This window comes from Agarivorans sp. D1326 (assembly GCF_056958115.1).
This window is the reverse complement of sequence record NZ_JBTWEN010000001.1, coordinates 57,672-115,342: the sequence shown is the minus strand read 5'-3', so window position 1 is coordinate 115,342 and position 57,671 is coordinate 57,672. Positions and strand designations below refer to the sequence as shown.

Sequence of the window (57,671 nt, the reverse complement as noted above, 5' to 3'; positions counted from 1 at the left end):
TGTACGCAACAACCAGTGACTCTACATCTTTCTTTATTTCCATTATCGCTTTAGCGCGCGGTGCCCAAAGCGCAATAGGAAACTGAAAATCATCTCTCACTTCGTTCAAGTTAAGCTTTTGTAGTTGTAACAAATCGCCCAGGTCTTCAATTGTGACCCTTGGCAATAATGACCATCCCACACCTTGCTGAACTAAGCTAAGTAATAGCGAGAAGTCTTCAATAACTTCATAATTAGATGACAATAGAATTTTTTGAGAGATCTCATCATCTAAATAAGCTTTTAGTATCAGCTGTTTGCTGGTCTTTAAAACACCAAATATTTGATCGTCTGGTAACTCTGCCAAAGGACTATTTTTAGCTGTGTATAGACCAAAAGTAAGGTAACAAAGGAAGGTAATATCGAAACTCGTAATGGGGGTGCGTTGATCTACATTTACAAAGCCCAGTTGTATTGAATCATCTTCGATCCCTGCTTTAACCTCTTCTTTGGTTTTAATTAGAAAGTTAACTTTCATTGCCGGGTATTTTTCTAATAAAAGCTGACGAATACTCACTAATACATCACTGGGAATTAGACTTGTATAGGCAATATTTAGGCACTCTAATTGCCCGTAAGATAGGCTAAGTGCCATTTTGTTAAAGGATTTAGCTTGCTCTATTGTTACCTTGGCGTAGCTATATAAAAGTTGCCCTTCATTGGTGGGTTTAGCGCTTCTGCCAATTCGCTCAAACAGCTCAACGGCCAGTTGGTCTTCTAGATTGGTTATCACTTGGCCAATGGTGGTTCTGTGTTTGTTTAGTTTAACCGCTGCCTCACTAAATGAGCCCTTTTCATAAACCGCTACAAATGCTGCAAGTTGTTCCAGACTAAAATGCATGTGGATTTGGTCCTTCAAGTCCGATTATCACTGAGCAAAGCATAGCACTATTCTAGGTAGCAATATAAACACCTACCGTTTTAAAAGAGCTATCCCATGAAAACTAAACAGAGCCTTGCCCGTGGCACCTTAATGGCAAACGTTGGCGCAGTGGCAACGGCGATCCGTATCGCTGAACAACCGGATGCTCGGTACATTGAACAGAAGTATGCGCAAATACTTAATCAAAGTGCAGAACCTTTGTTACCAGTATCAGCGAGCTTGCAGGGATTTTCACTTGAGCAAATTCGTCATGCGCACAAAAACTTTAGCCCTAAGCAATTTGTTATGGGGGGCAACGATGCACTTATTTATAACTCGTATTTAAATCGTTTTTTGCCGTCCTCGTTAGTGAATCCAGCGGAACCTAACCATCGACTTGCTCGGTCGATTAACCCATTAATTGGCGAGGTAATAGGTAAAAACCAAACTTGTAGTTTAAACGACTATGTTTCTTTACCGGAAAGCCGAGTGCAAGGCTTAATTATTGTACAGGCAGGTAAGGTGGTATTCGAGCTCTATCCAGGAATGAAAGCCGAGCAAAACCATGTATGGATGGGGCTGTCGAGTTTAGCAATTAGTATGGTGTTTGCTCAGTTTATTGATGAAGGGAAGATTGATATAGATAGATCTATAAGCGTATACCTTCCGGAGTTTCGCAATACCGAGTGGGACAGGGTGAGCATTCGTCAAGCGATCAATGGTACTAGTGGTTTAAACATTACTCCTACTCAACAGACAATGTTTGACCCCAATTCCTATATGTCTCGTTTCTTAGCGGCTCAATTTGGCCGGCCAAATGCATACACCGGTTACCAAGAAAACTGGCTCGACATTGTAAAACAAATTAAAAGAGAAAGAGGGGAGGCAGCTGCCACTGAACAAGGGGTTGGCCCAATAACACGAGCCGTTTTAGCTTATATTGCGGAAGAAATTGAACAGTTGCCTTGGACACAAATTTTTGAAAACAGAATTTGGGGAAATATTAAAGCAGAGGCGCCGATGGTGGTGACCTTAGCGCCAGATGGCACCGCTCTAAGCCACGACTTTATATTGTCTTCGATAGAAGATGCAGCTCGCGTAGGATTGTTACTTTGTCCTAGTTGGCCAACTATTACCGATACCCCGGTATTGCCTGCCAAGCTTATGCTGGACATGGGTAAACGAACTGGCTTAGCGCGAAACAGCACGTCGCATGCATTTAATTTTGACAAGGTTTATGACGATGGGGCGCGTTGTCTACAAGGCTATTTTGGGCAAGGCATGTATATCGATACTAAGCGCGATTATGTTGCGGTGTATTTTTCGTCACAAGCTTTTGAACCTTTGAGCTGCCCTTCTAAGATGATGGAGTATTTACGAGCGGCTGCAAATCAGTTTTATTAGTTTTGAGGATGTGATCCTACATTCGCGATTAACTCTTTCCTTTTTTACGTTTTAATCTCAGCGTATATCGACTAACACCAAGGCAAAACCATGTTCCAAGAATACTTACCTAAAGAAATTGCAGTTGGGGAGATTTATTTCCCGCCGCTACTTATTGCGTTTGGTACTGCTTATGTAGCGGCAAATTTGACCATGGTGCTAATTGGCCGTTTAGGCGCGATGAAATATTTATATGCGCCTGTGTTAGTTGAATTATCACTGTTGGTGATATACGCGGTTGCGCTAAGCCTTTACGTTTTTCCTGCATAAAACACTAGGAAATTTAAATGAAAACCAAAATATTAACTGTATTGCTAGTGGTTGTTGCCGCTACGTTGGCAGGATTAAAGTACCAGCATTATCTTGCCAATCCTTGGACTCGTGATGCGTTGGTAAGAGCCAATATCGTAGAGATTACTCCCCGTGTTACTGGGCCGGTTGTTGCGATTTATGTAGCAGATAATCAGCGAGTAAAAAGCGGTGAGTTGTTGTTTGAAATTGATGATAGCGTTTATCAAACCGCAAGCCAGCAAGCAAATGCAAATTTAGCCCAAGCAAAAGCAGTTTTAGCCAGGGCTAACAACGAACAGCAAAGAATGAGCGCTCTAGAAAAACGTACTCCAGGTTCGGTACCAGTAATCACATTAAACAATTTGCAAAATGATGTTCTATCCGCGCAGGCAAATGTTAAAGCTGCGTCTGCTGCGCTAAAAGGGGCTGAGCTTAATTTAAGTTTTACAAAAGTGTATGCCAGCAAGGATGGTTACATTACCAACTTCAATTTAGCTGAGGGTGCACATGTAGTCGCTAATCAACCGGTTGTTGCTTTAATCGATGAGTCTAGTTTTTGGATTGAAGGCTTTTTTAAAGAAACGGATATAGAAGCGATGCAGCAAGGTAACATGGCTAAAATCACTTTGATGAGTTACCCCGATACGCCACTAAAAGGCCAAGTAAGCAGTATTGGTTATGGCATAGCGCAAGCAGACGGCAGCACGAGTACTCATATGCTGCCAAGTGTTAACCCTAACTTTGAATGGATACGCTTGGCCCAGCGGCTCCCGGTTAAAATTACCGTGACCGAGCTCCCAGCTAATGTTCAGTTAAGAGTAGGGACTACAGCTTCAGTTATGATTAACAAGCAGGTATCCGCTAATGAGCGTAGCTAGCATAAAAGCGATTAAAGTTGCCATTAGCCTAAGTTTAACCATTGTTCTAGCGCTAAGCTTTGGCTGGGAGAAACCCTATTGGGCAGCTATTGCGGTGGTAGTAATGGCAACCACCGAAAGCTTTAGCCACGCATTACATAAAGCAAGGCAGCGAGTGATTGGTACTGCCAGTGGTGTAGTGCTGGGGTTTGCATTATTGGCTTTATTCGGCCAGCAGCGGGAACTGTTTTTGCTAAGCGAACTTTTATTGGGGGGCACTGCCGCTTACATGTCTGCCCGCTCGAAATATGCTTATGTTTATAAGATGGCGTTTATAGTGGCAGTGATCGTCTCGTTAGCGAGTGGTTTAAGCCAATCGCTAAGTTTCAGCCTTGCGGTGCTTAGGGTGCAAGAAACGATATTAGGGGTAGTTGTTTATTCGCTAGTTTTTAGCTTGTTGTGGCCAGAGGTAAAAGATCCTAAAACACTGCCGAAGCAAGTTCTTCTTAGCCAAGCAGAGGGGCGTTTACGTGCACTTAAGTTTGTTGTCGTTACCCTAGTCAGTTGGATGTTATGGATATATCTGCCTATGCCTGGTGGATTTATGTTTCCACTCATTGCTGCAACTATGGGCCTTAGCATTATCGAATTTCCTTACCACTACCTCAACAAGATATTAGGATTAGTCTATGTTTGGGCTTTTGTTGTGCTTACTCAGTATGTGTTTGTGTTACCACTTTTAGACAATGCATGGCAGCTTGGGGCATTTTACTTTGTGAATACATTTGCAGTTTGGCGTTTGTTTCCAAAGGATAATCAAGTACCCATGAGGATCCTTGGCGGCCAGTTTTTGGTATTGCTAACGATGAACGCTCAGCACTTAAGGCCGGTATTTGATATAAATGCCTCATTGCAGATGCTGTTATTCCTGAGCCTAATTTTAATTATCGTTCGTTTTGTTATTCACTTTGTAGATACATTTTTTAGCACAAACATGTTGGCTGAAGCCAAGTGAGCCGACAACAATTGTTAATTGGCATGCACTTTTCTGCACTTGGTAAACGGACTGTATTGCAATAACCTTCTATTCATTACCACAATTTCGCAAAGGGCCCTTAGCTAGCATTAATCTTATTAGGTTGCGTTTTGGTGGTGCTGTCTTTGCAGCCTTCATCGAAGCTCTTTTGATTATCTAATCCGAACAAGGATGTTGGGTGATCTGGTCTTTATCTAGTTGCCTATCCGGCGTTATCTCCATTGTTTAAAGCCTACAAGTTTTTCAGTTAGCCAGGTATTGGATAAGGCTAATAATTAAACTGAGGATTCGATCCATCATCACTGATTAACGCCTTAATCTTGCCTCTTTTATTCTACGTCCATCAGCAGAGCGGGGAGTCGTTGCCAGCTCTATTTATTCGTTGACCTAACGTAATAGTTAGATAGGGACGTTTGCTTATACGTTTCGTTGATAAACCTTTTGAGTTTTTCAATTTGGAACTGTAATGACAACACTTTACAACACAACACCACGCTCTTGGATTAAAGCAGCATTACTATCTAGTTTCATGTTTTCTGCAACCGCATTTGCGGAACACGAAGACACCTCTAACTTAGAGAATGCAAATGAATTTAGCGAGTTGCGAGATTTAAATATTCCTGAACATCTTCCAGGCTTGGCCTTAAGTGATCTAGGACAAACTGAGCACTTTGTTGAGCACGTAACTAAAAGCTTTACAGGAAAACATGGTACCGAAACAACAGAGTACTTTTTGGTCCATAGTACCGACCTTAAAGGCCGCATGAATCTGAACATTCGTTACAAAGAAGAAAGCCTAAAACACAGAAAGGGCTTATTAAAAGAAATCGAGAAGCTGGCGATGACAGAATACAAGTTGCGCCAATACGCGAGTACCTACGACAAAAATTCGTTGCAGGTTGACCAGAATAACGATGGTAGTGCGACGGTTAGTTTTAACTACTCAAAGTTTGCGCTGCCACAAGACTTAGCATTTTTCCGATTTATGCAAGTGAAAATGACGGTAAGAAACGGTTTAGTGAAAGAAATGGTTATTACCAATAATCAACCGTTCAAACACGATCTAGGAAGAGTAAATAAGTATCGCCAGGTACTTAAACTTGAAGTGCTAGATACTGGTGAGTACGTTATTAAACACAAAGAGGTAAACGCAACAGGTACATGTAAAGGCCATGCCTGCGAATTAGACATGGAAATCAAACCTGTCGCGTTTTACGACAATGCTGCGGGAGCCATTATTAAGGATCAGCAGTTGCTTTCAGAGATGTCTGATCCCCGTGTTCGCGAAGAAAACGTAAAATTAGAAAATGTTCTTCCATTTTTTGGCGATACGTTACGTAGAAAGGGCATTGACTTGCCAAAACCCTATGGGTTTTCTATGGCTTACCGTGGCCAAGAGACTAACTTCGATTTTACCAGCTTTAGTGTTTTTGGTTTAAGCCCAGCACTTTTAGAAACTTTCTTCGACCCAGAAAAAACTCATGCGGTAGTAAATACCGAGAGCTTTACCCTTCGTGGAGACGCCTACATCTTGCCATTTTGGAATGTATTTGGCTTGGTAGGAAAGCTAAACGTAGATGCCGATGTACAAGCCCATTTTAAAGGGATCGACCAGTGTATTGGTCTGGTGGTTGGAGACAAGTGTTTAGGTGAACACATTTACGTTCCATCGGGTGATTTTAACGTTCCAATTCACCTTCAATATGACTTACTTGGTGCAGGCACCACCTTGTCTATCGGATATAAAAACTTGTTTGCCTCGCTAACTGGCACTGTAACCAAAACCAAAATGAATGGTGCAGATGATTGGGGGGGCAGTATTTTTACCGCACAACCAATGCTTGGTTACCAGTTTCAGCAACAACGAGCTCAAGTATTTATTGGTGCTGAATATCAAGGATACGATGACTACATGACAGGTACAGTACGTTTCCAAGGTATTGAAATGGACTATAACGTAGGTATTCGCAGTCAACGTTGGGCTGGCCTCATTGGCTTTAATAAAGAGCTAGACAAAAACTTCAATATCACTGGCATTATTAATGTGGGTAAAGACCGCACAGCTGCCACCTTAAATGTTGGTTACCGTTTCTAAGTATTGTTGAGCAAGGATGCTCGTCTAAGTTCTCTATCTTCACGTTTAAATTTAGGTTCCTTATGCACTCTATTAATCAATGTGTAGCCATTCTAGTTTCCAACTTTTGGCGAAGTAGGCCGCTGGTGGTACTAGGATTGTTTTGTATGTTAGCGGGGTGCTCAAGTGCGCCACCGCCAATAGCTAAAGACTTAACTAGCAACTGGCAGCCCGAGACTGTGCCTGCTCAAGTTTATTTAATACCAAATGGGAAGGAGGCGTTAGCTCATCGCATAGCGGCAGTTCGAAACGCTAAGTCTTACGTATTGCTGGAGTATTTTACTTGGGACCATGACCTAAGTGGTGCCTACTTATACAGAGAACTTAGAATGGCCGCCGACAGAGGTGTAAAAGTAAAGTTAGTTCTTGATGACCTACTTGAATTTAATGATATGTGGTTAAGAACATTGGCCGCTCACCAAAACATTGAAATACGCATTTTTAATCCTTTTGAAGCGCGTCAGCTAGGCTGGTTTAGCCGCATGTTTGATTTTCAGATCCATAAAAACAAACGTAATCATCGCTTACATGAAAAGCTACTGCTAGTGGATGGTGATTTAATGATTACTGGTGGGCGCAATATCGGTGATAGTTATTTTGAATACAGTAAAAAAGCAAACTTTTTCGATTTGGATTTGTTGGTAAAAGGAGCTGTGTTAGCGGCCTTTGAGAAAAACTTTAATCAGTTGTTTCAGAGTGAGAGTGCGGTTGATGTTCAGACCTTAGTGGGGATACCAAGGGCAGAAGAGCGCGACTATTTTTTAGCGGGTTTTGCCAAGCTTGCCAACAAATACCCATTGCAGCTAGCTGCGATTGCGGGCAGTGTATTAGCTATCGCTGAACCAGAATACACTTCTGTTGAAGCGACCGCTTTGTTTGATTCACTTAATAAACTTGAAGACAAACAACCTTATCATCGAGAGCGGTTGTCTAAAACTATTCAGCAGAAGCATAAGCAGATTGACCAGCTTGTTATATCTACACCGTATTTATTGCCTAAAGCCGTTGGAGAAAGTGATATACAAAGGTTCAAGCAAGCTGGTGCAAAGGTAACAGCAATTACTGCTGGTAAAACGGGCAGTGATTCAGCGTTTGTTGGAGCGTATTATTCCCCCTATCGAAAACAGTTATTACAACAAGACGTTAAACTCTATGAGTTTGCTCCAGACAAAGAGAAAGGACACGTTAAGCATTATTACCACGTAAAAGCGTTGGTTGTGAATAAGCAGTGTAGTTATGTTGGGTCCTCTAATTTTGATCCGCGCTCCGATCATCTTAATCTCGAGTTTGGTTTGTACCTATGCGGAGAAGGCTTTGCTGAACAGTTAGAAGAGTATCTGTTCCAAGATCGCGATACCCATTTGTGGCAACTTGGATTGACCGAGAAAGGAGAGACTATTTGGCAGCAAGGAAAACAACAGCGCATTAAGGTGTCAGGGAGCAAAATAAGCGATGCGATATATCGCTCGCTGGGTTTAGTTTACGACCTCTAAGTTAACGGGCTTGTTGTTGCAGTTCTTCAAGCCAATGTTGATGATAGCTATTAATTTGCTTGGGAAGAAAATACTTAGTGAGCCAGCTTATTCCATTACGTTGGGTTGTCTCAGTAATAATTGAACAGCCGTCTGCTTGGCAGTCTAACTTCCAAGCGTGATACATATCTATACTGCCAGACTTGCCTTTCCAAGCGATTTTTTTGTTAGGCACAAATTCGACCACTGTGCATTCGAATTGAAGCTTTTTAGTTTTCCAAAGAAAGACCGTGCCTTTTTCTAACTCTAAGCCGTTACCGTTTAACAGCTGCACAGAGGTCGCTTTATTCTTCCAGGTTGGCCAACACGGCGCCTTAATCAAACATGCCCAAACTCGCTCTGCAGGGACTTTGCTGGGCACAGCATTTTTAACATGAATTTGCGCGTTTCGAGGATGATAATAATCTGGCCAGTTAATCTTTGTTTCCTTGAACATTCGCTTCACCATAATGAGTAAACAAGCAATATCGACATAAAAGAGCTTACATTTATATATTGTAGCGCAGGGTGTAACTCGCTTTTGTTTGGTTCGGATATATTGCGTTTTACCTATGTTAACGAGTGAAGCAACTTTCTCCAACTAAGCATAAAAAATACGTCTATCCAATAAGTTATAACGATACTACTTTGACGGATTTAGTCCTACAAACAAGATTTAGCACTACGCCAAAGTAAGCTTAAAGTAGCGTAATTCCTTCAAAAGCTGAATTTGCCAGTTTTAGAGTTAAACAAACAACTAAGTAATTAAACAAAGGTTATTAATGAAAACTACATGGGCGGCGATGGCGTTGTCGGTTTTGTCTATTAGCGTTTATTCAACCGATAGCACTGCCTCATATTTTGACGAAGTTGATGGACAGTTTGATTTGGGGCATCACCTTGCAGAGAATGCCTATGGCTTTTTGCCTATTCCTATTCTAATAACTGAACCTGCTGTTGGCGCTGGTGGCGGTGCTATGGGGCTATTTCTTCATGAAACTGAAGAAGAGAAAATAGCCCGTAAGAAGCTAGCGATGTCATCACTAGATGGTGGTGCACAGTTGATACCCTCGGCAATTACTTTAGTGGGAGCAGCAGGCACCGAGAATGGTACTTGGTTTGCTTTTGCCGGACATCGACATTCATGGATGAAGGATTCAATCCGCTATACCGGTGGAATGGGCTTGGGGAAAGCTAATCTGAATATTTATAAAGATCTGTCTTTAGGTGATTTTACTAAAAGCATGCAGATTGGTACTAAAACCGAGGGCGCTCTAGCCCAGCAAAAGCTTCAGTTTCGTATCGCTGATACTCCTCTGATGTTGGGTGCTAAGCAAATTGTAGGTGTAAGCAAAGTAACGTTTGATACTGGTAACTCTAATGCGGATAAGCTGCTAAATGGCTTGTTAGGCAAGGTGTGGGGGGATGAGTCGATCACTTCTGGTCTAGGTTTTATTGCCGAATACGACACCAGAGACAATATTTTTTACCCAACTAGGGGGTATAAACTAAACGCAGATTACATGATTTACGATAAAAAATTGGGCAGCGATTGGGACTACCAAAATTTGAATGTGGACGGAGAGGTGTATATTCCATTAGGTAGAAAATGGAACCTAGCTTTTGCTGGCAATTATCAGCTCTTTAGCTCTGATGAATTGTTTTTATCACCCACAGCGCGACCCTATGTAGGCTTGCGAGGGGTATCCGCCTATCGGTATCAAGGTGACGAGATTCATACTCTACAATCACAACTTACTTACTCGATTGATCACCGTTGGACTATCTCGGCTTTCTATGGTGCTGGACAAGCACTACAGGAAAGTGAGTTAGCTACAGATGAAAGCGTACAGTCTGTGGGCGCAGGCTTTCGTTATCAAATCGCCCGAAGATATGGTCTTCGCCTAGGGATGGATTTTGCCTATAGCGGCGAGGAAAGCGCAGTGTATTTCCAAGTAGGGAGTGGTTTTTAAACCCTAGGTGGATACTAACCAAATTCCCACTCCAATCATGAGCGTTCCGGAGATGCGGTTTAACAAGCGTACATTGCCGCTTTTGTTTAGGAATAACCGTAAGGTTTTTCCACCGGTTGCATAAAGAGTCATACAAACAAACTCAGAAATTAGAATTATGCCCACCAATACACTCAGTTGCAGGGGAAGGGCTTTGTCCGCTTGGATGAAAGGCGGTAACAGTGAAATCATAAAGGCCCAACCTTTAGGGTTTGCTATTGCTGTTACCAGCCCCTGAGTGGCTAATTGCCAAGGGCTAACTTGCGCTTGCTGTTCAATTTTTTCGGGTATGGCCATCTTTCCGCGAGAGCGCCACATTTGGATCCCTAAGTAACCAAGATAGCTGCCGCCAAGCCATTTTAACAAGGTAAACACGTCTGGGTAACGCAGCATAATTGCAGCAACACCAAGTACTGCAAGCACCGCAACTATGCCTACTCCTACCATTTCACCTAGCATCATCCAAAAGGTGCGGCGCAGCCCAATGGTCATGCCTAAGGTCATCGCTAGTGTCATACACATGCCAGGTGTAATAGAAACGAAGAAGAAGGTAGGGATAAAGATGAGTAGGGTAGACAGATCCATGGAGTAACCAACAGCATTTTTCAAAGGCTACAGTGTACTCTTTTTATTTTTAGATAAAAGTTGCCAGAACTATTCGTTGTCTTTGGTTAGTTGTATGGCTACAAAATTTGGCGACGCTGATAAATGCCTGTTAAACACGGATTGCTTTGGTCTAGAGACAATAAAAAAATAGTTCTAACTCTGCTTTTTCTCCCCAGTGGAAGACTAGATAGAATTAACAAAAGAACAAATAGTTAGCCAAGATTAAGGAGAGAAAACTACGCCATTTGCGCGCATGATTACTCACTAAGTGCGGCGCGTGTTTATTTCGTGGTTTTGGTAGAATAAAGGTTTTTATTCTCATTGTGAGGTTCGGTTGATCTTATTGGTGATATTATCATTTGCAGTAGGCTGTTTTTTGAACTGTGTCACTAAGCTGACTTGAATAAGCTCTTGACTGTAAATTGAACTGATTTAGGTCAAAAATTCTTCAGATCTAGCGTTCTACAGTATAAGGACAATAAATGGATTTAATGTTCTTACAAGGAGTAGGTAATGAAAAACCGTTGGCTTATCGCAGCATCTGCCGTTGGGCTACATGCCTCTATCGGTTCGGTATACGCATTCAGCGTATTTAAGAAACCCCTAGGTCAGCTGTTGGAGTCAGCGACCAACAATGAAATTGCTTGGACCTTCAGTTTTGCGATTTTCTTCCTAGGCTTATCTGCAGCGATTATGGGGCACTTCGTTGAGAAGAATGGTCCGCGCAAAGCGGGTATGCTCGCAGCTACGTTTTTCGGTGGTGGCCTGTTAATTGCGGGTTTTGGCGCCTATATTCAAAACCTTTATCTGATCTGGCTCGGCTATGGTGTGTTAGGCGGCATAGGTTTAGGCATTGGGTATATTACTCCCGTATCTACCCTCGTTAAGTGGTTCCCAGATCGTCGTGGTCTTGCCACTGGCTTAGCGATTATGGGCTTTGGCTTTGGCGCTATGGTAGCAGGCCCGGTGTTTAACTTTATTATTGAAACCTTTACTGTTGAGGGCAATGGTATTGCTTACACTTGGTGGATCACCGGAGTTGTATATCTAGTTATCATGTTTGCTTCTGCGTCTTATTTAGAGCGGCCACCACAGGGTTGGATGCCAGATGCAATGAAGGCTGCGGTTGAGTCAGGTGAAAAGAAAGTTGTAGAGGATTTAACCCAACTAACAGCTAACGAATCGGTTAAAACTGGTCCCTTTTATGGCTTGTGGGTGATGATGTTTATTAACATCTCCTGTGGCATTGCGGTTATTTACGCGGCCTCACCCTTGGCTCAAGAGAGCATTGGATTAAGCCCGGCGGAAGCTGCTGGTGTGGTTGGCTTAATGTCGCTATTTAACGGACTGGGCCGAATTGCTTGGGCTTCTCTATCTGATGTGCTTGGTCGCCCAAATACCTACATGATTTTCTTCTTAATTCAAATTGTTGCCTTCTGTTTGCTGCCAAACATTACCAGCATCATTTTGTTCCAAGTTGTTCTATATACCATTCTAACTTGTTACGGTGGCGGCTTTGCAACCCTGCCAGCGTTTATTGGAGATCTCTTCGGTACTAAGGAGCTGAGTGCGATTCACGGCTACGTGCTTACCGCCTGGGCACTGGCTGGTTTGGCTGGCCCACAGATCGCAGCTTACGTTAAAACAACAACTGGCAGTTACGAGATGACACTCTACATTTTTGCTGGTGTATTTGTTATCGCCTTAATCGCGTCTTTGTTGATGAAGTCTTACATGACACGCGCGCGTGCTGAAATGGATGTGGCAGCGCAAACGGCTCACGCATAAGCAAATGTTGCGGTAACTATAAAAAAGGGGCTGTGAGCCCCTTTTTTAGTCACTAAAGAGTGTGGTCGCCATTAGACAAAAGAGCTTATTCTGATTGGGTGCTCTTGAGTCTATAACTTCATGGCTGTGTTTGGTTTGCGGCATGGATTTATATCTTTAGTGGGAATTTCCTATAGCTTGCTTCTTATCAAACTGAACACATTTACAAGGTTTCAAAGAGCCGAAAATTGCCAGTTAGCACTATTTTGTTAAATGAATCCTAGATAGTAATTTTGTTTCTGAAGCTTTAGAATTGGCCTGTTAGCAGAGTTCTGCATTATTTTTAACCAAGGAATCTTGAATGATCATTGCAAAAGACGACGTTGCCGTTTTTGAATACACTGTAACCGCTAATGGCGAACAACTTGATACTTCCGAAGGCAAAGAGCCTTTGGCAATTATTGTTGGCCATGGTCAGTTAGTACCTGGCTTAGAGCAAGCGCTAGTTGGCAAGCAGGTTGGCGACAAGTTTGATGCAGATATTGCTGCCGAAGATGCTTATGGCGAGCGTAACGATAACCTTGTTCAAGCTGTGCCAAAAAGTATGTTTGGTGATGTTGAAGTGGAAGTAGGCATGCAGTTTCGTGCTACTACTGACGAAGGTGAGCAATCAGTAATTATTATCGGCATGGAAGAAGACGAAGTAATTGTTGATGGCAACCACCCATTAGCCGGAATCGATTTGGCTTTCTCAGTTGAAGTGACCGAAGTTCGTAAAGCAACTGAAGAAGAGTTAGCTCACGGCCATGTTCACGCTGCTGGTGGCTGTGGTCACCACCACTAAGCCTGCTAGAGTTGGTCTTCTATTGGTAGAAGACCAACTATCCAAGCTTGAAACTTTCGCCATGCGCTGGCTTTAGGCTCGCTATCGTAGCGTACTTCAGCTTGCTCCCTAAATGTTTCTACCCACTCTAGTTGCTGCTTGTCATCTAGCTCTAGCAAATAGCTTTTAAATGGTAATTCGTCATGCACTGCGTTAAACACCAGGTATGCCAAATCGGGGCAGGTGAGTAACAAGCCCATTTCGGTATTTAGATTGATAGAGCGTGGATCCCAATTAAAAGAGCCAATAAAGAGCTTTTCTTCATCAATTACAAAAACTTTGCTATGCAAACTTGCCCTAGATGCACCTTTACCAAAAAAGGCTAAGCGTTGTTTTTGCTTTGCATCCGGTTTTACTTCATAAAGAAATACATTCCCTTCTACCAAGCGTTTGCGATACTTTTTGTAACCAGAGTGAACGGCTGCGACATCGGTTGCTGCAAGCGAATTGGTAATCACACTTACGTCTATGCCTTTGTGGGCAAGTTCTACTAACCCTGAGGTACCTTCTTCTCCGGGCACAAAATAAGGAGAGCTAAGTAAAATACTTTGCTCTGACTGCTCAAGTACACTGGCTAAATTTGTAGATACGTCACTAGCAAAGTCGCCATCTTTATTGGGGTGATCAACTAGTAGCCTGCCGTCACACCAATATAGATAATCCCGAAAGGTTTTATCTTCGATTAATTTTGCGTAACGCAAATGAGCAACTACAAAAGACTTAACACTATTTTTAAAAACCTGTTGTTCTAAACGGCGATATTGAGCTTGTATGTCTATTTGCTTGGTATTTAAGGATTCAATAGGGTAGCTTCGAATGTTATTCCAGTAGAGATCAAAGGCTTGATTTACTTCATCGACTATCGGCCCTAAGGCAATTGCATCGATGTCAGAGAACTCCAGATCATCTTTAGCGCTAAAGTATTCATCGCCGATATTGCGTCCGCCAACTACGGTAATTAGGCCATCGATAGTTAGCGATTTATTGTGCATGCGGCTATTTAAACGCTCAAAGTCACCCACCATGTTTGTTGCTCTAAAGGTGCGGTCGTAAAATGGGTTGAAGACCCTTACTTCGATATTGTCATGCAAGGCCATGGCTTTGAGAACATCGTCGTAATTAGAGGTATTAATGTCGTCAATTAGCAGGCGAACCCGTACACCTCGGTCTGCTGCCCCAATTAAGTTGCCGAGGAAAATGGCTCCCGTCATGTCTTCTTTAATCATGTAGTACTGCGCATCAATGCTTAGTTGCGCTTCTTCAATTAACGCAATTCTAGCGGCAAAGGCACTTATGCCATCAGACAGAACCGCAATGCCATTTTTACCTGGTTGATATTGGGTAATTTGATTTACTTTGAATTGATTTTCGGACTCGACACCGGGCTTAATGGTGTAGCTTGGCTGCTTATATTGTTGAATTAGCTCGTCAGATGGGCGCTGGGCGCAGGCAAAAAGCAGTTGGCTTACAAAAAATATTAAAAGTAGGTGAGCGCTAGGCCGCTGCAATTCCATATGCTTCTTCAATAAGTAACTCGCTAAATATTAAAAGAAATTTTAGGTTATTTGTGGTCATTTAGCTAGCGAGTTTACAGAGCTAGAGCCTGTAATTGTTAACTTGCTGTTAATCCGTTTCCTAGCAACTAAAATAACGTATATAATGTCGCGCTTGATTTTACGAGACCAATTTTTATGCAAACTGCGCCAACTCTATTTAAACCTGAAACTTGCGTGAATCGTCAGCGTGCTGCTGCGCCATTCTTACCTATGTCACGTAAGGAAATGAAAACCTTAGGTTGGGATAGCTGTGACATTATTTTGGTAACTGGTGACGCTTACGTTGATCACCCCAGCTTTGGCATGGCAGTTATTGGCCGTATGTTAGAGGCCAAAGGCTTCAGAGTTGGGATTATTGCTCAGCCAGAGTGGACCAGCAAAGATGCCTTTATGAAACTAGGCAAGCCCAATTTATTTTTTGGGGTAACTGCTGGCAACATGGATTCGATGATCAACCGTTACACGGCAGACAGAAAGCTACGACATGACGATGCTTATACGCCAAATAATGAAGGGGGTAAACGCCCCGATCGCGCCGTAATTGTATACTCACAACGCTGTAAAGAAGCCTACAAAGATGTGCCAGTGGTACTTGGCGGAATAGAAGCAAGCTTACGCCGTATTGCCCACTATGATTACTGGTCTGATAAAGTGCGTCGTTCGGTACTGTTTGATGCAAAAGCAGAGCTACTTATCTACGGAAATGCTGAGCGTCCTTTGGTAGAAGTTGCACACCGCCTTAGCCAAGGTGAGGCAATTAGCGAACTAAATGATGTTCGCGGAACGGCGATTATTCGTAAAGAAGCGTTACCTGGCTGGAGTGGCTTAGACTCAAGCCATCTAGATAAGCCTGGAAAGATTGACCCTATTCCTAGCCCGTATACCGAAATAGAGGAAAGCTGTTCGACTAAAGAGACCGAGACAGTTGACCCCAAAGAAGCCGAGCAAGCTAAACCGATTGTTGTGCAATTGGAAAAGAAACGCCCTTGGGAAAACGTATATATTAATTTGCCAGCGTTTGAGCAAGTTAAAGTTAACCAAGTGCTTTACGCCCATGCTTCTCGGATTTTCCACTTAGAAACTAACCCAGGCTGTGCCCGAGCATTAGCTCAACGCCATGGTGATAGAATTGTTTGGCTAAACCCACCTGCGTTGCCGTTAAGCACTGAAGATATGGATGGCGTGTTTGGTTTGCCTTATCAGCGTGTGCCGCACCCAAGTTACGGCAAAGCTAAGATCCCTGCCTACGACATGATTAAGTTTTCAATTAACATCATGCGTGGTTGTTATGGTGGTTGTACTTTCTGTTCAATTACCGAGCACGAAGGGCGAATTATTCAAAGCCGATCAGAAGATTCCATCATCAACGAGATCGAGCAGATCAGAGATCAAGTTCCTGGATTTACAGGCGTTATTTCTGATTTAGGTGGCCCAACGGCCAATATGTATCGACTAAATTGTAAAAGCCCAAAAGCCGAAGAAACTTGTCGCCGCTTGTCTTGTGTTTATCCGACTATTTGTCACCACATGGATACCGACCATACACCAACCATTGATTTGTATCGTAGGGCTCGAAAGGTGGAAGGGATCAAAAAGATTCTAATTGCTTCTGGTGTGCGTTACGACCTTGCCATTGAAGACCCTCGTTACGTTAAGGAGCTCGCCTTACACCACGTTGGCGGCTACCTAAAAATTGCGCCAGAGCATACTGAGGAAGGCCCATTATCTAAGATGATGAAGCCGGGTATGGGCACTTATCATAAGTTTAAAGAGCTGTTTGATAAATACTCAAAAGAGGCCGGTAAAAAGCAGTACTTGATCCCTTATTTTATTTCAGCGCATCCAGGCACTAAAGATGAAGACATGGTGACACTGGCTTTGTGGTTGAAGAAGAATAAGTTTCGATTGGACCAAGTGCAGAACTTCTATCCATCGCCTTTAGCCAACGCAACGACTATGTATCACACCGAGCGAAATCCGCTGCATAAGGTTAGCCATACTAGTGAACGAGTATCGGTGGCCAAGAAAGGGCGTCAACGCCGCTTACATAAGGCCTTGCTTCGTTACCATGATGAGAATAACTGGCCAATCATCCGCGAAGGCTTAACCAATATGGGCCTTACCAAGTTAATTGGCAGTGGCTTACACCATTTGGTGCCGGCAGACAGTAAGCGAGGAAGTCGTGGGGCAGGAAACCGCGGTTATAAAGGGGCGAAAAACAGCAATTTTGCAGCCACTCGCTTCACTAACAAGCAATTTAAGCAAAAGCGTTAATCAAAGAAAAGCGGCGTAAAGCCGCTTTTTTATATCAAGTGTCTAAGAACATCTAAGCTGACACACACTACTAGTGCGTGAACTGCCCATCTAATTAATGAGTACTCATCGGCATTTAGGTTGTTGACGGGCTTGAAGAAGATCCGCAGAGGATTGAACCAATCTTGATGGCGTTTAGCATGTAAAAACATCGCTCTTATCGCGAAGCTGATTGCCAGAATAAGGCAACTGGCTTCGCCCATCAGTAGCGTGTTATTCATGCGTTTACGCTATATGTTCAAGATACATCACGGTTAATTCAACTCGCGATTTAGCATTCAATTTACGAAGTAGACTCTTCACGTGAACTTTAACCGTACCTTCGGTAATTTTTAAAGTAGACGCTACTTCGCGGTTGCTGGCACCTTTGGCTATTTCGTTAAGCGTTTGTAATTCACGCTTGGTGACTGTTCCTAGTTTTTCAGCAAACTCGTCGGTTTCGTGCAAGCAGCTAAGGAAGGGGACAAGCTCTTCACTTAATACCTGTTTGCCCGCGGCTGCCTGTTTTAATTGCTCGTGCAGTTGCTCTGGTTCCATATCTTTAAGCAAGTAACCGTCTGCACCAGCGTTAATAAGTTTAATAACGTCTTGTTTCGAATCAGATACAGTGAGGATAATGATGGTAGAGCTTACTTGTTTCTCACGAAGTAGCTTTAAAGTATCTAAACCTGATAATCCTTTCATGTTTAAATCTAATAGCACTACATCGGGTTCTAGCTCACTACAAAGCTCCACAGCTTGAGCACCACTGCCAGCTTCAGCAACTACGTTAAACTCAGGTTCAATGCTTAAAAACTGCACAATGCCTTTACGCATTAAAGGGTGGTCATCTACAACAAGAATGTTGATTGGGTCGCTCATAGCTTGCAGGATCCTTAATTACTCTTTCTAGGAAAGGTTAGTTTTACCGAAACACCACCGGACAACGATTGCTCAAAGCGAATATCTCCATCTAGTCGCTGAGCTCGTTCTTGCATTATTTGCAGTCCGTAATGGTCATTAACTTGTTTTAGTTTGCCACCCTGTAAGCCATTATCCGCTATTTCAACAGAAATAAGCTCAGAGTCACCAATACATTTAACCCAAATTTTATCACAGTCAGCATGTTTTAGAGCGTTTATGATCGCTTCTCGAACAATTTGTATTATGTGAATTTGCTTATCTGCTTCCACCATATCGTTGGATATATTGGTCTCAAGCTCTATGACTTGAGAGTGCTGGGTATTTAATTCGTCTACCAACACTTGTAGTGATTCAACCAGTAGGGCGTTTTTAATGGTTAATCTGAAGGTGGATAGTAACTCTCGTAACTGTATGTAAGCGGCGCTTAATACCGATTGTATTTCTTCACTAATCTCAAAGCTTTGTTGGCAATCGCAAGGGCTTTGCTTAAGTTGCCTTTGTAACAGGCTAGTTTGAATTTTTAAATAAGATAAAGACTGTGCTAAAGAGTCGTGTAACTCGCGAGCAATCGTAGCGCGCTCTTCCATTAACAGCAGTTTTTGCTTTTGCAATAGGCTTTGTTCGAAACGCAGCACTTTAGTAATCGTGCGGCAGTAACTGGTAACAATTGCTGCTCTATCTTCGGGCACCATAGGCAGCTGCAGAGAGCCATATTGCTCTTGATTTAGCTGTAAGGATATTGGTTCTTCAAACTGAACATTTTGTTGGTGTAATTCAACCTCAATGTCCAATTTATCGATGTACAGCTTGGCGCCCTTAATACCTAAGGTTTCGCAGAGCAGCTTAAGTGATTGCTCTAGGTGTTCCTCATTTAAAGTACTGTTAAATAGCGTTTGCTCTAGGTTGTACAAAAAGTTTAAATCGCGGTTAGCGCGGCGAAGCTCTTTAGTTTTGGCTTTAACTTGATTTTCAAGTGTTTGGTAAGAGTGCTCCAAGTCTTGTGACATAGACATAATGCCTTTTGCCAAGGTTTCCATTTCGATGCTGGCGTAACGGGTTGGCACAGAGATTTTAAAGTCACCTTGTTGCACTTGCTTGGCTGCTTCTACTAATCGATAAATGGGCTTGGAAATATTCTTTTGAATGTACCAAAGCGTGTAAACGGCAATAAAAGTGATGATGGCAAAGGCAATTAATTGAAGCAGGGTTAGTGAGAATACTTTGGCTTCGGAGTTATATTGGGTTTCTGCTACAAATTCGTCGATTAGGTCGACAAATCCTACAATTTGGCGGTCAAATTCGTCGATATTCTTTTCTATAACAAAGGGTTTTAGTTGTACCCAGCGTTGTTTAACTTTTTGGTAGCGCTGGTTAATTGCATCATCTTGCTCGGCGGCTTTAGTTAAAGCATCACTGTTTAACGAGGTTTCAAATTGTTGAATTTTACGTTCTACTTCTTTGTCGTAAACATTTAAAGCATGTGCCATTCGGTAACTTTGCATACGCAAAGAGCCAGCTATATTGATTGCTTCTGCATCATTTAGGCTGTTTACCAAGGTGGTCAACGAACCAATTGCTACCAAGGCAAAAAGGAACATCATCACACTTAACAAGCGGATTACCGCTGTGCCTATGGAGCGTTTGCCAAAAAAACGTTTCAAAAATAAGTCCTTTTAATTCAATAAAGTTAACCGACAAATATCACAAAGCCAGTGTAACCGTTTAAGAAAGCACTTAACAAATTAAGATTTATTGCTTAGCATTAAAGTATCACCGAAGTCTAAATCGACCTAAGTCACAATGATATGGCGTTTAGACCCTTAGCATCGACTAAGCAGGGTAGAGTGCAGAAATGGCTTTGCCTCCCGCATTTGGAAAGGTTGATTTATGTTATCGGATTCATTTTCCCGAAAATTTTTCTATTTGCGTTTGTCTCTTACCGACGAATGTAACTTCAAATGTAACTATTGCTTACCTGATGGTTATCATTGCGAAACGCCTCATAGTAATCTCAATTTATCTGAGATAGCTCAGCTTGCTAAATGCTTCGCTAAATTAGGCACAAACAAAATTCGTCTTACTGGCGGAGAACCAAGCCTTAGAAAAGATTTAGTCGAGATTATGGAAGTATGCGCAAATACTACGGGCATTCAGCAACTAGCGATGACTACCAACGGTTTTAAACTGGCGAATAACGCTAAGCGCTGGCGTGATGCGGGGCTTACTCATGTAAATGTGAGTGTTGATAGCTTAGATCCACGTCAGTTTGAGTTGATCACTGGTACCAAAACTTTCACTAAAGTGATGGCCGGAATTGATGCGGCATTAGAGCAAGACTTTACTGCGGTAAAACTCAATGCTGTGCTTATAAAACAGATGGCCCAGCAAAACTTTCGAAAGTATTTGGAGTGGATTAAAGACCGCCCGGTTGAAGTCCGTTTCATTGAGTTAATGCAAATGGGTGATCAACCCGATTATTTCCACAAACATCATGTTGCTGGCTCTGGATTTAAACAACTGCTACTCAACGAAGGTTGGGAGCAGCAAATTCGAGCTCATAATGCTGGGCCTGCTCAAGTCTTTCAGCACCCTGATTACGCCGGCAAAATCGGCCTTATCATGCCGTATTCTAAAGATTTTTGTGCTACCTGTAATCGCCTACGGGTTTCATCACAAGGCAAATTACATTTATGTTTGTTTGGTGAAGAGGGGGTAGAGCTCCGCGATTTGCTGCAAAACCCTTCTCAAATAGACGTATTAAGCAAGCGTATTGAAGACGCATTACAAACCAAAAAAGTTAGTCATTTCCTCCACGACGGTAATACCGGCGCTACTCCACATCTCGCATCAATAGGCGGATAAGTTTTAGTGCGTGATAGAAATCACGCACTATACTTGATCTAAATCAATCATTTGAGTAAACACCCCTTAAGGGGTATGTTTTTGATTGTTAATAAAATTTACGCTTAACCCCAAGAAATTTAGGGTGGTTTTACCAGTAATGTTAAAGCCTGATTTCGTAAGGAAAATTGATGTCTGTAGACCTGTCTAAACGTCGTATGTTTAGTACTAACAAAGCGCTTCGCAGTAAACAACATCACTCTCTACCTTGGTTACAACAGTCTATTGAAGCTGGCTGTACTCAATGTGGAGAATGCGTCAAAGCATGCCCTGAACAGATTATTGTTAAGGGTAATGGCGGTTTTCCAGCAGTTGATTTCACCAAAGGTGAGTGCACATTTTGTTACGACTGTGCAACGTCTTGCCCCGAGTCTTTGTTTCACCCGAAGCAGCAACCTGCTTGGTCTAATTCTGTTGACGTTAATGCCTCTAAGTGTCTGGCACAAAACGGTGTTTATTGCCGAACGTGTAGCGATACCTGTGAGCAAAGAGCCATTAGCATTAAGCCATTACTAGCGGGAAAAGCAGAGGTACAAATTAATTCTGAGCACTGCAACAGTTGCGGGGCTTGTATTTCAGTATGTCCAAGCCAAGCCATTGAAATAAAGGAAGTTGGATGAACGAAGAGTACCATATTAGTAGTGCGGTGGTGTTGTGCCAACCAGACCGTATTAAAGAAGTCATCGATCAAATTAGCGATCTGGAAGGACTAGAAGTACACGGTTTTAACCCTGAGGGGAAAATCGTTGTTTCTATAGAAAGCCAGACGCGCAATAACATAGTAACCACCCTAGAAGACATCGGAAAATTGGAAGCGGTACTAAGCAGCAATCTAGTATTTCACCAATTTGAATCAGCTAATGAGGAAGTATTATGAAATGGACTCGCCGACAGTTTGTTAAAGCGAATGCGGTAAGTGCCGCAGCCACCGTTGCTGGTATTAGTTTACCTGCAAGTGCCACCAACTTAATTACTTCGTCAGAAGAAACAAAAGTGAAATGGGATAAAGCTCCTTGTCGTTTTTGTGGTACTGGCTGTAGTGTTTTAGTTGGCTCTCAGAACGGCAAAGTTGTTGCCACTCAAGGCGACCCCGAGTCTCCAGTAAACAAAGGCCTTAATTGTATTAAAGGTTACTTCCTTTCAAAAATTATGTACGGCAAAGACCGTTTAACCACGCCTTTGTTACGTATGAAAGATGGCAAGTTTGATAAAAATGGCGAGTTTGCTCCAGTTTCATGGGACCAAGCCTTCGACATTATGGCGGAGAAGTGGAAAAAAGCACTTGCCGATAAGGGGCCAACTTCAGTAGGTATGTTTGGCTCTGGCCAATGGACCGTTTGGGAAGGTTACGCTGCAGCTAAACTTCATAAAGCCGGCTTTTTAACTAACAACATCGACCCTAATGCGCGTCACTGTATGGCTTCGGCTGTTGGTGGTTTTATGCGCACCTTTGGTATTGATGAGCCTATGGGCTGTTACGATGACCTTGAAGCTGCAGATTCGTTTGTGCTTTGGGGCTCAAACATGGCAGAAATGCACCCAATTTTGTGGTCTCGCTTAACTGATCGCCGTTTGTCTGCGCCACACGTTAAAGTTCACGTACTGTCTACCTTTGAACATCGCAGCTTTGAATTAGCTGATAACGGCATGGTGTTTACGCCACAAACCGATTTGGCAATTCTCAACTACATCGCCCATTACATAATCGAGAATGACAAAGTTAATTGGGACTTTGTAAACAAACATACTCACTTCAAACGCGGTGAAACAGATATTGGCTACGGACTACGTCCAGAGCATCCATTACAAAAAGCAGCGGCTAACCCGGATTCAGGCAAAATGACCGATATGAGTTTCGACGAATATCGCGAGTTTTTGAAAGACTACAATGTAGAAGCAGTGGCGAAGCTTTCTGGCGTACCTGCCGAAAAATTGGAAGCGCTAGCGAAAGATTATGCCGATCCAAATGTTAAAGTAACTTCGTACTGGACCATGGGCTTTAACCAACATACCCGTGGGGTATGGGCAAATAACTCGGTGTACAACATTCACTTGTTAACCGGCAAAATCTCAGAGCCTGGCAACAGCCCATTCTCACTAACTGGACAGCCATCTGCATGTGGTACCGCCCGTGAGGTGGGAACTTTCTCGCATCGCTTGCCAGCAGATATGGTTGTAGCTAATCCTAAACACCGCAAAATTGCAGAAGACATTTGGAAGCTACCAGAAGGAACCATTCCGCCTAAACCTGGTTACCACGCTGTATTGCAGAACCGTATGCTTAAAGATGGCAAGCTGAATGCTTACTGGGTTATGTGTAATAACAACATGCAAGCCGCGCCAAATATCAATGAAGAGGGTTTGCCTGGTTACCGCAATCCTGAAAACTTTATTGTTGTATCTGACCCATACCCAACAGTTACTGCCCAAGCAGCCGATCTTATTTTACCAACAGCAATGTGGGTTGAGAAAGAAGGTGCTTATGGTAACGCTGAACGCCGTACGCAGTTCTGGCATCAGCAAGTGTCTGCGCCGGGTGAAGCGAGATCAGACTTATGGCAATTGGTTGAATTTTCTAAGCGCTTTAAGGTTGAAGAAGTATGGCCAGCAGAGCTACTAGCTAAAAAGCCTGAATATAAAGGCAAAACCTTATACGATATTTTGTTCCGTAATGGCGTAGTTGATCAATTCCCTGTTGAACAAGTAAACGCAGAGCTTAATGATGAAGCAAAAGATTTTGGTTTCTACGTTCAAAAAGGTTTATTTGAAGAATACGCTGAGTTTGGTCGCGATCACGGCCACGATTTAGCGCCATTTGATATTTATCATGAAGTACGCGGTTTACGCTGGCCTGTGGTTAATGGCGAAGAAACGCGTTGGCGTTTCCGCGAAGGCTCTGACCCTTATGTAAAAGCTGGCGAAGAGGTTAACTTTTACGGAAAACCAGATGGCAAGGCACTAATTATTGCTACGCCTTACGAGCCTGCGGCTGAGTCTCCGGATGAAGAATACGATCTGTGGTTAAGTACTGGTCGCGTATTAGAACATTGGCACTCAGGTTCTATGACGCGTCGAGTTCCAGAGCTATATCGAGCGTTCCCTGATGCGGTATTGTTTATCCACCCAGAAGATGCAAAACAACGTGGTTTTAAACGTGGTGATGAAGTGATGATTCAATCACGCCGCGGTGAAGTTAAATCACGAATTGAAACTCGTGGCCGTAACCGTCCACCTAAGGGTTTAGTGTACATGCCTTGGTTTGATGCCAAGCAGCTCACCAACAAATTGACCCTAGATGCAACAGATCCGCTTTCTAAAGAAACCGACTTTAAGAAGTGTGCAGTTAAGTTAGCTAAGGTTTAACGCTATTAAAAGCATTGAAAGCCCCTCGCTTTCAATGCTTCGCTAAAAAATATTTGCCAAGGTGGCGGAGAGAGTATTATGAAAATGCGAGTTTTATTATCTGGTCTATTAAGCAGTTTACTGCTTTGCGGAGTAGTAGTCGCAAATGACTACGTAAGTAATGGTGGTGTAGCTTCACTGCGGGGCGATACTGAGCTAAATACCCAAAACTCAGCAGCTGGCTTAAAGTCAGTGGTTGAACAAGACAAACCCTATGATGCCGATTATGTGTTTCAACCACCGTTGATCCCACACCAGATTCGTCATTACGAGATGAGCCTTAACGCTAATAAGTGTTTATCTTGTCATAGCTGGAAAAATGCCCGAGAAAGTGGTGCAACTAAAATTAGTGTAACTCACTATGAAGCGCGCGACGGGCAAGTATTGGCGGATGTGTCTCCTCGCCGTTACTTCTGTTTGCAATGCCACGTGCCTCAAAATGAAGCGGCCCCGTTGATTGAAAACGAATACGAACGCGTAGAGTCTTTACGCTAAGCATTAGTTTAACCAGAGGCTAAATTATGAAGTTATTGAAGGCATTTTGGCGCAAACTCAGTACTCCCAGCAAAGCTGCTGTGGGTGTTGTGCTAGCGCTTGGTTTTACAGGCGGTATTCTATTCTGGGGTGCGTTTAACACCGGTATGGAAGCAACTAATACCGAAGCGTTCTGTTCCGGTTGTCACGCGCCAATCGTAGCTGAGATACAAGAAACAATTCACTATTCAAACCGTTCAGGCGTGCGTGCTATTTGTTCAGATTGCCACGTTCCACATAACTGGACTGATAAAATTGTACGTAAGGTTCAGGCAAGTAAAGAACTAGTAGCCTTTGCTATGGGTACCATTAACACTCAAGAAAAATTTGAAGAGCGCCGTAAATATTTAGCAGAGCGCGAATGGCATCGTATGAGCCAAAATGATTCTCAAGAGTGTAGAAATTGTCACGAGTTTGAATTTATGGATTTCTCAGAGCAGCGTCCTCGCAGTGTTGCGCAACACTCAGATGCGTTAGCTAGCGGGGAAAAGACCTGTGTTGATTGTCACAAAGGCATTGCTCACCGGTTACCGGATATGAGTGGTGTTGAAGGCTGGTAGTAAAATAAGGAAAACACATGAGTACTTTGGAATCAGTTTTTTGGCATGTTTTGGGCTATGCAGCCATGCCAACCATTTTTGTAATGGGATTCATTGGTGTAGCAGTGGTTTCTTTAGCGGTTTTGTCCAAATGGGATAAAGACCAATAAGTTGGCACGATAAATCTTTTCATCTAAACGCTTAGTAGGCATTATTAGCCTACTAAGTCGTTCAAGCTTGTAATCAAATGCAATCAAACCCCCTCATAAAGTTAACAGGAGTTGTTCTCGCTGGCGGTAAATCTCAGAGAATGGGAAGCGATAAAGCAGCGCTAGAGTGGCAGGGGAGTAGTTTACTTAAATCTAGGCTTAGCTTGCTTGAAGAGACATTAAAAAACGAATGTTATGTGAGCGGCAACTATCCTGAGTTTCGTCATATTGAAGATTCTAGTGAATCGAAAGGACCATTGTCTGGCATACTTTCATGCCTTCAAACCCTTAACCAGCGGTTTTGCCTGTTCATCCCTGTTGATATGCCCCTACTCAATATGCAAGTTCTTGATGTGATTATAAATCAACACCAAACTGAACCTGGCAATTACTATTTCTCAAATAGTGTTTTTCCTATAATTGTTGAAGCTAATGCCAAGAACTTGTCCTGTTTAACTGATGTTTTGTCTTTGCCAGTGGCAAAGCAAAGGTCAATAAAAGCTTTTTTAAACCTTATTCAAGCCACTGAAATTGAAATACCAAAAGAATTAGCGTCTGCAATGGTAAATACCAATACTCCCGAGCAGTGGCAACATATACAAGATAAAGTTGGAGAATCATAATGAGCCATCTGGCTAACGATACGCAAACCTTCTTAAACATCGCGGTATTAACCGTTTCCGATACACGCAATGAAGATACTGATACTTCGGGGCGTTATTTGGCTGAAGCACTAACAGAAGCCGGCCACAAACTTGCTGATAAACAAATTGTTATTGACGATGTTTATCAAATCAGAGCCATATTAAGTAACTGGATTGCTGACGAATCAATAGACTGTGTTATTTCTACCGGAGGCACCGGTTTTACTGCACGAGATAATACTCCAGAAGCGGTAAGTGTATTATTTGATAAAGACATTGAAGGTTTTGGAGAATTGTTCCGCCATATTTCTTATACCGAAATTGGAACGTCTACGGTGCAAAGTCGCGCATTAGGCGGATTTGCCAATAAAACAGTGATCTTTTGTGTTCCTGGGTCAACCAACGCTTGTAAAACAGCATGGCAGAAAATCTTGTTAGAGCAACTAAATAGCACCCACAAACCCTGTAATTTTGTGCCTCATATAGGTCAAAAATAATGAGTGAATTTACTCATATTAATGCTTCTGGTGAAGCAATTATGGTGGACGTCTCAGAAAAGACCGAGACAAGCCGTATCGCTAAAGCGCAGGCTATGGTGCAAGTTAATCAGCAAACCGTAGATAGCTTGTTAAATGGAGAGCAGCACAAGGGCGATGTGTTTGCATGTGCTCGTATAGCTGGAATTCAAGCGGCTAAAAAAACATCCGAGTTGATTCCACTATGCCATCCCTTAATGTTAAGCAAGGTTACCGTTGATTTAAGCTTAGATGAAAAAACTGGCATTATTACGGTAGTAAGCACCGCAAAACTAAAAGGCCAAACCGGTGTAGAGATGGAAGCGCTAACCGCTGCTAGCGTAGCTGCGCTAACCATTTATGATATGTGTAAAGCGATTCAAAAAGACATCACTATTAAAGATGTAAAGCTACTAGAAAAGCATGGCGGAAAATCAGGTTCGTTTAGCGCCGAATAATCAGGTTCGTTTAGCGCCGAATAATCAGGATGTTTAGATGATAATTAAAGTACTATTTTTCGCTCGTTTAAAAGAGCAGTTAGGCGAAAGCTCGATAAGTGTCGAGCTAGTAGATGGTAGCGATACTAATACCCTAAAGGAAACGCTGCTTGCTAGAGGCGAGCAATGGTTGGCCTTAAATGATGAGGCGATTTTGATGGCAGTTAACCAAAACCATCTTAGCCAAGTTGCAACCCTAAACAACGGTGACGAAGTTGCATTTTTCCCCCCTGTTACAGGCGGTTAGATGATTAAAGTACAGCTAGAAGATTTTGACGTTGGAGAGGAATACCAACGTTTGCGAGAGCGAGCGAGTGCTGGCGCTATCGTATTTTTTGTCGGTCTAGTTAGAGATATGAACTTAGATCAACAGGTTAAGGGGCTTCAGCTGGAGCATTACCCAGGTATGACCGAGGTGCAGCTGGAGAACATTGTCGCTGAAGCAAAAACGCGCTGGCCAATCCAAGACGCAAGTGTTGTTCATAGGGTTGGGGATTTAGATGTTAGTGACCAAATCGTTTTTGTTGGGGTAAATAGTGCTCATAGGGAAGCATCCTTTGAAGCCTGCCATTTCATAATGGATTACCTTAAAACTAAGGCTACCTTTTGGAAAAAAGAGCGCACTTTAGGCGGTGATGTTTGGCTTGATGCTCGCGAGTCAGATCTTAAAGCGAAAGATAAATGGTAGCCCGTTTAGCTTGTATAGTTGCTGTTTTTGTTAGCTCAATTGCTCTCGCTAAGCCAGTTACCATTGCCGTGGCTGCCAATTTTAAACAAACCTTAGAACTATTGGCGGAAGACTTTAAAACCCAACATACTGAATTCAACTACAGAATATCTAGCGCTTCAACGGGGATTTTGTATAACCAAATAAGTCACGGTGCCCCCTTCGATTTATTCTTCTCGGCTGATGACATTCGGCCAAAACAGCTGGTAGAAGAAGGAAAAGCACGCCAGCAAATGGCCTATGCGTATGGCCAGCTGGTATTTTGGGCTCCAAACTTTTTAGATAAAAATGGCGATAAGGTAACAGATAGCAGTTTATGGGATAACTGGGAACAGATGTACGCCTACGCAAACCCAACACTAGCACCATATGGTTTGGCAGCCGAGCAGTTAGCTAAACAGAAAAATAATGATGCCAAAATAGTGTTGGCGAACAATGTATCTCAAGTATTTCAATTTATCTCTACTGGTAATGTCGCAGCAGGATTTGTAGCTCGCTCAATTCAAACTGATTTTAATGGGTCTTATTGGTTGGTACCGCAAGATTTACATAAGGGGGTTGCTCAGCATGTTGCCTTGCTTAGTGATGAATCTCAAGCTATTGAATTTTATAACTACTTGTTAAGCGAGAACGCACAAACTATTATCACTGAAAATGGATATTTGTTACCCAAAATATGAGCGATGCTGAATACCAAGCCATTATTCTTTCTGTAAAACTTGCAACGATTAGTTGCTTAATCTTATTGCTAATAGGCACTCCTTTAGCTTGGTGGTTAGCGCGTAGTCAATCTAAGTTAAAGCATGTTGTTGAAGCGGTCGTCGCATTACCTATTGTCCTACCTCCTACAGTGTTGGGCTTCTATTTGCTGATTGGGTTCGCGCCTAATAGCTTTTTTGGGCAATGGTGGCAGGCTATAACCGGTAGCCAATTGGCCTTTAGCTTTTCGGGGCTGGTATTTGCCTCATGTTTGTATTCCTTACCTTTTGTCGTTCAACCCATCCAAAGTGCTTTTAAACAAATTGAACCTGGCGTATTAGATGCCGCAAAAGTACTCAGAATGCCTAGGTGGAAACAGTTGTTGTCTGTGGAGTTACCACTGGCAAAAAGTGGCTTTATTGTTGCGATGGTATTGGGGTTTGCGCACACCTTAGGTGAGTTTGGGGTGGTGTTAATGATTGGGGGAAATATCCCTGGAGAAACCCAAGTGATTGCGATTGCGCTGTTTGATCACGTAGAGAGTCTAAATTTTGCCGCTGCCCACCGTTTAGCCTTAGTGTTATTGGGTATTTCATTTTTCGCTTTATTGCTCACTTATGGTGTGACCGGAGCTAAGAAGCGGGTAGGGAGTGTGGGTGTTAAGTTTTAATCTACATTATCAAAGAGACGATTTTGAGTTAAGTGTAGAGGCCTGCTCTCTACCTTTGCTTACCGGTGTGTTTGGACCGTCCGGAATTGGTAAAACCAGCTTATTGCGCTTACTCGCTGGATTAGAGCACCCTAAAACTGGTGATATTAAATACTTAGAGCAAGTATGGTTTGATAGCAATAGCTGCTTAGCCTCATATCAACGACCCTTAGCCTTTGTCACTCAAGGAAGTTTTCTTTTTCCTCACTTAACGGTGGCAAAAAACATCAAACTGTCTCAAAGGGTGAGTGCCAGTGATTTAGCATATTTAGTTGAAAGTTTTGGTGTTAAAAACCTTCTTAATAAAAATGCCCAGCAGCTTTCTGGTGGGCAAGCCCAGCGAGTCGCGCTGGTAAGGGCGTTAGCAACCAAACCCAAAGTATTGTTGTTAGATGAAGCGTTCTCAGCTTTAGATCGAAAAGCTGCTACCAATTTACTGAAAATATTGAAAAAGTGGCTAAAGCAACATCGCATCTGCAGCTTGCTTATTTCTCATAATCCAGAAGACTTAGTGTTTTTTAGCGATAAGGTGCTGTTAATGGAAGACAGCCAAACACTTACGCTTGGAAATAGTCTTGAGTTGATTAATCAATATAACGGTAAGGCTAAACAAGCCATAGTGTTAAGTGTAGAGCGTAGTGAGCGTTTGGCAGATGAGGGATGGCGTTGGTTTAAGCTGGGCCAGCAATACATCTTAGCTGAGAGCCCAGAGGTACTGGACGAAGGGGTTCATTTAGTGAGTATTTCACCAAGTAACATTGTGTTGTCTAAACAATTTGTAGAAAGTTGTAGTGCTCAAAATCAGTGGCAAGCCGAAGTATTATCGGTTAATTCTTTGGAAGGTACCTATTATGTTGAAGTGAGTTTAGAAGGCGTGGCTTTTAAAGTGCCTATCTCTCCTCAAGCGCAACAGGCTTTGGCATTAAAAATGGGAGAGCAGATATTTTTAATGCACAAAGCAGTTAAGTTACATAATCAATTCTAACTAAAGAATTGGCTCGGCAAACATTTCTATAGTCACCACTTCACCGGCGCTTACACGGCCTCTATCTTGCTCTAGTACTACGAAACAGTTAGCCTCAGTTAAGCTGGTGAAAATGGCGCTACCTTGAGCACCGGTCGATTTTACTTCTAGTTGGCCGCTGGCACTGATACTTGCAAAACCACGTTGATAGTCTGTTCTACCTGGTGATTTCTTGAAATCTTGTAAAGACCTTGCCGGTATTGCGAGCGGCTCTTTGTAGTCCCATCCACACGCTTTTGCTATTACTAGCATTGCCAGTTTGTAGAACGTTACATAAGCCGAAACCGGGTTGCCAGGCAGGCCAATAAAGTATGAATTTGGCAGATTACCGTAAGCAAAAGGTTTACCCGGCTTAATCGCTAGTTTCCAAAAATTTATGTCGCCAATTTCATCTAAAACCATTTTAGTGTAATCGGCTTCGCCTACCGATACTCCACCGCTACAAATGACTATGTCAGCAATTTGGTCTGCTTTTATAAAGGCTTCAGTAACCAGCTGTTTATCATCGGCAATAACGCCTAAATCTATTATCTCAACAGGTAATTTTGCGAGTAGGGCGCGAATAGCAAAACGATTACTATCGTATATTTGACCATGCTTTAGTGGGTTGCCAGGTTGAATTAGTTCGTCACCGCTAGAAAACAATGCCACCTTTAGTAGGCTTTGAACTGATATTTCGTTAATACCTAGCGTAGCGAGTAAACCTATGTGGCTTGAATTTAAACGGGTCTTCGCTGGGATAACAACTTGTCCTTGTTTAACATCTTCACCTTTTAAGCGAACATTTTTGCCCTTGTTGATTGGCTGCTTAAATATGATCTGTTGTTCATCGTCTGCATTAATTTCAGTGTTTTCTTGCATTTCTATAGCGTCACAGCCGGGAGGTAGAGGAGCGCCGGTCATAATTCTTACGCAATGACCAGGCTCTAAGGCTAGTTGCTGGGTATCTCCAGCAAACACTTTGTGACTAAGTGGAAGAGTTTTATTGTTAGGTAGTTGTTCTGCACAAATAGCGTAACCATCCATCGCGCTATTATCGAAGGGAGGTATATTAATAGGTGACACAATGTCTTCTGCTAATACTCTACCTAGCGCATCTTCTAAACTCACGGTCTGTATTTGGGTTTTTAGGCTAGCGCTATCGCGTAATAAAGACCTTGCTTGTTCAATGGGCATTAGACCTGGTTGGCTACAGCAATCCATGTATCTTCCTATAGGGTAATGAGTTTGAATATAGCTGAAGATTATCGCATTTATATGGGTGTTTATCAGTGATTCTTGGCAATTTATAAAGCAGCGAAACTTTCTTTAATCTCGTTGAAGTTTGTATAGTTTTGTCAGCAAGTTGACACAATATTGGTGATTAAGTTTGTATCATAGGATTAATTTTAGTTTTTGTGCTGCAAGCCTTGCTTTGTAAGGCTGAAATAAGGAGCTTATTTTCACTAACAATGCTTTTAACTTAAAGGTATTCTGTGTAACATGTTGTTCACAACTGGTCATCGGTCACAGTTTAGACACTTATCAAGGGAGTTGATATGTCAAGCGAAGCGACACCTAATTTGGTGGTTCGTTCTATATCAAGTATTGAGCTTTATCAGTTTTGCGAATTACTGATGGAAGCAGCAAGTTGGTTCGAATCAAGAGGCGAACCGCTTTGGAAATTTCATCAAATTACTCCACATTCTTTACTTGCTAATCATCGTTTAGATGAAATGTACATGGGATATATTGCAGGCAAACCTGTAGCAGCCATGATTCTAAATAATCGTAGTGGTGCAATTGAGGTAGAAGCCGAGGTAAGGCGTGAAAGCTTGTTTATGCACAAACTTACGGTTAACCGGGATTTTGCAGGAAAAGGGCTGGCTAAACTAATGGTTGATTGGGCCCGCTGTTATGCGTTAAATCAAGGATTCACGCTACTTAGCCTTATATGTAATTGTAGAGATGAACGCCTACGCTGGACGCTTAGTCAATTTGGTTTTGATGAAGTTGAGCAACTTAACGCGCAATATCAATTGCAGCGCTATTTTTGTTTAGACCTTGATCGCTGTAGCGTTCCCTTAGAGAACATGCCAGTAGAGAGCATCGGCTTCGAATTTACAGGTCTAAACGAAGTAAAACCAGTGCTGGGCTAGCAGCTGGTGTTTTGTTTAAAGGCTTTAGCTAAGGGGAAGGTGCAGGGCGTAGGTTACCGTTATCACACCCAGCTTAAAGCCCTTAAATTAGATCTTGTAGGTTATGCAAAAAATTTAGACTCTGGAGATGTTGAAGTCGTCGCAGAGGGAGACGAAGCCAAGCTTCTTGAGCTGTTGTCTCATCTTCATCAAGCATCTCCTTATGCGGCGGTGCAAGAAGTTAAAACGCTAAAGATGTTACCAATCGACCAGCTTAGCTACTCAGGTTTTAATACTTACTAGAATTAAAAAAGGCGCTGATTAGCGCCTTTTTATGTTCTACATTACTCGCATACCCGGTTGAGCACCTTCTCCGGGGCTCAAAATCCAGAGGTCTTTCCCACCAGGGCCTGCAGCAAGAACCATTCCCTGAGACTCTCCAAAGCGCATCTTACGAGGTGCTAGGTTAGCTACCATAACGGTTAGCTTGCCTTCGAGATCTTCTGGTGCGTAAGCTGACTTAATGCCCGCAAATACTTGGCGAGTTTCGCTACCAATATCCAACTCAAGGCGAAGTAGCTTTTCCGCTTTTTCTACATGCTCTGCTTTAACAATGCGAGCGATACGTAGATCTATTTTTGCGAACTCATCGAAACTGATGGTATCAGCTATGGGTTCAATCTCGCTGCTAGTGTTACTTGCTGGCTTCTCTTCTTTTGGCGCTGCGGTAGCGCTAACCAAGTTATCTTTAGAAGCATCAACCATTGCCTCTACGTGCTTCATATCAATGCGCTGCATTAATGCTTTAAAGCTTTGGATTTCATGATTAACTAAGGTGTTATTTATGTCAGCCCACTTGAGTTCTACATTTAAGAATTGCTCAACTTTGTCTGCTAGTTTTGGCAGCACTGGCTTCAAGTAAGTGATTAACACACGGAATAAATGAATTCCCATTGAACATACTTGGTGAGCACGTTCTAAGGTTTCTTCATTTTTAGCTAATTGCCATGGTGCCTCTTCTGCAATGTATTGATTTGCTTTATCGGCTAAAGCCATTATTTCTCGCATCGCTTTACCAAACTCTCGGCCTTCGTATAAAGCTGCGATGTTTGCTTCAGCTGCGACAAATTCGTCTAATAAAGCTTGGTTGCTTACCACTGGAGATAGAGTGGCGTTAAAGCGTTTACTAATAAACCCTGCGGTACGGCTAGCAATGTTAATTACTTTGCCTACTAAGTCTGAATTAACACGTTGTGCAAAATCTTCTAAATTTAGATCTAAGTCGTCAATTCTGTTATTTAACTTAGCAGCATAGTAGTAACGCAAGTACTCTGGGTCTAAATGGTCAAGATAAGTGCGGGCTTTAATAAATGTGCCGCGTGACTTAGACATTTTTGCGCCATTTACCGTTACATAACCGTGGGCATACACGCTGCTTGGTTTGCGGAATCCGGCACCTTCTAGCATGGCTGGCCAAAATAGGCTGTGGAAATAGATAATGTCTTTGCCGATAAAGTGATAAACCTCTGCGTCAGAGTCTTTGTTCCAATAATCGTCAAAGTTTAAATCGTCGCGCTTGTCACATAGGTTTTTAAAGCTGCCCATGTATCCAATCGGAGCATCTAGCCATACGTAAAAGTATTTGTCTTCTGTATTTGGAATTTTAAAACCAAAGTAGGGCGCGTCACGGCTAATATCCCACTGCTGAAGGCCTTGCTCAAACCACTCGTTAAGCTTGTTAGACATTTCTTCTTGTAGCGAACCAGAGATTGTCCAGTCTTTTAGCATGTTTTGAAATGCTGGTAGATCAAAGAAGTAATGCTCTGAGTCTTTAAGAACTGGCTCGGCACCAGAGATTACAGATTTAGGTGACAGTAGATCTGTTGGGCTGTAAGTAGCGCCACAGTTATCACAGTTATCACCGTTTTGATCTTCGCTTTTACATTTAGGGCAGGTGCCTTTTACGAAGCGATCTGGCAAAAACATGTTTTTCTCAGGATCGAACAGTTGAGAAATTGTTCGAGTTTTTATGTGACCCGCTTGATTAAGCTTGTTGTAAATCTCTTCTGATAGCGCTTGGTTTTCTGGGCTATGAGTAGAATGATAGTTATCAAACTCGATGTGGAACTCGTTAAAGTCTGCACTGTGTTCAACGTGAACCTGGTTAATCATTTCTTCAGGGGTAATGCCCATCTGCTGAGCTTTCAGCATGATCGGTGTACCGTGCGCGTCGTCTGCACATACATAGGTACACGTGTTACCACGTAGCTTTTGGAAACGAACCCAAATATCTGTTTGTATGTATTCGAGTAAGTGGCCTAAATGTATAGGACCATTTGCATAAGGTAAGGCACTGGTAACCAGAATTTTACGTTGTTCGTTTGTCATGTGATCTACTGTTAGCTCAGTCAATTAACGGGTAATTCAAGGGTGCCAATATTACCTTAAGCGGCAAGTGATGCCTAGTATCCTAACGCTTGCCTGAATAACTTATAGGTAATTAAGTTGAAAAATAATGTTAGGCGCCATTCGCATAATGACTAATGGGTATATTGCACCTATAATTGCGGCAAAAGAACTAGGTTATTTCTATGCAAAATCAAGATCATAATATCGTAGTAATTGGGATCTCTGGGGCGTCGGCTTCTGGTAAAAGTTTATTTTCTCAAACCATTGTTAACGATATTCGCACCGAACTAGGTGATAGCTGCATTGCAGTAATTAATGAAGATAGTTACTACAAGGACCAAAGCCATATAACGCCTGAGCAGCGCAAGCAAACTAACTATGACCATCCTAAGTCTATGGATCATGATTTATTGGTAGCACATTTAAAACAGCTTAAAAGCGGTGAGTCCATCGAGCAGCCCCAATACAGTTATAAAGTTAATAACCGTATGGCAGAAACCAAGACGGTAGCACCTACAAAAATTATCGTATTAGAGGGTATTTTGTTATTCACCGATCCTGCTATTCGTGAGCAGTTGGATATCAGCATTTTTGTAGATACACCTTTAGATATTTGTTTAGCAAGAAGAATCCAAAGGGACGTAAAAGAACGAGGCAGAACTTTGGATTCAGTGTTGTCTCAATACCACAATACCGTTCGGCCTATGTTTCTCCAATTTGTAGAGCCCTCTAAGCAATACGCTGATGTGATTGTTCCAAGAGGTGGTAAAAATCGAATCGCTATCGATATTATTAACGCTAAAATTCGTGACTTGTTGGCCTCTAATTAGCGGGTTAACTAAACACTGCCAAAACAGACTAGATAAGTAATAGAAATATAAGTTTTAAATTATCATTAATAATTAAGCACATACTTACTCAACAGCTTTGTAAATAGGGAAGATTATGAAAAAGTTGCTCTATGTTGTCGCAGCCCTGATTGTTTTATTGGTTGTCGGTGTTGTCGTCGCGGTATCAATGGTAAATACCGACGATATTAAAGCGCTTTTGGTAGAGAAAACCAAAGAATCAACCGGAAGAGAATTAGTGATTGATGGGGATTTAGCTTGGCGCTTCTTCCCTAGTATCGGCTTTGAACTTGGTAGCTTGCGCCTGCGTGACAACCCTGAATTTGGTGACGGTAATACTGTTAGTATCGCAGGAGCTGAAATGTCAGTGGCTTTGATGCCTTTGTTTAGTAAAAGCATTGAAGTGGGGGATATCTCAGTTCGAGGTTTGACCTTACGCCACCAAACTAAAGCGGATGGAACAACCAGTCTTGACGACTTAACCCAGTCTAAAGAAGCCGAACCTGCTTCAAGCGAACCTAAAAGTATTGAAGAGTCGTCTGGTACATCAGCTGCTGGGTGGAACGTTCGATTAGCTGGTATCGAAATTGTTGATGCTAATGTTGAACTCATCGATTTAGCGCTAAACAAAACTCAAAAGTTAGGTCCTGTTAACTTTACTTTAGACGGTTTAGAACTAGGTGAAGATAACGGTTTTAGCCTTTCATTAAAGTTTGATGATGGCGAAATGTTGGTAGAGCAACAGGCAACAGGTTTGATATTCATAGCCGAAGACTTTAGTCGAATTGCCTTAAGCGATGTTAGTAATGGCTTGAATTTACAAGGCAGCGCTATTCCAAATGGTGCAATGAATGTTCAAACTGATTTAGCGCTGTCTTACACAGTAGCAAGCAAAACAGCAGAGCTTTCTAAACTGGCAGTAGATATTGATGGCAAAACGCAATTAGTAGGTACCAGCAGCGTAGTACTAAATAACATACCTAGTATCAAATTTGATTTAAATATTCCATTACTCGATACCTCCAACTTTATTAGTGAGTCGTCTGCAAGTAGCAATACAACTGATGATGGAAATTCGTCAAGTGAAGCGCCTGGCCAAGAACAAGAGCCTGATTTAACCGTTTTGAAAACGCTCAATTTAGACGGCACTCTTACAATAGATAAATTACAACATCAGAAGCTCCACATAGAGGACATCAAACAACAAGTTCAGATTAAAGACGGAATTCTACGTTTAAAAGAGTTAAGCGCAAACTTGTACGATGGACGCTTAGAGAGTAACGCGGTGATTAACGGCCAAAAGCCAGTGGCTAGTTACTCAATGACTGCTAAATTAAATGGGGTTCAAGCGAGGCCCTTGTTAAGTGATGCTGCTGACTTTGATTTTGTTGCAGGCGGGCTAAACGTAGATCTTGATCTTAAAGGCACTGGTTTAACGCCTACCGCCATTAAAAAGAAGATATCTGGTCCAATAAACGCTACGTTTACCGATGGCGCTATCTATGGGGTTAACATTCCGCAAATGATCCGCTCTGCTAAGGCTACAATTAAAGGCGGTGATAAGCAGCAAGCGCAGCAAGAGCAAAAAACAGATTTTAGTGAGTTGGTGATAAACTCAACCTTAGGTAAATCCTTAGCTAAGGTAAATAAGATGCAAATGTCTTCGCCTTTGTTACGCATTGACGGTACTGGTCAAACTCACTTGATTAATGAAAGCTTGGATTTCACTTTTATTACCAAAGTGGTTGCTAGCCTAGAAGGGCAAGGTTCTAAAAATGACTTAGCTGGCTTGGATATTCCGATTAACGTAAAGGGTAGCTGGACTGAGCCAAAAGTTAATTTAGACATGAAAAAATTGTTTGAAGGTCAAGCTAAAGAAGCGGTTAACAAGGAACTTAAAAAAGCCTTGGGCGACAATGAAGATAGTAAGAAGTTACTGGATAGCCTAGGCGGCTTCTTCAACTAGATGGTAAAAGGCACTTTAGGTGCCTTTTTTATAAGGGATATATGTGAAAAAACTTGTCGGTGTTAAATCGGTGCTGGTTATTTGTATGGGGAATATTTGTCGTTCAACCACTGCAGAAGCCGTACTGCGAGCTAAATTTAAACAACACAAACTGAAAATCAAAGTTGATTCAGCAGGCACAACGGATTATCACAAAGGTGATAAACCTGACCCTCGTGCAGTAAGAATTGCTGAAGAAAAGGGCTACAGTTTTAAAGGTATTCGCTCACGCAAAGTATTAGATAAAGACTTTGCTAAGTTTGATTTGATTTTGGCATCCGATAAGAAAAACCTAAGCTATTTACATAAGCATTGTCCTGAGCAATATGCGCATAAATTGGCCTTGATTTTACCTTTTGGCGGGGTAGAGCTGGAAGAAGTGCCCGATCCCTATTACGGCAGTGTGCAGGGCTTTAAGCAGGTATTAGCAATGATAGAGCAAGCAAGTGATGGCATTGTGGAAAGGGTGAGAGCTTAGGTTTGTTTAGTTATTCCTAGGTAAATAAAAAGGCCAGCAATTTGCTGGCCTTTTTTGTACAACTTATTTGCTGCTTACAATTCTGGCTTGCTCATAGGGCTCTGCGCAGATGTACTAGAACTAGTAGATTGAACACGACGCGACCCAACTGTTACGGGCTTACGTACGTAAGGTTTTTTAACTACTTCTTCTGGCTGGCTAGGCGTTGTAGCAACAGGTGCTGGTTTTGCCATAGCAGCTGAAGCATTACCTTTACCTTCTACTTTGCTAGGTTTTAGCTTACCGCGATTACTGCGTTTAGGTTTAACTTCGGCTTTAACCGCATCAAGCTTAATGTCTTCCGCTTTTGCTTCAACTACCGGTGCTTCAGCTTTAGTTTCAACTGCTGGTGCTTCTGATTTAGTTTCAACTACAGGAGCTTCAGCTTTAGTTTCAACTACAGGAGCTTCTGCTTTAGTTTCAACTACAGGAGCTTCAGCTTTAGTTTCAACTGCTGGTGTTTCTGATTTAGTTTCAACTACAGGAGATTCAGCTTTAGTTTCAACTACAGGAGCTTCAGCTTTAGTTTCAACTACAGGAGCTTCAGCTTTAGTTTCAACCACAGGTGCTTCTGCTTTTGTTTCAACTGTAGGTGCTTCAGCTTTAGTTTCAACTGCAGGCACTTCAGCTTTAGTTTCAGCAACAGGAGTTTCAGCTTTAGTTTCAACTACAGGAGATTCAGCTTTCACTTCTGCTTCTGGATAGCGAGAATCGATAGCTGCTTCTTGAGCGTTAGTCTCTGCTTTTGGCAAGTCATTAAAGCGTTTACGACCTGCGCTGCTCGATGAGCGACGACGACGTTTAGGCTTTGGTGCTTCCGAGTTATCGCTCGTTTTAGCCACTGGAGCTTCAGTTTTTGGAGAAGCTACTTCTGCTTTTTTAGATACTGGTTTTTCAGCAACTGGCTGTTCAGCAGTTTGCTCTGCAACTGCTTCGTTGGTTTTCTCAGCTTTTACTCTTACTTTTTTACGCAAGTTACGACGTTCTCTACGCTCTTTAACTTGCTGTTCTTTTGGAGCATGTTGCTTGGTTTGAGACTTAGTTTCTTGAGTAGTCTCATTTTCAACTTTATCTCTAGCAGGTTTGTTACGCTGATCCTTGCGGCGGCGGTTGCTGTTAGAACCTTCGTTGCGATCGCTGCGTTCTTTTCGCTCTGGGCGTTCTTGGCGCTTGTCGTTGCGTTTGTCATTACGTTGATTATTGCGACGATTATTACGCTTATCACGCTGATTGTTCTTGCTGCGTGTTTGTTTCTTTGGCGCTGGCTTTTCTTCGCTAGCAAACATGGCACTGAAGAATGCAACAATACGTGCGATTAAAGAAGGCTCTGCAGCACTCTTAACAGGCTTGGCTGCTTTGGCTGGGGCGCTAGGCGCAGCAGGAGCACTAAAGCCCTGCAAAACTGGCTGCTCAGCTTCAATTTTTTCTTTAGCCACTTGGTTAGGTTGATAAACCGGAGATGGGTTTTCGGCAGTAAGCTGATAGCTAGTCTCTTGAGTCTCTTCACCATTTCGAATACGAGTAACGTCGTAGTGAGGTGTTTCCATATGTTGGTTAGGAATGATCACTAATCGAACGTTATGGCGCTTTTCAAGCTTGTTGATTGCTACACGCTTTTCGTTAAGCAAGTAAGCTGCTACTGGCACAGGAACTTGAGCATGAACTTCAGAGGTATTTTCTTTTAGCGCTTCTTCTTCGAATAAACGAAGGATAGACAATGCTAGAGACTCGTTATCACGAATAGTACCTTGTCCATTACAACGTGGACAAATATGAGTGCTCGACTCACCTAATGACGGACGTAAACGTTGACGAGACATTTCTAGTAGGCCGAAGCGAGAAATGCGACCAACTTGAACGCGAGCACGATCTTGACGAACTGCTTCACGGAAGCGGTTTTCTACTTCGCGCTGGTTTTTAACCGGGGTCATATCGATGAAGTCGATAACTACTAGACCACCTAAGTCACGCAAGCGAAGTTGACGAGCAATCTCGTCTGATGCTTCTAGGTTGGTTTGAAGCGCTGTTTCTTCTATGTCTCCACCCTTAGTTGCGCGAGCAGAGTTAATATCAATTGAAGTTAAGGCTTCGGTTGGATCGATAACAATTGAACCACCCGATGGAAGACGAACTTCGCGTTGGAAAGCAGATTCAATTTGCGATTCAATTTGGTAGTGGTTGAACATCGGCACTTCGCCTTCGTAACGTTTTACGCGGTTTACGAAGTCAGGACGAACCAGCTCAATGTGCTTTTTAGCTTGCTCATAGATAGTTTTATTATCGATGAGGATCTCGCCAACATCGCGACGTAAATAATCACGAATTGCACGAACAATTACGTTGCTTTCTTGGTGGATAAGGAATGGTGCTGGCTTAGACTCTGCGGCATCGGTAATTGCACCCCAGTGATTAAGTAGTACTTTTAAATCCCACTGAAGCTCTTCAGCCGATTTACCCACGCCAGCTGTACGAACGATTAGCCCCATGCCGTTAGGCAATTCGAGACCATTCATCGCTTCTTTAAGCTGAGTGCGTTCATCGCCTTCGATACGACGAGAAATACCGCCTGCACGAGGGTTGTTTGGCATTAATACTAAATAACTACCGGCTAAGCTGATGAAAGTCGTTAGTGCAGCGCCTTTGTTGCCACGCTCTTCCTTATCGATCTGAACAATGACTTCTTGGCCTTCTTTAACGACTTCTTTGATGCTTGGACGCCCTTGATAGACGTAGCCTTCTGGGAAGTATTCGCGAGCGATTTCCTTCATTGGAAGGAAGCCATGACGCTCTGCGCCGTAGTCAACAAATGCAGCTTCTAAACTAGGCTCTACGCGAGTAATTTTGCCTTTGTATATATTTGCTTTTTTCTGTTCGTGACCAGGACTTTCTATGTCTAGATCGTATAGCCTTTGGCCATCGACCAATGCAACGCGCATTTCTTCTAGCTGCATTGCATTAATTAACATTCTTTTCATTTATGTTGCCTTGGGGTTTGTTTGATTTAAACAACCTCATGGGCAGCAATTAACCTGCCTTAAATGGCCAGACCCTGTGTTTATTGTCAGAGCGTCTAGGTAACCTCGCGGTTAGCTTCTCTAGTCCTTAGGGCGCATTTTGGCGCTTGTATAAATATGAGTCCCGCAAACTGTGCTTGCCGAACTTTACAATCTATTCTATATAGCTTTGATTTAAGGCAAATAATTGTGATTGCCTATCAGGTTGCTATGAAAATTCTTAGTTTCGATAGCGCCAAAATTTACAAATTAATGGGCTTCGAATACGGTGCCAAATAAGGAAAACCTTTAAAAACGGGCACTTTAAGCCTTACAAATATAGCAAAGCTATATTTTTCCATCAAATTATTTATGAGCATGTTACAATTTTTGCTATGAATACCGAAAATAAAGCAGTTCAGATGGTCACGGTTAGTGACGACGAGGCTGGACAAAGAATAGATAACTTCCTACTAAAACGGCTAAAAGGGGTACCTAAAAGTCGTATTTATCGCATTTTGCGCAAAGGGGAGGTTAGGGTTAACAAAAAGCGAGTTAAACCAGAATACAAAGTTCAGGCTGATGATGTAGTAAGAATTCCGCCAATTAGAGTTTCGGAAGAAACCGGTTTGCCGTCTAACAAGCTCAATCAGGTTGTTCAACTGGAACAGCAAATAGTTTATGAAGACGACTGCTTGTTAGTTCTGAATAAACCTTCTGGTATGGCTGTGCATGGTGGCAGTGGTTTAAGTTTTGGAGTGATTGAAGCGCTGCGCTCGCTACGTCAAGATTGTCGTTATCTAGAGTTGGTTCACCGAATAGACCGAGATACCTCCGGATTATTGGTTGTTGCTAAAAAGCGCAGTGCATTGCGTGACATGCATCGGCAGCTGAGAGAAAAGGTTGTTCAAAAAGACTATCTAACTTTAGTGCATGGCCAATGGCCAAAATCCGTTAGGTCGGTTGACGCGCCATTACGTAAAAATGCTGTGTCGTCAGGTGAAAGAATGGTGATTGTTGATCAAGCAGAAGGTAAACCTTCGCTTACTCGTTATCGAATAGAGCGAAGATACGCTGACATGACTCTGATGAAAGCCAGCCCGGTGACTGGCAGAACTCATCAGATTCGTGTGCACAGTCTTTACGAAGGTCATAGCATTGCTGGTGACGACAAATACACAGATAAAGAACTATTGGCCGCTACCGAAGCGAAAGGTTTGAATCGTTTGTTTTTACACGCATGGCAAATTCGCTTCGAGCACCCGGCTACACAAAAAGAGATGCATTTAACCGCGCCGTTAGAAGAAAGTCTTCAACGCTTTTGTGATCAGCTTGATCCTCTGTAGTAGAGTTTGAGATAAAAGGAGCTTAGCTCCTTTTATGTTTGCTAACTTAATAACTCAAAATCTTGGCTTTCTAATAAGCCGCAGAGTTTTATTAATGGAAGGCCAATCAAACTGTTCGGGTCGTCACCTTTTAAGTGCTTGAATAACACAATGCCAGAACCTTCACTTTTAAAGCTTCCAGCACAGTTGTAGGGTTGTTCGATTTGCAGGTAACGCTCAATGAGGCTGTCGGAGAGCTCTCTAAAGCCAACTTCGAAGCTGTCTATTAAACTCTGCATCTGTTGCGTTTCACTATTATATAGCGCGAGACCTGTATAAAAGGTAATGGCTTGTCCGCTTGCTGCTTTAAGTTGCTTAACAGCATTTTGATGGTTGCCGGGTTTTCCAACTATTTCTCCGTTTATGCAGCAAACTTGATCAGAACCTATAATCAGATTTTTAGGAAACTGAGTTTTTCCTGCAAGTGCTTTTTGCTCGGCTAAACGTAATACCAACAACTCTGGCGTTTCTTTAGGTTTTGGTGATTCATCGATATCTGGATTGAAGCAATCAAATGTTGGGCAAACTTTTTCTAATAGTTGTTTTCTGTAGACAGAGCTAGAGGCAAGAATTAGTCGATTTTTCATCGTTTTTTAACCAAAATTAACAGTCTGCTGATTTTAAACGCAATCTTTAGCGATAGCGATGCTTTAAAGGCAGGAAAAAAGCACAAATTGTTTTGACTATCACTGAGTGTAACTATATTATGCGCGCCTTATGCAAAAAGTGAAATTACCAGTAGAGATTGACCCGTTTAAGACGGCTAAGCGAAAGTTAGATTATGAGGGCTTCCTCGAGATCAAACGATTGCCTCGTTTTAGCGATGCAACCTTGAAAGTGAATAGTGATGTAGACGTCTGGTTGCGCTTTGGAACTGATCCGCAAGGTTTAGTTGTCGTTCAAGGCAAAGCGTTAACTGAGGTGGAGTTAGAGTGCCAACGTTGTAGTGAAACTTTTAGTTATACTATTAATGTTGAGTTTACTTACTCGCCAGTCTGCGATGAATCGCAAGTGGAAGAGTTACCAGAAGATTACGAACCACTGCAACTAAATGAAGACAACTACTTTTTAGTAGCTGAATTGATTGAAGACGAATTGTTATTAGCGTTGCCAATCATACCTAAACATTCTTTAGAGGATTGTAAGGTTCAGCAAAACGAACAAGTATTTGGTGAAATCGACGTTGTAGAGGAAGAATCTAAACCAAATCCGTTTGCAGTGTTACAAAGTTTAAAAAAGAAAGACTAGGAGACTGGGTCAATGGCTGTTCAGAAAAGTAAAGTTACACGTTCAAGACGTGGCATGCGTCGTTCACACGATGCTATCGAAAACAATGTTGCATTAACAACTGACGCTACTTCAGGTGAGCTTCACCGTCGTCACCATGTTACTGCTGACGGTTACTACCGCGGTAACAAGGTAATCAACAAGTAAATTTTTGCATTTTGCAAAAACTTACTATTGCAGTTGATGCAATGGGGGGCGATGTTGGCCCCCATGTTACAGTGCCTGCCGTTGCGCAGGCACTTAACTATTACCCTCATTTGCATGTTACCTTAATTGGCGACAAGCACTTTATTAACTCCCTGTTAATAGAGCATCAAATTTCTCAGCATCCGCGCTTAGAGTTTGTTCATTCCAGCCAAGTTGTCTCTGCCAACGACAAACCGATTACCGCTTTACGTTCTCGTAAACAATCATCAATGCGTTTAGCCCTAGATCTTGTTCACCAACAGCAAGCTGATGCCTGTGTTAGTGCAGGAAATACCGGTGCCTTAATGGCTATGGCCAAAGTTGTACTAAAACTTTTGCCTGGTATAGAACGACCAGCGTTAGTGACTCATTTACCTGAAGAAAACGGCCAGGGTAGTTTGCTGCTAGATTTGGGCGCTAACTCTAGTTGTGATTCAGAGGTATTAATGCAGTTTGCGGTAATGGGAGCGTCTTTAGCCGAAAGCGTGTGGGGCTTAACTAAACCACGTGTTGCATTGTTGAATATTGGTGAAGAACAAATAAAGGGCAATGACGTTGTAAAACAAACTGCGCAACTTCTTGAAAACTCAAGCGCGATTAATTACATTGGCTTTGTTGAGGGGAATCAGATATTTAGTGGTAAAGCTGACGTAATAGTATGTGATGGTTTTGTAGGCAATATTGCACTCAAAACTGCTGAAGGGGTTTCCCAGCTTATACTCGCAAAACTAAAGAAACAGTTTGATGTAAACTGGTTTGCTAGATTTATTCTCAAACTGTTTTTGCCGAGTCTTAAATCTCAACTAAAACAACTGAACCCCGACCAGTATAATGGTGCGAGTCTGTTAGGATTGCGCGGCATTGTAATTAAGAGTCATGGACATGCCGATGAAAAGGCATTTTTGCAAGCTATTCACCAAGCCGTCGCAGAGATACAACAGCAAGTGCCAGGTCGTATTACCGACAAACTTGAATCTTTATTAATTGATAAGCATTAAGTCTTTTATGTACTCAAAAATATTATCTACAGGTAGTTATCTGCCAACTAATGTAAGAACTAACTCAGATCTTGAGCAAATGGTAGAAACCAGTGACCAATGGATTACTGATCGTACCGGTATTAAAGAACGCCGTATTGCAGGTAATAACGAGTCTGTTGCTGATATGGGCGCATTTGCGGCTGAGTTAGCGATTAAAAGAGCAGATATCGACAAAAACGATATTGGCCTAATTATTCTAGCAACCACCTCAAGCGAGAATGCATTTCCTGCCGCTGCGTGTGAGGTTCAAGCAAAGTTAGAGCTCCCTGGTGTGCCCGCTTTTGATATTGCGGCGGCCTGCGCTGGCTTTACCTATGCTTTAAGTGTTGCCGACCAATACATAAAGAGTGGCTTGGTTAAAAAAGCACTAGTCATTGGCGCTGATAAGCTTTCACATATGTGCGATCCAGACGACCGCTCTACCATTATTTTGTTTGGTGATGGTGCCGGAGCCGTTCTATTAGGCGCAAGCGAAGAAGCAGGAATTTTGTCTACCCATATTCATGCAGATGGCCGTTATGGCGATTTGCTAAAACTACCTCATCCACAACGTGGAATGTCGGGCACCGAAATGGAGTCTTATATGACGATGAGTGGAAATGAGGTATTTAAAGTAGCGGTAACCCGTTTAAGTGAAATTGTCACAGAAACCTTAGCCGCAAACGGTATTGAAAAAACAGAATTAGATTGGTTAGTGCCACACCAAGCTAATTTCAGAATTATTAAAGCTACAGCCAAAAAACTCGCTATGCCACTTGATAAAGTAGTGCTTACTTTAGATAGGCATGGCAATACTTCGGCTGCCTCCGTACCCATTGCTTTAGACGAAGCAGTAACAGATGGGCGTATTCAACGAGGCCAGCTAGTATTACTAGAAGCATTTGGTGGTGGTTTTGCGTGGGGCAGTGCCCTAGTTAGATTTTAATTATTAGGATAGATGATGAGTAAATTAGCATTTGTTTTTCCAGGACAAGGCTCACAAAGCGTTGGCATGTTAGCCGAGCTTATTAGTGAGTATCCGGTAGTTGCTGATACCTTTAAACAAGCCTCTGAGGTGCTAGGTTATGATTTGGCAGGTTTAGTTGCCAACGGCCCAGCTGAAGAGTTAAACGAAACCAGCCGTACTCAACCAGCATTATTAACCGCCTCTGTGGCTTTATGGCGTTTATGGAACGAGCTAGGGGGCAGCGCGCCCGCAGTATTAGCGGGACACAGTTTAGGCGAGTACTCAGCGTTAACTTGTGCTGGAGTGTTAGAGTTTGCCGATGCTCTTAAGTTAGTAGAATATCGCGGCCAGTTAATGCAAAAAGCGGTACCGGCCGGAGTGGGTGCAATGTCTGCAATCATCGGCTTAGGCAATCAAGAAATTATTGACGCTTGTGAGAAAGCCGCCCAAGACCAAGTAGTAACAGCGGTTAACTTTAACTCACCTGGCCAAGTGGTTATCGCGGGCCATAAAGAAGCCGTAGACCGAGCTAACGTATTGTGTAAAGAAGCAGGTGCTAAGCGAGCCTTGCCATTGCCGGTAAGTGTGCCTTCTCACTGTGCTTTGATGCAGCCTGCGGCTGATGAATTGGCGGGTTACATTGAGGGTATCTCTTTTTCTGAGCCAAAATTCGATGTTATTAATAACGTAGATGTAGCAATAGAACGAGATGCTAAAGCAATTAAGCTTGCACTAATTAAGCAGCTATATAGCCCAGTACGTTGGACTGAAACCGTTGAAGCAATGGCCACTCGCGGTATCGAAACTGTTTATGAGTGCGGCCCGGGTAAAGTACTTAGTGGCTTAGTTAAGCGGATCCATAAGCCATTAGTTGCAGCAGCAATTAATGATACAACTTCTATAAAAACTGCTTTAGATAATAAGTAACGAGGAATTTTCAATGTCTCTACAAGGTAAGGTTGCCTTAGTCACTGGCGCAAGTCGTGGTATTGGTCGTGCAACGGCTGAAACTTTAGTTGCTCGCGGCGCCACCGTTATTGGAACTGCTACTTCAGAGAAGGGCGCCCAAGCCATTGCTGCTTATTTAGGCGAAAATGGTACTGGTTTAGCCTTAGACGTAACGTCTAGCGATTCTATTGCTCAGTTGTTTGCTGATATCAAAGCTAAATATGGTGATATCGATATTCTTGTGAACAATGCCGGTATTACCCGTGACAACTTATTAATGCGTATGAAAGACGACGAGTGGGAAGATATTATCAATACCAACCTAACGTCTATTTTCCGTCTAAGCAAAGCGGTATTGCGTGCAATGATGAAAAAACGCAATGGTCGTATTATTAGTATTGGTTCGGTTGTTGGCACCATGGGCAACGCAGGCCAAGCTAACTATTCTGCTGCCAAAGCAGGCGTATTAGGTTTTACTCGTTCATTGGCGCGCGAAGTGGCTTCTCGTGGGATCACAGTTAATGCGATTGCTCCTGGTTTTATTGAAACAGATATGACGCGAGCACTTGACGATAATCAGCGTGGTGCTATCTTGTCGCAGGTGCCTATGGCGCGTTTAGGCGATGCTGAAGAAATCGCCAAAACGGTTGCTTTTTTAGCAAGCGACGATGCTGCCTATATTACTGGTGAAACTATTCACGTTAATGGCGGGATGTACATGGTTTAAGCAGCGGCTTAAAAAATGTGCAAAAAATTGATAGATCGCAAGTTTTTTATAAAAATAACTACGAAAAACGTGGTTAGACCACTACGGTTAGACTTGCAAAGTAATTCGGTTTGAATACACTATCGCAACAACGCAGAAGCGTATTTACTAAGGAAAAATATTGTCATGAGTGCAATTGAAGAACGTGTTAAAAAAATCATCATCGAGCAACTAGGTGTAAGCGAAGACGAAGTTAAAAACGAAGCTTCATTCGTTGACGATTTAGGTGCTGACTCTTTGGATACAGTTGAATTGGTTATGGCTTTAGAAGAAGAATTCGATACTGAAATCCCTGATGAAGAAGCTGAGAAAATCACTACTGTTCAAGCTGCAATTGATTACGTTCTAAATAATCAAGATTAATAAAAAAGTGGGCGGCATCAGTCGCCCATTTTGCATCCCCCTAAGATAAGTAAATCCCCCCTTGGAGGCATTTCAGTGACTAAGCGTAGAGTCGTTGTTACTGGTATTGGTGCACTATCACCAGTAGGTAATACCGCTGAATTAACTTGGCAAGCCCTTAAAGCTGGTCAAAGTGGCATTGGCCCTATCGAACACTTTGATACCGAAGCTTTCCCAACCCGTTTTGCCGGCTTGGTTAAAGACTTCAATGTAGAAGAGTTCATGAGTAAAAAAGACGCGCGCAAAATGGATGCGTTTATTCAATACGGAATTGCAGCTGGCCTAATGGCTTTTGATGATGCTGGTATTGAAGTTACCGAGGAAAATGCTGATAGCATTGGGGTGTCAATTGGCTCAGGCATTGGTGGTCTTGGCTTAATTGAACAGAATCACGAAAATTACTTAAAGAATGGACCACGTAAAATCAGTCCGTTTTTTGTGCCATCAACCATTATCAACATGGTCGCTGGCCACCTTTCAATAATGAAAGGTCTAAAAGGCCCTAACATCGCTGTTACTACAGCCTGTACTACTGGTGCTCATGCTATTGGCCTTGCAGCGCGTATGATTGCCTATGGTGACGCTAATGTAATGTTAGCTGGCGGTGCTGAAAAAGCCTCTACGCACTTAGGTATGGGCGGTTTTGGCGCAGCAAAAGCACTATCAACTCGTAACGATGACCCAACAAAAGCTAGCCGACCTTGGGATCAAGACCGTGATGGTTTTGTATTAGGTGATGGTGCAGGTGTTGTTGTACTAGAAGAGTACGAAGCCGCTAAGGCGCGTGGTGCTAAAATTTACGCCGAGCTGGTTGGATTTGGTATGAGTGGTGATGCTTACCACATGACGTCGCCTCCAGCAGATGGTGATGGTGCTGCTCGTTCTATGGCAGCTGCTATTAAAGATGCAGGTATCGATGCCTCAGAAATTGACTACATTAATGCTCACGGCACTTCAACACCAGCAGGTGACGTAGCCGAGACGCAAGCGGTTAAGTCTGTATTTGGCGAACATGCTAAAGAAGTATTGGTTAGTTCAACAAAATCTATGACTGGTCACCTTTTAGGTGCAGCTGGCGCTGTTGAAGCGATTGTGTCTATTTTGGCTATTCGCGATCAAATTGCCCCTCCAACCATTAACTTGGAAAACCCAAGTGAAGGTTGTGATTTAGATTATGTAGTTGGCAAAGCGCGTGAAACTAAAATTGATTACGCATTGTCGAATTCATTTGGTTTTGGTGGTACTAACGGATCTCTGGTATTCAAGAAAATTGATGCCTAATCTGCGTATTGCGCTATAGCTAATTGAAGCCTGATGTTATCATCAGGCTTTTTTATATCTAGGATTGTTGAGTTTGCTAGACGCTAATTTATCAACGCTTGATCGAGGCTTAAACTACGGCGATGGTTTTTTCACAACCATGCTGGTTCAGTCTGGAGAGTTGACGCTTTGGGATTACCACCTAAAACGTTTACAACGCGCTCAACAACAGCTTGGCTTTCCTTCTCTTGATTTCGTTACTATCAAAAGAGATGCCGATAAGCACGCTTCTAAAGCAAACAATGCCGTACTAAAAGTCACTATTACTCGCGGAGAAGGTGGCCGAGGTTACGGCTTGCCAGAATGTGTTAAACCAAGTGTATTTATGTCTATTTCTGAGTTTCCGCAAAGCTACGTAAACTTTAGAAATAGTGGAATATCACTTGGAATTGCCAAGCAACGTTTGGCAAGTGGTAGTGCATTTTCATCAATTAAAACCTTAAATCGCTTAGAGCAAGTGCTACTAAAAAGAGAAGCAGACTCAACTGGGGTTGCTGACTTGGTTTGTTGTGATATTTTTGATCAGGTTGTTGAAGGGGTTGCGTCTAACTTGTTCTGGGTTAAGGGTAAAGTGATTTATACAAGTGATCTGGATGGTGCAGGGGTTGCCGGTGTGCAACGCCAGTTTTTGATAGACAACGTGAAGCATTCTCCTTATCAGATCCAATTAGGTAAGTTTAAAATTGAAGATGTAGTCGCTGCTGATGAAATATTTGTCAGTAACTCGGTATTGCAGTTTGCCCCAGTTAATACTTTTAATGAGCGCAATTACGAGCGCTTTCCTGTTTGTCGTTGGTTCCAAAATTTGGTGAAAAATGCTTCGTAAAGTAATACTCGGTTTTATTGGTTTTTGTTTAATTGCTGGTTTCCTCTCATATAAGTGGTTTGATAATTACTTAGTTGAACAATGGCAACTGCCGCGTGCAACCGAAGTTCAACAAGTGTCGGTAGGCTCGGGAACTAACATTTATCGTGTTGCCAACCAGGTATTTGCTAACGCAGACCAAGATGCATGGTGGTTGCGGGTTTGGTTCAAACTTCATCCTCACCACAGTCAAATTAAAAAGGGCTTATATCACTTAGATGAGCAGCTTAGTTATGCCCAGCTAAGCCAAATATTGGCTAGCGGAAAAGTCGTTCAGTTTAAAGTTAGCCTAATTGAAGGAGAGACCTTTGCCCAGTTTTGGCAAAAGCTTAACCAAACTGAAGGGATTAAGCCGAGCAGTAAGAATGAACAAGAGTTAATTAAGTGGCTTGAAATTGAGCAAAGTAAGCTAGAAGGGCTGTTGTTACCCGAAACTTACTTTTTTGTTCACGATACGCCTGCAGAAAGCATCATCAAGCGCGCCAAGCTTGCATTAGATAAAGTAGTTGCCGAGCAATGGGATAAACGTAATCAAGCTGTTCCACTCAAAACACCTTATGAAGCGCTAATTCTCGCATCAATTATCGAAAAAGAAACCGGTGCTAAGTTTGAACGGCCTCGGATCGCTTCGGTATTTGTTAATCGCCTTAATAAGGGGATGCGCCTGCAAACTGACCCTACTGTAATTTACGGTATGGGAGAGCGGTATGATGGAAATATTCGCCGTAAAGATCTACGCGAAGCTACGCCATACAATACCTATGTTATTCGAGCTCTTCCGCCAACACCCATCGCTATGGCTAGTGAAGATGCCATTATCGCTGCGCTAAACCCCGAGCAATCTAATTATTATTATTTTGTTGCTAAGGGTGGTGGCGAACATTATTTTTCTAAAAACTTAGCTGAGCATAATCGCGCAGTTAGAAAATACATACTTAAGAAATAGTTATTATGACGCGTGGAAAATTTGTAGTTATTGAAGGCTTAGAAGGTGCAGGAAAAAGTACCGCAGTTGCCGCGATCCAAACTTTGTTAGAGCAACAAAGTATAGAGTACATAAATACTCGTGAGCCAGGCGGTACGCCAATTGCCGAGTCTTTACGAACGATAGTAAAACAAGGTGTTGATGGCGAGCAGGTTTGCGATAGCACGGAGTTGTTACTCATGTATGCGGCGCGCGCTCAATTGGTGGAAACACGTATTAAACCCGCTTTAAGTGAAGGTAAATGGGTGGTAGGTGACCGCCACGATTTAAGCTCACAAGCTTATCAAGGTGGTGGCAGAGAGTTAGGCGTAGATAAACTACAAGCGATTAAACAGATTGCTATTGGCAGTTTTGAACCTGATTTAACCTTATACTTGGATATTGAACCTGGATTAGGGCTAAGCCGAGCACGTGATCGCGGCGAGTTAGACAGAATTGAGCAGCAAGCTTTGAGCTTTTTTGAAAGAAGTAGATCGGTTTATCTTGCGCAAGCAGAGGCTAATGAAAATATCGTGAAAATCGATGCAAGCCAAAGCATAGACAAAGTAGCTTGTGATATTCAGGCTGCATTAAATAATTACCTAAATACACTGTAACGGTATTTACTATGAGTTCTCCTTGGTTAAGTAAGGCATGGAAACAATTATCACATCAATTAAGTGAAGATAACTTTCCGCAAAGCCTGCTGCTTCGTGGAGAAAAAGGTTTAGGTAAGCTCCAGCTAGCAAAGTTTGTTGCTAAAACTATTTTATGTAGCGAGCAAAAACATCAAGCCTGTAATCATTGCCATAGTTGTCAGCTAGTAGACTCTGGCGCCCATGGCAGTTTGTTTTTGCTAGAACAAGAAAAGCCTAAAGTAGATGATATTCGTGCTTTAAGTTTGTGGGCAAACCAGACTAGTAGTTTTGGTTCTTCAAAAGTGGCGATTATAAGCGATATCGGCGCGCTAAATACGGCATCAAACAATGCTTTGTTAAAAACCTTAGAAGAACCCGTGGCAGATACACACTTTATCTTGGTTAACCATTTGCCGTTTAAAGCGATGCCAACAATAATGAGTCGATGCCAAGTTTTAAATATCGCCACACCAGAGCAAAGCTGGGTGAAGCAATGGTTAGTAAAACAAAAGCTTAGGGTAGACGAAAACTTTGCACTAATTTATCGTTTCTGTAACGGTTCTCCCTTACAAATCAAAGAATTTTATCGCGAGCAGCAGTTTACTCAGCTAGAACAGTTTATTCATCAATATCAATTAATGGTGCAAGCTAAAACTAATAAACTGGCTGATTTAGTTCACAAGCAGCCATTGTACTTACAATGGCTAGGTCATTGCTTAACCTTATCCTTTAGTTTAGCTAAAGGGCTGGCTAATAGAGATGACTTTCCCCAGTTTGCTGTTGTTAGTACTAAAGACAAAACTATTGAATTGGCCTATCAAGACTGGCTCGATTTGCTCAAACAGATAGAAGAATATCCGGGCCTAAATGTTGGCCAACAGCTTTACCCGCTGTTTACACGATTTAAGGATTAACGCGCGTGTTAGTAGATTCACATTGCCATTTAGACAGACTTGATTATCAAGGTAAGCATGTAAACGTAGCGGATGCTTTAGCTAAAGCCAAAGATGCTGGTGTAGATTATTGCCTTGCTGTGGCTATATCTCCTGAGAAGTTTCCGAGCATGATGGAGAAAGTGCAACACTTTGATCAAGTGTTTGCCTCTTGTGGTATGCATCCACTTTATGTTCAAGACCAAGAGTTTGACCTTGAAAAAATGGAGTCTTATTTGGCTCACCCTAAAGTAGTTGCCGTGGGTGAAACTGGTTTGGATTATTTTTATGCGAAAGAACATAAAGAGCTACAGCAGAGAGTCTTTATTGAGCAGATAAAGTTAGCTGTTAAACATAACAAACCATTGATTATTCATACCCGAGATGCACGAGAAGATACTTTGCGTTTACTGTCGGAGCATAAGGCGGAGCAATGTAAAGGGGTACTTCATTGCTTTACTGAAAGTTTAGAGATGGCAGAGGCAGCCATTGAAATGGGCTTTTATATATCTGCTTCAGGGATCATTAGTTTTAACTCGGCTAAAGAGTTGCAGCAAACCTTCAAACAAATTCCTTTAGATAGGATCTTGGTTGAAACAGATAGCCCATACTTAGCGCCGATCCCGTTTAGGGGAGAAGAAAACCAACCTGCTTATACTCGGCAGGTAGCTGAGTGTTTAGCAAAAATAAAAGGCATTAGTTTAGAGGAAGTTGCAGAACAAACTACCCAGAACTTTTTTGATTTGTTTAGTTTGGCAAAGCCTTGAAAAAAACGGCTCCACTCTAGTCCCTGAGCGGAGCGTAGGGGAATGGCTCTGTGTTAGAGCCTTGCGCTAATAGTCTGTTAAGTGTAGACCGAGTTGCGTGCTTTGCAAGCTTAGCCAAGCCCCTTGTCTTTAACTAACTCTCTAGGGTAGGAGTTCTTAATTTTGTTTCTTACCCATTTGCCTAAACCAATAACATAACCTTGGTAGCTTAGAGCCACTTCGCCTTTGTTGTTATTTGGATAGACAATATCTTTGCCTTGATAAAAGTGATGGGCTTGTTCGGGCTCTAGTTCAATACAGTTTTTTGCAACTAAGTGCCCAAGAGCAGTAATTGCATCGTGGCTTGTTCTAAAGCCATGTTTAAACTCTTCGGCTAACTTGAGGCCAACTCGTTCAAATCGCATTTCATCTTTTACACGCAAAAAGCTGTTTGGAAGTAACCAGTAATCATTAGCTTTGGTAAATATGCTGTAGTCGCTAGGGAGCGTCATTCCAAACTGAGAATTAAAATGCTGTGCAATTGATGCTTGCTGCTTTTTCGTCGCAGCTTGATAAGCAAACGGCTTTATTCGTTTGTTAATTGCAGGCGTTTCGATTGTTGCAGTGTTTTTGCGCAATGCAGCTACGAAGAAACCTTCGCTATCATAGTATTGTGGCCAAACGTGTAAATAGCCTTCCTTAGTTATGGCTTTGTGGCTGTGCTCAAAAAGTTGCTCGAGATTAATGGTAGAAAAGCTATCGGGGTATTTGGTAGCAATACGACTAATCACTTGCTGGTTTTCTTGTTGATTTAAGGTGCACGTTGAGTAAATCAATACTCCATTAGGCTTTAGGGCTTGTAGCGCGCTTTCTAGTAACGTGCTTTGCAGCTGAGAAATTTCGTCGACATGCTGTTCACTCCAATTATCTAGAGCTTGAGGATCTTTGCGTAAGGTACCTTCACCAGAGCAGGGGGCATCTAGCAAAATAGCGTCAAACTGCTCGCTCATCCAAGTACCAAAAATTTCAGCACTGAAGTGTGTTACGGCCGCATTAGTTACACCACAACGTAATAAATTGGCACTAAGCACTTTAACTCGACTAGCAGAGAACTCATTGGCTACGATTGCTCCTTTACCTTGAAGCATGGCTGCCATTTGTGTTGTTTTTGACCCCGGGGCGGAAGCTGCGTCTAGTAACAAACAGTCTTCTTCGGCTTGAAAGCAGTGAAATAGGGCGCTTACCGGCAGCATAGAACTTGCTTCTTGAATGTAGAACAAACCAGCTTGGTGTTCTGCGGTATTACCAAGCGATAAGCTCTCATCTTCGCGGGTAATCCAAAAGCCAGTCTCGCACCAAGGTATGGGCTCAAGTTGCCATTGATTGGTTTTGGCTAAGCTTAAAAATGCCTCTAGGCTTATTTTGAGCGTATTTACTCTGATGCTTCTGCGCATCGGCTGCTGACAAATAGCTTTGAACCCAGCTAAACTCAAGTCGCTTGGAAGATCTTTCTCAATGCGCTCTATGAATTTAGCTGGAAAATTTATTGGTTTGGTCAAAATGCAGATTTTCTATGGCTCAATGGTAGGGCTCCATTGTAACCATTTTTCATCATAAATGGGCTGTAGTTCGTACTTATCCTGATCCTTGGCTGGTTTAGCTGTAGGTTCTTCATCGGGTGTCGCAAACGCAATGCCGCCAGTTAATAGTGTTTCCATTGAATCAAGACGAATGTTAGCGCCACCTAGGCCAAGTTTTACATCTACGCCCGAGGCATTCCAAAAGACACTATTTTCGCGCACCAAGTGGCGATAGGCTGAGTTTATGTTGAGGCGAGCTAAGATTTTTGAGCCATCCATAGCCAGTTTTGCATCATCAACAAAACCTACTTGATATTGCTTATAAAGTACCGGGCTGCCAACTTTTAACGAGCCAAAGTGGCTACTGCTAAGCCAAATATGTAAGGCATTTGTGTCGGTATTTGGTGCTTGTTTTTGTAAAACAAACTGTTGTGAGGGTTTGCCTTTTCCTGGAAGGGCATTAATAAAGTCGCCTTTTACCAAGGTATCTAAGTTTTTTACTTCAGATAGACTGATAGAGGCCGTTTCTTGCCAGTATAAGGCGCCACTGCGGGCGAAGTTTCTGTAAAAGGGGAAGTCCAACTCAGCATCTGCTTGTAGTTCGGAAAGGCTATCATTGAATTGCAAGTTGGTGACTTTACCAATTTGCTGTCCTTGGTATTTAATCGGCATGTTGTTGTAGAGGCCGTGGCTATCGTTAGTTGTTAGGCTAATCGCTAAATGACGCTTAGTTGCATCCTGTTTAGTTTTATGAACAGTTCGGATGCTTTCCTTAGTCAGTTCTTCGAAGTGATCAAAACTGATACCACCCATAACCAGTGATCTAAGCGATTCACTGTTTACCGACAAACCATCTAAACTGGCTTTAATTTCCAGTCCTGATGCGTGCCAGAATCGACTGTTATCCGTTACTAAGTGTCGATAGTTGCCAAAAACTTTGATTTTTAGGTCAATGCTGCCATCTTTTAACAAACTGTAGTGCTCAACTTCTCCTACCGGTACTCGTCTGAAAAGAACTGGCGCCCCTTCTCCTAATGACCCCAAATAATCTGTATTTAAGCGCAGTGATAAAGGTTTCTCTATTTTTGCTTTAGACAATTGAGCAGCTTGTTTGTTGTGATGTAGGGCATATTGACTTTGCTTACTGAGAGCATTGCTATGTCCGGGCATCAATATGATTGGGGAGTTTATAAAACCACTCAGACCGCTGCTTTCAACACTTATTCCATTTAGATCTGCTTCCACAGCTAGCGGACTTTGGTTATAAAATCGGCTGCCTTGGGTAAGTAGTTTGGTATATTGAGGCTGAATAAAAGCTTTTAGCTCAAAGCTGCGATCTATTAAGTCGATTTCAGTCACTTTACCTATGGTTAGCCCGTTGTAAACGATCGGGCTGTTAACTGCTAAACCCTTAACATTGTTAGTGGTAAAGCTGATGGACTTACTTCCAACGGGAGGTTTTGGTGATGTAGTAAGGGTAAACTCAGTTTGAAGCTCACCTTGCTCTGCAATCACTTCGATTTGCTTTGCACCAACTAGCGCACCAAGGTTTTTAACTCCGTTTAATCCTATTTCAGGTTTTATCAGAACTAATTGGGTTGTATCGTTAAACAGATCTTCATACTTAGGCTCGACCAAGGCTTTTGCTAAAAAATGGTCATGACTTCCGGTATTTTGAATATCATTGATAAACCCTATTACCGCGCCGCGATAAATTAGCTTGCTGCGGTTTGCTGCAAGACCATGTTGCTGCTGCATGGTAATTTGAATCGCTTTACCACGTTGAGAGTCTTTAAGGTTGTCAAAGAGGATAAAGTTTTGTCCTTTATCTGCAATAGCAGATTGAACGGGGCTATCAAAACTGACGCCACCGGAAATCACGCTGGCTAGGCTTTCACTAGAGATTTGCATCCCATCGAGAGAGATATCGGCCTCAAAACCGCTTACATTCCAAAACCGAGTATCAATTTTTACTAAATGGGAGAATTGTGGTTTGATTTGAATATCAAATTCTACATGGTGTTGATCATTTAATTGATAACGTTGTACTTCGCCTACTTTTATTTTTTTGAAGTAAACAGGGGAGCCAATATTTAGAGAGCCTAAATCGTTTGACGTAAGGCGTACATTTAAACCGTTACCCCTAATAATATTAGGAGGTTCG

The 57,671-nt window shown here is 42.4% G+C and carries 56 protein-coding genes and 1 riboswitch (2 of these 57 cut by a window edge); of the genes, 44 read left to right on the top strand and 12 right to left on the bottom strand.

The genetic code is table 11. The annotated features are described in order from the left end of the window. Nucleotides 1-880, bottom strand: partial view of a LysR family transcriptional regulator gene (locus tag ACYFDN_RS00555; protein ID WP_483509660.1) — the 5' portion only. It extends 23 nt beyond the left edge of the window; the window shows 880 of its 903 coding nt (coding positions 1-880); it begins with the start codon at nt 878-880; its stop codon lies off the left edge, out of view. Between the two features lie 96 nt (nt 881-976). On the opposite strand from ACYFDN_RS00555, the gene ACYFDN_RS00550 reads away from it, so the two are divergent. From ACYFDN_RS00550 to ACYFDN_RS00525, 6 genes are all read left to right on the top strand, one after another. Further along, nucleotides 977-2,305 (top strand): serine hydrolase, encoded by a 1,329-nt coding sequence (locus tag ACYFDN_RS00550; protein WP_483509659.1) that lies wholly within the window; start codon nt 977-979, stop codon nt 2,303-2,305. A 90-nt stretch (nt 2,306-2,395) separates the two neighbouring features. Then, nucleotides 2,396-2,614 (top strand): DUF1656 domain-containing protein, encoded by a 219-nt coding sequence (locus tag ACYFDN_RS00545; protein WP_483509658.1) that lies wholly within the window; start codon nt 2,396-2,398, stop codon nt 2,612-2,614. 17 nt (nt 2,615-2,631) lie between these two features. Further along, entirely contained in the window at nt 2,632-3,513 is an 882-nt protein-coding gene (locus tag ACYFDN_RS00540) for an efflux RND transporter periplasmic adaptor subunit (RefSeq protein ID WP_483509657.1), read from the top strand. After that, the gene (locus ACYFDN_RS00535) at nt 3,500-4,507 is read left to right on the top strand and encodes an FUSC family protein (protein WP_483509656.1); all 1,008 of its coding nucleotides are present in this window, start codon (nt 3,500-3,502) and stop codon (nt 4,505-4,507) included. Before ACYFDN_RS00540 ends, ACYFDN_RS00535 begins: the two co-directional genes overlap by 14 nt. A gap of 487 nt (nt 4,508-4,994) precedes the next feature. Beyond that, on the top strand, nt 4,995-6,623 hold the full coding sequence (locus tag ACYFDN_RS00530) for a hypothetical protein (protein ID WP_483509655.1): 1,629 nt from the start codon (nt 4,995-4,997) through the stop codon (nt 6,621-6,623). A gap of 146 nt (nt 6,624-6,769) precedes the next feature. Continuing rightward, nucleotides 6,770-8,155 (top strand): phospholipase D-like domain-containing protein, encoded by a 1,386-nt coding sequence (locus tag ACYFDN_RS00525; protein WP_483509654.1) that lies wholly within the window; start codon nt 6,770-6,772, stop codon nt 8,153-8,155. A gap of 1 nt (nt 8,156) precedes the next feature. Here ACYFDN_RS00525 and ACYFDN_RS00520 read toward each other — a convergent pair whose 3' ends face one another. Continuing rightward, a complete protein-coding gene (locus ACYFDN_RS00520) occupies nt 8,157-8,630 on the bottom strand; it encodes an SRPBCC family protein (protein ID WP_483509653.1) in 474 nt (157 codons plus the stop codon). A gap of 325 nt (nt 8,631-8,955) precedes the next feature. Between ACYFDN_RS00520 and ACYFDN_RS00515 the strand changes: the two genes are divergently transcribed. After that, nucleotides 8,956-10,146: a BamA/TamA family outer membrane protein gene (locus ACYFDN_RS00515; RefSeq protein WP_483509652.1), complete on the top strand. Its 1,191-nt coding sequence runs from the start codon at nt 8,956-8,958 to the stop codon at nt 10,144-10,146. 3 nt (nt 10,147-10,149) lie between these two features. On the opposite strand, the gene ACYFDN_RS00510 is transcribed toward ACYFDN_RS00515, so the two are convergent. After that, nucleotides 10,150-10,770 (bottom strand): LysE family translocator, encoded by a 621-nt coding sequence (locus tag ACYFDN_RS00510; RefSeq protein WP_483509650.1) that lies wholly within the window; start codon nt 10,768-10,770, stop codon nt 10,150-10,152. Nucleotides 10,771-11,304: 534 nt separating this feature from the next. Between ACYFDN_RS00510 and ACYFDN_RS00505 the strand changes: the two genes are divergently transcribed. Next, nucleotides 11,305-12,579 (top strand): L-lactate MFS transporter, encoded by a 1,275-nt coding sequence (locus ACYFDN_RS00505; RefSeq protein WP_483509648.1) that lies wholly within the window; start codon nt 11,305-11,307, stop codon nt 12,577-12,579. 340 nt (nt 12,580-12,919) lie between these two features. Continuing rightward, nucleotides 12,920-13,402 carry an FKBP-type peptidyl-prolyl cis-trans isomerase gene (locus tag ACYFDN_RS00500; protein ID WP_483509646.1) on the top strand — a complete coding sequence of 161 codons (483 nt, stop codon included), beginning with the start codon at nt 12,920-12,922 and terminating at the stop codon, nt 13,400-13,402. 5 nt (nt 13,403-13,407) lie between these two features. Here the strand turns inward: ACYFDN_RS00500 and ACYFDN_RS00495 are convergent, their stop codons facing one another. After that, the gene (locus ACYFDN_RS00495; RefSeq protein WP_483509644.1) at nt 13,408-14,967 is read right to left on the bottom strand and encodes a phospholipase D family protein; all 1,560 of its coding nucleotides are present in this window, start codon (nt 14,965-14,967) and stop codon (nt 13,408-13,410) included. Between the two features lie 165 nt (nt 14,968-15,132). Between ACYFDN_RS00495 and ACYFDN_RS00490 the strand changes: the two genes are divergently transcribed. After that, nucleotides 15,133-17,271, top strand: coding sequence for a YgiQ family radical SAM protein (locus ACYFDN_RS00490; RefSeq protein ID WP_483509642.1), 2,139 nt, complete (start codon nt 15,133-15,135; stop codon nt 17,269-17,271). Nucleotides 17,272-17,535: 264 nt separating this feature from the next. On the opposite strand, the gene narL is transcribed toward ACYFDN_RS00490, so the two are convergent. Then, nucleotides 17,536-18,171: a two-component system response regulator NarL gene (gene narL, locus ACYFDN_RS00485; protein WP_016401821.1), complete on the bottom strand. Its 636-nt coding sequence runs from the start codon at nt 18,169-18,171 to the stop codon at nt 17,536-17,538. 14 nt (nt 18,172-18,185) lie between these two features. Then, nucleotides 18,186-19,874, bottom strand: a complete 1,689-nt coding sequence (locus tag ACYFDN_RS00480; RefSeq protein WP_338626219.1) for a type IV pili methyl-accepting chemotaxis transducer N-terminal domain-containing protein — start codon at nt 19,872-19,874, stop codon at nt 18,186-18,188. A gap of 98 nt (nt 19,875-19,972) precedes the next feature. Next, a riboswitch (molybdenum cofactor riboswitch) is annotated at nt 19,973-20,111 on the top strand. Between ACYFDN_RS00480 and moaA the strand changes: the two genes are divergently transcribed. From moaA to ACYFDN_RS00405, 15 genes are all read left to right on the top strand, one after another. Beyond that, entirely contained in the window at nt 20,101-21,075 is a 975-nt protein-coding gene (gene moaA / locus ACYFDN_RS00475; protein ID WP_483509641.1) for a GTP 3',8-cyclase MoaA, read from the top strand. (Overlaps the previous riboswitch by 11 nt.) A gap of 170 nt (nt 21,076-21,245) precedes the next feature. Further along, the gene (napF, locus tag ACYFDN_RS00470) at nt 21,246-21,734 is read left to right on the top strand and encodes a ferredoxin-type protein NapF (protein WP_016401818.1); all 489 of its coding nucleotides are present in this window, start codon (nt 21,246-21,248) and stop codon (nt 21,732-21,734) included. Beyond that, complete coding sequence (locus ACYFDN_RS00465; RefSeq protein WP_483509639.1) at nt 21,731-21,991, top strand: chaperone NapD; 261 nt, start codon at nt 21,731-21,733, stop codon at nt 21,989-21,991. Before napF ends, ACYFDN_RS00465 begins: the two co-directional genes overlap by 4 nt. Then, on the top strand, nt 21,988-24,477 hold the full coding sequence (gene napA / locus ACYFDN_RS00460; protein ID WP_483509638.1) for a periplasmic nitrate reductase subunit alpha: 2,490 nt from the start codon (nt 21,988-21,990) through the stop codon (nt 24,475-24,477). The genes ACYFDN_RS00465 and napA overlap by 4 nt, the downstream gene beginning before the upstream one ends. A gap of 84 nt (nt 24,478-24,561) precedes the next feature. Beyond that, nucleotides 24,562-25,011, top strand: a complete 450-nt coding sequence (locus ACYFDN_RS00455; RefSeq protein ID WP_040307189.1) for a nitrate reductase cytochrome c-type subunit — start codon at nt 24,562-24,564, stop codon at nt 25,009-25,011. Nucleotides 25,012-25,037: 26 nt separating this feature from the next. Then, nucleotides 25,038-25,610 carry a NapC/NirT family cytochrome c gene (locus ACYFDN_RS00450; RefSeq protein WP_016401814.1) on the top strand — a complete coding sequence of 191 codons (573 nt, stop codon included), beginning with the start codon at nt 25,038-25,040 and terminating at the stop codon, nt 25,608-25,610. A gap of 17 nt (nt 25,611-25,627) precedes the next feature. Beyond that, nucleotides 25,628-25,759: a TIGR02808 family protein gene (locus tag ACYFDN_RS00445; protein WP_016401813.1), complete on the top strand. Its 132-nt coding sequence runs from the start codon at nt 25,628-25,630 to the stop codon at nt 25,757-25,759. Between the two features lie 77 nt (nt 25,760-25,836). Beyond that, complete coding sequence (gene mobA, locus ACYFDN_RS00440) at nt 25,837-26,421, top strand: molybdenum cofactor guanylyltransferase (RefSeq protein ID WP_483509636.1); 585 nt, start codon at nt 25,837-25,839, stop codon at nt 26,419-26,421. Beyond that, a complete protein-coding gene (gene moaB / locus ACYFDN_RS00435; RefSeq protein WP_483509634.1) occupies nt 26,421-26,939 on the top strand; it encodes a molybdenum cofactor biosynthesis protein B in 519 nt (172 codons plus the stop codon). Before mobA ends, moaB begins: the two co-directional genes overlap by 1 nt. Beyond that, complete coding sequence (gene moaC, locus ACYFDN_RS00430) at nt 26,936-27,415, top strand: cyclic pyranopterin monophosphate synthase MoaC (RefSeq protein WP_483510043.1); 480 nt, start codon at nt 26,936-26,938, stop codon at nt 27,413-27,415. Before moaB ends, moaC begins: the two co-directional genes overlap by 4 nt. A gap of 37 nt (nt 27,416-27,452) precedes the next feature. Continuing rightward, on the top strand, nt 27,453-27,701 hold the full coding sequence (gene moaD, locus ACYFDN_RS00425; RefSeq protein WP_483509633.1) for a molybdopterin converting factor subunit 1: 249 nt from the start codon (nt 27,453-27,455) through the stop codon (nt 27,699-27,701). Next, the gene (gene moaE / locus ACYFDN_RS00420) at nt 27,702-28,142 is read left to right on the top strand and encodes a molybdopterin synthase catalytic subunit MoaE (protein ID WP_483509632.1); all 441 of its coding nucleotides are present in this window, start codon (nt 27,702-27,704) and stop codon (nt 28,140-28,142) included. It begins immediately after the preceding gene. Beyond that, complete coding sequence (modA, locus tag ACYFDN_RS00415) at nt 28,136-28,861, top strand: molybdate ABC transporter substrate-binding protein (protein ID WP_483509630.1); 726 nt, start codon at nt 28,136-28,138, stop codon at nt 28,859-28,861. Before moaE ends, modA begins: the two co-directional genes overlap by 7 nt. Further along, the gene (modB, locus tag ACYFDN_RS00410) at nt 28,858-29,550 is read left to right on the top strand and encodes a molybdate ABC transporter permease subunit (protein ID WP_483509628.1); all 693 of its coding nucleotides are present in this window, start codon (nt 28,858-28,860) and stop codon (nt 29,548-29,550) included. Before modA ends, modB begins: the two co-directional genes overlap by 4 nt. Continuing rightward, nucleotides 29,537-30,574 carry an ATP-binding cassette domain-containing protein gene (locus ACYFDN_RS00405; RefSeq protein WP_483509626.1) on the top strand — a complete coding sequence of 346 codons (1,038 nt, stop codon included), beginning with the start codon at nt 29,537-29,539 and terminating at the stop codon, nt 30,572-30,574. The genes modB and ACYFDN_RS00405 overlap by 14 nt, the downstream gene beginning before the upstream one ends. Here the strand turns inward: ACYFDN_RS00405 and moeA are convergent, their stop codons facing one another. Then, complete coding sequence (gene moeA / locus ACYFDN_RS00400) at nt 30,575-31,816, bottom strand: molybdopterin molybdotransferase MoeA (protein WP_483509624.1); 1,242 nt, start codon at nt 31,814-31,816, stop codon at nt 30,575-30,577. Between the two features lie 335 nt (nt 31,817-32,151). Between moeA and ACYFDN_RS00395 the strand changes: the two genes are divergently transcribed. Both ACYFDN_RS00395 and ACYFDN_RS00390 read left to right on the top strand, forming a co-directional pair. Then, entirely contained in the window at nt 32,152-32,751 is a 600-nt protein-coding gene (locus ACYFDN_RS00395) for a GNAT family N-acetyltransferase (protein WP_152784690.1), read from the top strand. Between the two features lie 6 nt (nt 32,752-32,757). Continuing rightward, the gene (locus ACYFDN_RS00390; RefSeq protein WP_483509622.1) at nt 32,758-33,033 is read left to right on the top strand and encodes an acylphosphatase; all 276 of its coding nucleotides are present in this window, start codon (nt 32,758-32,760) and stop codon (nt 33,031-33,033) included. Between the two features lie 36 nt (nt 33,034-33,069). On the opposite strand, the gene metG is transcribed toward ACYFDN_RS00390, so the two are convergent. Next, complete coding sequence (metG, locus tag ACYFDN_RS00385; protein WP_483509620.1) at nt 33,070-35,118, bottom strand: methionine--tRNA ligase; 2,049 nt, start codon at nt 35,116-35,118, stop codon at nt 33,070-33,072. A 203-nt stretch (nt 35,119-35,321) separates the two neighbouring features. Between metG and udk the strand changes: the two genes are divergently transcribed. The 3 genes from udk to ACYFDN_RS00370 all read left to right on the top strand — a co-directional run bounded on the left by udk (nt 35,322) and on the right by ACYFDN_RS00370 (nt 38,470). Continuing rightward, nucleotides 35,322-35,969 carry a uridine kinase gene (gene udk / locus ACYFDN_RS00380; protein WP_016401799.1) on the top strand — a complete coding sequence of 216 codons (648 nt, stop codon included), beginning with the start codon at nt 35,322-35,324 and terminating at the stop codon, nt 35,967-35,969. A gap of 115 nt (nt 35,970-36,084) precedes the next feature. Continuing rightward, nucleotides 36,085-37,953, top strand: a complete 1,869-nt coding sequence (locus ACYFDN_RS00375) for an AsmA family protein (protein ID WP_483509618.1) — start codon at nt 36,085-36,087, stop codon at nt 37,951-37,953. A gap of 43 nt (nt 37,954-37,996) precedes the next feature. Beyond that, nucleotides 37,997-38,470, top strand: a complete 474-nt coding sequence (locus tag ACYFDN_RS00370; protein WP_483509616.1) for a low molecular weight protein-tyrosine-phosphatase — start codon at nt 37,997-37,999, stop codon at nt 38,468-38,470. A 74-nt stretch (nt 38,471-38,544) separates the two neighbouring features. Here ACYFDN_RS00370 and rne read toward each other — a convergent pair whose 3' ends face one another. Next, entirely contained in the window at nt 38,545-41,484 is a 2,940-nt protein-coding gene (gene rne / locus ACYFDN_RS00365) for a ribonuclease E (protein WP_483509614.1), read from the bottom strand. Between the two features lie 413 nt (nt 41,485-41,897). Between rne and rluC the strand changes: the two genes are divergently transcribed. Further along, complete coding sequence (gene rluC / locus ACYFDN_RS00360) at nt 41,898-42,848, top strand: 23S rRNA pseudouridine(955/2504/2580) synthase RluC (protein WP_152784702.1); 951 nt, start codon at nt 41,898-41,900, stop codon at nt 42,846-42,848. 41 nt (nt 42,849-42,889) lie between these two features. On the opposite strand, the gene ACYFDN_RS00355 is transcribed toward rluC, so the two are convergent. Then, the gene (locus ACYFDN_RS00355; protein WP_483509612.1) at nt 42,890-43,474 is read right to left on the bottom strand and encodes a Maf family protein; all 585 of its coding nucleotides are present in this window, start codon (nt 43,472-43,474) and stop codon (nt 42,890-42,892) included. A gap of 130 nt (nt 43,475-43,604) precedes the next feature. Here ACYFDN_RS00355 and yceD point away from each other — a divergent pair, with 130 nt between their 5' ends. From yceD to ACYFDN_RS00290, 13 genes are all read left to right on the top strand, one after another. Beyond that, nucleotides 43,605-44,135 (top strand): 23S rRNA accumulation protein YceD, encoded by a 531-nt coding sequence (gene yceD / locus ACYFDN_RS00350; protein WP_483509610.1) that lies wholly within the window; start codon nt 43,605-43,607, stop codon nt 44,133-44,135. Nucleotides 44,136-44,147: 12 nt separating this feature from the next. Further along, nucleotides 44,148-44,321 (top strand): 50S ribosomal protein L32, encoded by a 174-nt coding sequence (rpmF, locus tag ACYFDN_RS00345; RefSeq protein WP_016403344.1) that lies wholly within the window; start codon nt 44,148-44,150, stop codon nt 44,319-44,321. An 11-nt stretch (nt 44,322-44,332) separates the two neighbouring features. Further along, the gene (gene plsX / locus ACYFDN_RS00340) at nt 44,333-45,358 is read left to right on the top strand and encodes a phosphate acyltransferase PlsX (protein ID WP_016403343.1); all 1,026 of its coding nucleotides are present in this window, start codon (nt 44,333-44,335) and stop codon (nt 45,356-45,358) included. 7 nt (nt 45,359-45,365) lie between these two features. After that, nucleotides 45,366-46,325, top strand: coding sequence for a beta-ketoacyl-ACP synthase III (locus ACYFDN_RS00335; protein ID WP_483509608.1), 960 nt, complete (start codon nt 45,366-45,368; stop codon nt 46,323-46,325). A gap of 15 nt (nt 46,326-46,340) precedes the next feature. Beyond that, entirely contained in the window at nt 46,341-47,273 is a 933-nt protein-coding gene (gene fabD / locus ACYFDN_RS00330; protein WP_016403341.1) for an ACP S-malonyltransferase, read from the top strand. Between the two features lie 13 nt (nt 47,274-47,286). After that, the gene (fabG, locus tag ACYFDN_RS00325; protein WP_483509606.1) at nt 47,287-48,021 is read left to right on the top strand and encodes a 3-oxoacyl-ACP reductase FabG; all 735 of its coding nucleotides are present in this window, start codon (nt 47,287-47,289) and stop codon (nt 48,019-48,021) included. 165 nt (nt 48,022-48,186) lie between these two features. Then, nucleotides 48,187-48,423, top strand: a complete 237-nt coding sequence (gene acpP / locus ACYFDN_RS00320; RefSeq protein WP_016403339.1) for an acyl carrier protein — start codon at nt 48,187-48,189, stop codon at nt 48,421-48,423. A gap of 75 nt (nt 48,424-48,498) precedes the next feature. Further along, nucleotides 48,499-49,743 (top strand): beta-ketoacyl-ACP synthase II, encoded by a 1,245-nt coding sequence (fabF, locus tag ACYFDN_RS00315; protein ID WP_483509604.1) that lies wholly within the window; start codon nt 48,499-48,501, stop codon nt 49,741-49,743. 73 nt (nt 49,744-49,816) lie between these two features. Next, nucleotides 49,817-50,608 (top strand): aminodeoxychorismate lyase, encoded by a 792-nt coding sequence (gene pabC / locus ACYFDN_RS00310; protein WP_483509603.1) that lies wholly within the window; start codon nt 49,817-49,819, stop codon nt 50,606-50,608. Further along, nucleotides 50,598-51,593, top strand: a complete 996-nt coding sequence (mltG, locus tag ACYFDN_RS00305) for an endolytic transglycosylase MltG (RefSeq protein ID WP_483509601.1) — start codon at nt 50,598-50,600, stop codon at nt 51,591-51,593. The genes pabC and mltG overlap by 11 nt, the downstream gene beginning before the upstream one ends. A 5-nt stretch (nt 51,594-51,598) precedes the next feature. Beyond that, on the top strand, nt 51,599-52,228 hold the full coding sequence (gene tmk, locus ACYFDN_RS00300) for a dTMP kinase (RefSeq protein ID WP_483509600.1): 630 nt from the start codon (nt 51,599-51,601) through the stop codon (nt 52,226-52,228). An 11-nt stretch (nt 52,229-52,239) separates the two neighbouring features. Beyond that, nucleotides 52,240-53,163, top strand: coding sequence for a hypothetical protein (locus ACYFDN_RS00295; RefSeq protein ID WP_483509598.1), 924 nt, complete (start codon nt 52,240-52,242; stop codon nt 53,161-53,163). Between the two features lie 5 nt (nt 53,164-53,168). Next, nucleotides 53,169-53,948 (top strand): TatD family hydrolase, encoded by a 780-nt coding sequence (locus ACYFDN_RS00290; RefSeq protein ID WP_338626279.1) that lies wholly within the window; start codon nt 53,169-53,171, stop codon nt 53,946-53,948. Nucleotides 53,949-54,058: 110 nt separating this feature from the next. Here the strand turns inward: ACYFDN_RS00290 and rsmF are convergent, their stop codons facing one another. Both rsmF and ACYFDN_RS00280 read right to left on the bottom strand, forming a co-directional pair. Beyond that, nucleotides 54,059-55,486: a 16S rRNA (cytosine(1407)-C(5))-methyltransferase RsmF gene (gene rsmF, locus ACYFDN_RS00285; RefSeq protein WP_483509596.1), complete on the bottom strand. Its 1,428-nt coding sequence runs from the start codon at nt 55,484-55,486 to the stop codon at nt 54,059-54,061. A 12-nt stretch (nt 55,487-55,498) separates the two neighbouring features. Further along, nucleotides 55,499-57,671 carry the 3' portion of an MlaD family protein gene (locus ACYFDN_RS00280; protein WP_483509594.1) on the bottom strand. It continues 431 nt past the right edge of the window, so only the last 2,173 of its 2,604 coding nucleotides appear in the window; its start codon lies off the right edge, out of view; the stop codon is at nt 55,499-55,501.

Bases quoted from the DNA above. Each gene is read 5' to 3' on its own strand.
- ACYFDN_RS00550 (WP_483509659.1), top strand. From the start codon at position 977: ATGAAAACTAAACAGAGCCTTGCCCGTGGCACCTTAATGGCAAACGTT.
- ACYFDN_RS00545 (WP_483509658.1), top strand. From the start codon at position 2,396: ATGTTCCAAGAATACTTACCTAAAGAAATTGCAGTTGGGGAGATTTAT.
- ACYFDN_RS00540 (WP_483509657.1), top strand. From the start codon at position 2,632: ATGAAAACCAAAATATTAACTGTATTGCTAGTGGTTGTTGCCGCTACG.
- ACYFDN_RS00535 (WP_483509656.1), top strand. From the start codon at position 3,500: ATGAGCGTAGCTAGCATAAAAGCGATTAAAGTTGCCATTAGCCTAAGT.
- ACYFDN_RS00530 (WP_483509655.1), top strand. From the start codon at position 4,995: ATGACAACACTTTACAACACAACACCACGCTCTTGGATTAAAGCAGCA.
- ACYFDN_RS00525 (WP_483509654.1), top strand. From the start codon at position 6,770: ATGTTAGCGGGGTGCTCAAGTGCGCCACCGCCAATAGCTAAAGACTTA.
- ACYFDN_RS00520 (WP_483509653.1), bottom strand. From the start codon at position 8,630: ATGTTCAAGGAAACAAAGATTAACTGGCCAGATTATTATCATCCTCGA.
- ACYFDN_RS00515 (WP_483509652.1), top strand. From the start codon at position 8,956: ATGAAAACTACATGGGCGGCGATGGCGTTGTCGGTTTTGTCTATTAGC.
- ACYFDN_RS00510 (WP_483509650.1), bottom strand. From the start codon at position 10,770: ATGGATCTGTCTACCCTACTCATCTTTATCCCTACCTTCTTCTTCGTT.
- ACYFDN_RS00505 (WP_483509648.1), top strand. From the start codon at position 11,305: ATGAAAAACCGTTGGCTTATCGCAGCATCTGCCGTTGGGCTACATGCC.
- ACYFDN_RS00500 (WP_483509646.1), top strand. From the start codon at position 12,920: ATGATCATTGCAAAAGACGACGTTGCCGTTTTTGAATACACTGTAACC.
- ACYFDN_RS00490 (WP_483509642.1), top strand. From the start codon at position 15,133: ATGCAAACTGCGCCAACTCTATTTAAACCTGAAACTTGCGTGAATCGT.
- narL (WP_016401821.1), bottom strand. From the start codon at position 18,171: ATGAGCGACCCAATCAACATTCTTGTTGTAGATGACCACCCTTTAATG.
- moaA (WP_483509641.1), top strand. From the start codon at position 20,101: ATGTTATCGGATTCATTTTCCCGAAAATTTTTCTATTTGCGTTTGTCT.
- napF (WP_016401818.1), top strand. From the start codon at position 21,246: ATGTCTGTAGACCTGTCTAAACGTCGTATGTTTAGTACTAACAAAGCG.
- ACYFDN_RS00465 (WP_483509639.1), top strand. From the start codon at position 21,731: ATGAACGAAGAGTACCATATTAGTAGTGCGGTGGTGTTGTGCCAACCA.
- napA (WP_483509638.1), top strand. From the start codon at position 21,988: ATGAAATGGACTCGCCGACAGTTTGTTAAAGCGAATGCGGTAAGTGCC.
- ACYFDN_RS00455 (WP_040307189.1), top strand. From the start codon at position 24,562: ATGCGAGTTTTATTATCTGGTCTATTAAGCAGTTTACTGCTTTGCGGA.
- ACYFDN_RS00450 (WP_016401814.1), top strand. From the start codon at position 25,038: ATGAAGTTATTGAAGGCATTTTGGCGCAAACTCAGTACTCCCAGCAAA.
- ACYFDN_RS00445 (WP_016401813.1), top strand. From the start codon at position 25,628: ATGAGTACTTTGGAATCAGTTTTTTGGCATGTTTTGGGCTATGCAGCC.
- mobA (WP_483509636.1), top strand. From the start codon at position 25,837: ATGCAATCAAACCCCCTCATAAAGTTAACAGGAGTTGTTCTCGCTGGC.
- moaB (WP_483509634.1), top strand. From the start codon at position 26,421: ATGAGCCATCTGGCTAACGATACGCAAACCTTCTTAAACATCGCGGTA.
- moaD (WP_483509633.1), top strand. From the start codon at position 27,453: ATGATAATTAAAGTACTATTTTTCGCTCGTTTAAAAGAGCAGTTAGGC.
- moaE (WP_483509632.1), top strand. From the start codon at position 27,702: ATGATTAAAGTACAGCTAGAAGATTTTGACGTTGGAGAGGAATACCAA.
- modA (WP_483509630.1), top strand. From the start codon at position 28,136: ATGGTAGCCCGTTTAGCTTGTATAGTTGCTGTTTTTGTTAGCTCAATT.
- modB (WP_483509628.1), top strand. From the start codon at position 28,858: ATGAGCGATGCTGAATACCAAGCCATTATTCTTTCTGTAAAACTTGCA.
- moeA (WP_483509624.1), bottom strand. From the start codon at position 31,816: ATGGATTGCTGTAGCCAACCAGGTCTAATGCCCATTGAACAAGCAAGG.
- ACYFDN_RS00395 (WP_152784690.1), top strand. From the start codon at position 32,152: ATGTCAAGCGAAGCGACACCTAATTTGGTGGTTCGTTCTATATCAAGT.
- metG (WP_483509620.1), bottom strand. From the start codon at position 35,118: ATGACAAACGAACAACGTAAAATTCTGGTTACCAGTGCCTTACCTTAT.
- udk (WP_016401799.1), top strand. From the start codon at position 35,322: ATGCAAAATCAAGATCATAATATCGTAGTAATTGGGATCTCTGGGGCG.
- ACYFDN_RS00375 (WP_483509618.1), top strand. From the start codon at position 36,085: ATGAAAAAGTTGCTCTATGTTGTCGCAGCCCTGATTGTTTTATTGGTT.
- rne (WP_483509614.1), bottom strand. From the start codon at position 41,484: ATGAAAAGAATGTTAATTAATGCAATGCAGCTAGAAGAAATGCGCGTT.
- rluC (WP_152784702.1), top strand. From the start codon at position 41,898: ATGAATACCGAAAATAAAGCAGTTCAGATGGTCACGGTTAGTGACGAC.
- ACYFDN_RS00355 (WP_483509612.1), bottom strand. From the start codon at position 43,474: ATGAAAAATCGACTAATTCTTGCCTCTAGCTCTGTCTACAGAAAACAA.
- yceD (WP_483509610.1), top strand. From the start codon at position 43,605: ATGCAAAAAGTGAAATTACCAGTAGAGATTGACCCGTTTAAGACGGCT.
- rpmF (WP_016403344.1), top strand. From the start codon at position 44,148: ATGGCTGTTCAGAAAAGTAAAGTTACACGTTCAAGACGTGGCATGCGT.
- ACYFDN_RS00335 (WP_483509608.1), top strand. From the start codon at position 45,366: ATGTACTCAAAAATATTATCTACAGGTAGTTATCTGCCAACTAATGTA.
- fabD (WP_016403341.1), top strand. From the start codon at position 46,341: ATGAGTAAATTAGCATTTGTTTTTCCAGGACAAGGCTCACAAAGCGTT.
- fabG (WP_483509606.1), top strand. From the start codon at position 47,287: ATGTCTCTACAAGGTAAGGTTGCCTTAGTCACTGGCGCAAGTCGTGGT.
- acpP (WP_016403339.1), top strand. From the start codon at position 48,187: ATGAGTGCAATTGAAGAACGTGTTAAAAAAATCATCATCGAGCAACTA.
- mltG (WP_483509601.1), top strand. From the start codon at position 50,598: ATGCTTCGTAAAGTAATACTCGGTTTTATTGGTTTTTGTTTAATTGCT.
- tmk (WP_483509600.1), top strand. From the start codon at position 51,599: ATGACGCGTGGAAAATTTGTAGTTATTGAAGGCTTAGAAGGTGCAGGA.
- ACYFDN_RS00295 (WP_483509598.1), top strand. From the start codon at position 52,240: ATGAGTTCTCCTTGGTTAAGTAAGGCATGGAAACAATTATCACATCAA.